This is a genomic window from Galbibacter mesophilus (assembly GCF_023721415.1).
GTDB classification, from domain to species: domain Bacteria; phylum Bacteroidota; class Bacteroidia; order Flavobacteriales; family Flavobacteriaceae; genus Galbibacter; species Galbibacter mesophilus.
In genome coordinates this window covers 1,326,443-1,384,113 of sequence record NZ_JAMQVC010000001.1, presented here as the reverse complement: position 1 = coordinate 1,384,113, position 57,671 = coordinate 1,326,443, and the positions used below count along the sequence as shown (strand labels likewise).

The following is a 57,671-nucleotide window of genomic DNA, read 5'->3' as shown; positions in this document are numbered from 1 at the left end:
CCCTTATTCGTTTCTTTTTATCAACTAAAACGAAGTTTTCCGTATGAATCATATCAAAAGGGCCACCGTCTCCAAGCGTCTTAACTGCCAAATAGCTTTTTCGGGCTAAATTGTAAATCTGCTTTTTATCACCGGTTACCATATTCCATTTCGTGTCGATCACTCCTTTTTCTTCCGCATAGGCTTTCAGTCTTGGGACAGAGTCAATTTTTGGGGTCACGGAATGCGACAACAACATCACCTCAGGATCATTTTTAATTTTCTCCTGAATACTTACCATATTATCTGTCATTTTCGGACAAATAGTCAAGCAAGTAGTAAAAAAGAAATCGGCTACATAGATTTTATCTTTATAATCTGCTTCTGTAATGGTATCTCCATTTTGATTAATCAATTCAAACGGAGCAATAGTGTGGTATTTTCTTATATGCTGAATACTGGTATCTACTAATTCTGCGTTCACCATAGACGGTTCATATACCAATAACCTTTCCTTTGGTTTCAAAGCTTGGTAAATTAAACTAACAATGATTATTGAAAGTACGCAAAGCGTTATAAACAAGTATTTAAATTTGCTGAAAAACTGAAGCATTCCTCGACTTAATTTAGTGCTTGCAAAAATACAATTTTCATTACGAATGCTCATCTTTTAGTCTTAAATCCGTCATAAAAACAAACCCTTAGTTCATTTTGATTGTGGTAAGTAGATGGAAAACCTTACTTTTGTGCGATTTGAAAATGAAACCAATTTTATGAGTCCGATTTTAGTTAAAGGAATCCAACTTTTTTTAAGTTTATCAATACTTATTATTCTACATGAGCTAGGGCATTTTATCCCTGCAAAGATTTTTAAAACACGGGTAGAGAAATTCTTTTTGTTTTTTGATGTTAAGTTCGCGCTTTTCAAAAAGAAAATAGGAGAAACCGTTTACGGTATTGGTTGGCTTCCGCTGGGAGGATATGTAAAAATATCTGGAATGATCGATGAGAGCATGGACAAAGAACAAATGGCGCAACCACCTCAACCATGGGAGTTTCGCTCCAAACCAGCTTGGCAACGTTTAATTATAATGATTGGTGGTGTAACCGTAAACCTTATTTTAGGATTTTTAATTTATGCCATGGTATTGTTTGTTTGGGGTAAAGAAGAAATTTCCCAAAATGCTTTTCCAAATGGTTTTGCTGTAGCGGAACAGTTAAAACAGTACGGTTTTAAAGACGGTGATAAAATACTGAAAGTAGATGGTGAGCAACCTGAAAATATTTTAGACGTTAGCCGTCGTTTGGTTGTGAGAGGTGCTAGTACTGTAGAAGTGAAACATGCTGATGGAAAAAAGGAAGTTTTGAGCATACCAGATTCCCTAGGCACCTATCTGTACACACAAGGAGCTTTATATCCATTAACCCCACGTGTAGAACCCGTTATTGATAGCGTTATCCCAGAATCTCCAGCCGCCCTTGCCGGGTTGAAGCTCAATGACAAAATAATTTCGGTAAATGGAGAAGCCATTACTTTTAGAGATGAAATGGTTCAAAAAATTAAAAAGAATGAAGGCAATCCTCTTAGTTTAGTTATTGCAAGAAATAAAGTAACAGATACCATTACTTTAACAGCAAGAGAGGACAATACCATTGGTGTTTCATTTAAATCACCTATAAAGGATATAAAGATTAACACTAAAGAATATTCGTTTGCTGAAGCTATTCCTGCCGGAATCGAACACGGATATTGGACGCTTCGGGATTATGTAAGCTCCATGAAGTTCCTTTTCACTAAAAAAGGAGCGACAGAAGTAGGCGGATTTGGAACGATTGCCAAGCTGTTTCCCGATACTTGGGACTGGCAAGGATTTTGGCTTTCAACAGCCTTTATATCTATTATTCTGGCATTTATGAACATTTTACCCATCCCTGCACTGGATGGCGGACACGTAATGTTTCTATTGTATGAAATGATTACCGGAAGGAAGCCAAGTGAAAAATTCTTAGAATATGCACAAATGGTTGGGTTCTTTCTATTAATTGCCTTACTTTTGTACGCCAACGGAAACGATCTTTACAAGGCGATTTTTAAATAAAATAAAAAAAATAATTTTTTGTTTGCCTTAAAGAAAAAAACATATATATTTGCATCCGCAAAAAAGGAATAAAACTCTTCTCAAGAGGCATGAAATAAGGCAAGCGAGAAAGTAACTATAAAAATAAATTCCTCCTTAGCTCAGTTGGTTAGAGCATCTGACTGTTAATCAGAGGGTCCTTGGTTCGAGCCCAAGAGGGGGAGCTTAACATTAGAAAGCCATTCAAAAGATTGAGTGGCTTTTTTGATTTCCTTGGGTACAACATAGGTACAACAATAAGTGCTTTTTTATTTATTTCTTATCTTGATGCCTACATAAGCACTCAAATGGAAAAAATAATCAGAAAGCTGGCCATCCTATGGTGCAAATTGGATGACGCCATAGACCATTTCTTTAGGCGGAGTTCCATGAGCAGCAATAGTGCCCGCCTTTATTTTTTAATTGTTTGCATCGCCGTTTACGGTTTGGTGCTCATGCTGTTCAGCTCACAAGTTTCCATTGGTCAAAAACTTGGGTACTATTTTGGGTACCTTTTTATAGGAATTTTATTGATTATACTATTTGCGACCTACTATGAAAAAAAGAGGATCAAGGATAGTAGGCTGTACCCGTTCCAATATATCTCCGTTAAATGGGAAACAGTTAATTACGAACTTCTCAAGTTTGACAAAGATGAGCTTATCGACTTTAATTTGCTGTTGAACCGCCGGCATGTACAGAAGAAGATAAATTTTCGCGAAAAGAACAAAAGCAAGGAAGGTGCCAACCACCGCATGCTTTTTTCCATGTTCCATGTACTTATTCAGGATGGGATTGAACACTTTACCGATGTCCAGAAAAAAATCTTTTTTGAAATGCTCAGGGATTCCTTTCTCATGAACCGCAAACCTATTAATTACGATACCCTAAAATCCAGTTTTTCCAATTGGAAGGGCGACCTTTCCACGGAAAAGGGCACTGCCTACGAACAATATTGGAAAAATGTCTTCTCCCTTAAATAATTAATGGATAATTAAACCATAACTGCCGTTATGCTATTGATTTGGCAATATCTGCTGTCATATATTTGCCCTGTACACTAAAACGTAAAAGGCCTTTTACTCATCATTAACCAAAAATTTTAAAACAATGAATGAGCAAGAGAACGTTGTGGCCCTATTGGAGGACATCAAGGCATTGCTGTCCCAGAACAAAAAGGTCCTGAATGTGGAAGACCTTTCACAATACACAGGACTTTCCAAAAGCAAAATCTATAAACTGACCCATTTGCGGTTGATCCCAATGGGCAACAACAAACACATCCGCCAAAAGTTCTTCGATAAGGATGCCATCGATGAATGGCTTATGGGGAACTCCGAACTGTTGGATGACCAGCTGGAACATGAATTCAACAGACAACTCCTGAAAAAGGGAAAATCCTAGATAACATCCACTTTAAATACTTTTCTAATGAAAAAGATACCGTACAGACGTATCGGGACCACATATTGGAAAGATATCGAAAAACCCCTGATTTCGGGGGATTCCATTTCCATAATGGTCCGGTGGAACAAGGAAACGATCATTGCGGACCACGGGAAGTCCTATCTTTCCAAGATCCCAAAACTGGACGGGTTCTGCTGTATCCCCGAACATATAGATTACAGGCAAACCGTTGGCAATTCCTACAACACCTACCACGAGCTGCCCATTGCCCCCAAGAAGGGCAAATGCCCCGTTTCCATGGGGTTTGTGGGGCACATCTTCGGGGAACAGGCCGAGCTTGGACTGGACTACCTAAAGATCCTCTATGAAAACCCCTCACAGATATTGCCCATCTTATGCCTGGTGAGTAAAGAACGTGGCACTGGAAAGAGCACCTTTATCAAATGGCTCAAGGCCATATTTGGCCAGAACATGACATATATCAAGGGGGACAGTTTTTCCTCACAGTTCAATGCGGATTGGGTATCAAAGGTGATCGTAGCGGTGGACGAGGTGTTCTTCGATAAAAAAGAGATCACCGAACGGCTAAAATACTTGAGCACCACCGACAAGGACAAGGTGGAGGCCAAGGGCAAGGACCGGGAGGAAGTCGAATTCTTCGGGAAGTTCATTCTCTGCAGCAACAATGAGGATACGTTCATCCTGATAGATTCCAATGAAATACGTTTTTGGGTCAGAAAAGTACCTCCTTTCGATACCGAGGACACCGAATACCTGCAAAAGCTCATTTCTGAAATACCCGCTTTTCTACAGTTCCTTATTGACCGTCCCTATGCCTCCGAGAAGAAAACACGGATGTGGTTCACCCCCGAGCAGATAAGGACCAGGGCGCTAAAGAAACTGGTCTGGCTGAACAATAATGCGGTCGAGAGGGAAACGGTGTACCTGCTCTACGAAATGTTCGAGGCCACCGGTGCCGATGAGCTCAGGGTCACCCCGAGGGAAATCGTGTCGAACCTCGCCAAGGTGCGCCGCAAAAACTTCGAACCGAACGACATCCGGAGGATACTGAAAAACAAATGGGGGCTTGCCCCTTCCGACAATTCCAATTCCTATAAGGGTTATGAATATACCAGTTACGGGGAGTTTGTCCAGATCAGCCGTGTCGGAAGGTATTTTGCTGTTGAAAGAAAAAAGATTTATGGAATTTTTGATGAAATGATGAATTAAGAGTATAAATAACTGATAATCAATAAAATAACACTTCATCAAAATTTCATCAAACGTTCATCAAAATTGAAATCCTAAAACAATGATGAAGATCTGCAGAACATTTTGATGAATGATGAAAAAATGATGAAGCCCGGAACACCAGTAAAAATAAGGGTTACAAGAGATTCTTCATCAAATCATCAATTTTTTTTAAAAACATATCCGGCCCATGAAAAAAGAAAGAACCAATAAACTGTCGTGTGAAAAAGCCCGCAGTATTTGCACCGTGCAGGCACTTGCTAAACTGGGGCACTTTCCCACGCGCAAATCGGAAAAAGAAGCTTGGTTCCTAAGCCCCTTCCGGTCAGAAACAGAGGCCTCTTTCAAGGTATCCCTGACACTGAACCGATGGTACGACCACGGTGCCGGTATCGGTGGCAATGTTATCGACCTGGTCTGCCTGATAAAACGGTGTTCGGTCAAAGAGGCTTTGCTGGTCCTGGACAATGGAGCCTTAAGTTTTTCTTTTCAGCAACAACCACTTTCCAGAAAGGAACCCGGTATTGAAGTGACGGAAGTAAAACCGATAAGACACCCAGCCCTGCTAGCCTATTTAAGGTCACGAAAAATTAAACCTACAGTGGCAAGGTTATATGCTGAAGAAGTACATTTCAGGTTGAAAGGTAAACACTATTTTGCCATCGGGCTTGAAAACATCTCTGGAGGTTATGAGCTCAGGAACAAATTCTTTAAAGGCAGCGTTTCCCCTAAGGACATAACCTTATTAATGAATCAATGCACTAACCTGGTTGTGTGCGAAGGTATGTTCGATCTGCTCACATTAGCAAGTCATTGCCGAAACCTATCCAAGGGAGCAGATATACTTGTCCTCAACTCCGTGGCGTTTGTAAAAAAGGTTCCCGGTTATTTGAAAGACTATAAACATGTTGAGCTTTATCTGGACAGGGACGGTGCCGGTAAAAAGGCAACGCAATTCCTATTGACTGCCCATTCAAAAGCTTTGGACAGGTCGGGAATGTACGAAGGATATAAGGATATAAATGAGTGGTGGACTAAGAATACGGATGGGTAATTGAAAAGCAATTAATGGATGTATTTTTGTTGCCACAATGGCCATCCTGAAATACTGCTTATTTATTTCTATCGAGTTCAGTCTTTAAATAAAAAAGAACATCTAATTGGATAGCCTCATTTTTATTCTTTCCTATCAATTTGGTCACAATCAACCAGCATTGGCCTAAAACCATACTTTTTGCAGCAAAAAATTGCCTGTTTTCAGGGCTTCCAAAGGTTTTTGCAGCAAATGGCAAATTTAGCCCTTGGACTTCCTAAAATTTTACTGTAAAGAACTGCCTGTTTATAGAGACTCCGAGAGGTTTTACTGTAAAACAGGAAGCGTGAAACCACGTAACATCGCTTTAGCGTGTTACCCTCTTGCTTACCCAAATTTTGTCACGATCGCAGGATCGGGACAAAATATTTATTACATCCAACCAAACTAACTGGTTAATTAGGACATCTCACACCTATAAGGCCATAACCTATTAAAATGGCTGGACGCATAACTAATTTGGTCTAAAGTATTCCTTCATCCGCAAAGCTGAAATACCTTCCGTTGGGGCTTAGGATAATATGGTCGAGTACCTTTACATCGAAGTAACCGGCCGCCTTTACCATTTTTTGGGTCAGTTCCCTATCTGGCGTACTGGCCTCGAGTTTCCCCGATGGGTGGTTGTGGCATAGGATGATGCCCGTGGACAGGCTTTTCAGCACCACCGCGAACAATAACCTTATATCGACCACCGTACCCGTAATCCCTCCCACCGAATGGGTATAGATGCCCTTTATCCTATTGGAACGGTTCAGCAAAAGCACCTTAAAGGTTTCGTTCAGGGCTATGGTATCCATATCGAAGGATTGGTAAAGGACTTTAGCGGCATTGGAACTGCTCACAACAACGGTTTCCAGACTGGTCAAAAAACTCTCCCTGTAGGAAAGCTGTATCTCGTTAACTTTTATCAACATGGCTATGCTATTTTTATTAAAATTGATTTCAAACATTTAAAGAAATGGGCAGGTTTTACCCTGCCCATACTTCTACTTTCCGTTCCCACCAAGGAAAAGGATTTCCGAAACGATTACCTCGGTCACATAGCGTTTAACGCCCTCCTTGTCCTCATAGGAACGTGAGGTGAGTTTTCCCTGTACGGCAATCTCCTTGCCCGTAAAAACGTACTCTTCGATAAGGGATGCGATTTTCCCCCACGCCACCAATTGGTGCCAATCGGTATTGGTCTGTTTCTCCCCTTTGGAATCCCTGTAGTTCTCATTGGTCGCCAATGAAATCTTGGCTACCTTTTTTCCGTTTTCCAATACGGTCACCTGGGGCTCCTGCCCTACATGTCCGATAAGCTGAACCTGATTTTTTAATGTGCCCATAATACATTGTTTTTAGCGCCTGCACGAGACAGGCATTGTTACTGAATATCCCTTTTCCATATCGGCAACCGCTTCTAAGAACTTTTTTGAATCGTTTCCAAAACAAAAGCCAACATTTTAAGGGGTGTTTGTTTGCCTTCTTGCGTGCACAGCACCATAAAAGAAGTGGGTTCCGTCAAGGCTTTTGGACGGAAATCGGGAGTGTCTGCAACGTGGTTTTTACCGCAAGGGCTAAAAACAAGGAAGTAGATGCCCTATTTATGGACAAAACTCCGTATAGCCTTGACGGGTTCCATAAGGGGCCTCTAAGAATCCTTATCGCGGGGGGTTTGGAAGTGAGCGTACGGGAAGTCAAGCGAGCTGTCAAAAGGCCGGCGATTTAGTATTCTTTGGCGCCTGCCTTGGTTTCCGCAGTACCGGGAACCATATAGGGCTTCTTTTATTAAGGACCCTTAAAATGTGTTGGGGGGCCGGACTTCCGTTTTCGGGACTTCGCCGCGTAGGCCCCCAAGAAGGGCTTACCAAAAAGGACCGTTTTGGAAATGGAAGGTCGGCCGAGGGGTGGATTTTTTATAAATATTAAACAGGAGTGATTAAAAACTGAACTCCATGTAGATAAACCAAGCACGATAGCATTGGTTATTGTAAGATCTGGGGTGAGGGCCTATATGCAGTCTCTATATTTTTAGTCATAACTTTCAAAAAAGTAAGTGTTCTCGTCGCACGGGTTGTATATACCGGCCATAAGCAGCTATTTCTATTAACTTATTTAACCTATGCCATGGTATTCAGTGAGTGTCCATTGACCTCACCCTACGGGTTTACAAGCACCCTCAAACACAGTTAAGCGGATATCATTTCAATACCTGCTTTTTCCGCTTTAAATGCTATTTTGGTCATCAGACCGTAGTAGCTCCAATTCCTTAAAACAAATTTTTCCTCTTTTGTCATTCCGATCTTATCTTCCTGGTTTACCAGGATAAGCGTTCCCGCACGGTGTTTTGTGCAAAAGTCAATAAGTTTTCTGCTGTATACGTGCAACCGATGGTCAACATAATTACTTTCCGATTCCCGGAACTTTTCCATAGCCTTGAGTTTTCGCTTACGCCCTTTTCCCGATCTACTAAAGGCAGTGCCCTCACAGCTCCTCTTTCGGGCCGCCTGTATAGCGAGCCTTCTGTAAAGGAACTCGTCCCTTGAACCAATGGAAAGCTTCTCCTTTCCAATTTTCACGACGATAGGGACGTCAAGGGAGAGCGATGCCTCCGCAATTATTTCAGGTCTCAAGGCATGCTCCTCCTTTTCAATTTCAAAAGTGGCCAACCAAAAGATTTTCCCTTTTATTAATTTGATATGCGAAGTGCAGAGCTTTATATTCCCAGTTGCCAGACGTTCCAATAGTTTTCTTTTATCCGTAAAATCCCTACCCAAGTAGGTTTTGAAAGGCACACTGAACAGCCGAAAACAAAAAGCACTTTTGCTATCATCATAGGCAAACCTCGTTATACCCTCCATGCTAAATGGAAAGGCCATATCCCTCCTGAAATTTCTCAGGGAACGCTCCCCTTTGTAATATTTTTGGGTCTCTTTTTTAAAGGAAGAAACCAATGCCCCGTTAAGGCAGGATAATATATTGGTTGGGATTTCCCCTTTAAAGCGGTTCGATACCGTTCTATAGGTCGTATTGATACGGGACCGCTTTAAGATCCCATGCCCATCCCTTTTTTCATCGGCGAGTTTGTACTTTATCCCATCTGAAAGGTAAAAGAAATCCTTTATCATTTCCTGTACATACAGATGGGAAACAATTAAATTGGCTGCCCGGTAGCACCTGTTCTGCCATTGGTAGAGCATACCCAAAGCTTCTTTTCTTTCCTCCTTTGTCGGAAGGTCTGCCAATAGCTGTATCCTGCGCGTTAGCTTTATGGTAGTTTTTTTCATACTAAGCGGATTTTAACTGTTCTTCGCGGTACTTTGGCCAGAATTTGTAGGATGAAGCAAATTCACTTTGCACTTCCCTTTGGGAAAGACCCAATGACTTAGCAATATGTTCAAACGAATGCTTTTTTTCAAAGCGCAGTCCAAGGATCCTTTCCTGTAGCTCTGTAATAGGAATCGAGGGTTTTTCTTGCCCATTCTTATTTTTTGGTTCAAATGCAGATCTGTTCCCCAGATGGATAATGGTTTTTATCTCTTCAATGGCCCTTGCGGTCTCGTTCCTGGTCTCGGTGGTACCCTTTCCCAACATACTGGCGATTGCCTTGTATCGAAAGCCATATTTTAGGCAGAGTTCGATCAAATAACTTCTGTTCTCACCTAACAGTGGTAAAACCTTTTCGATTTTTTCAAATTTGTTCTGGGTCTGTTCCTGTTCCCGTATACATTCGTTGTCATTTTCCGGATCGTAGCCTACCATATAATCCTGGTAGTTATCGTAACTCTCCAATGAATTCAAGGTTCTAAGAAACTTCTCCTTTGGCCTTGAATAATAGAAGTTACACTCCCTTTTCATAACAAACCTTAAGAAAAAATAGATATGCTTTGGGGTTTCAATGGTATCCCTGCAGTCCCATAGCCTTAAAAATACATCCTGGACCAAGGTTTCCAATACAAATTCATCATCCAACAGGCGTTTGCCGATCCAAAAAATACTTTTTCCGTATTGGGCATGGATCCTGGCCAGAGCAATGGGATCACCTTTTTTCAATAATTCAAAATTGCATGGTTGCATATTTAGGTTGTTTAAATGCATAATCCGTTCCACAGCCATCGCTATCCTGTTATTGAATCACAAGATGATGGACGTTGGATTATTGTTATTAAATTTTTATGTATGGAACATGGCCGGATACCATGAAAAAGGAAATACCTGGATTATAGGACTAAAGAATATATGAGTACCGGATTTTAATGTGTTACTGGGTATCCTATAATTTAATGATAGTTATATCGGGTTCTTTGGCTTCTTTTTGAAAAGGATTTCAAATAGGCTTATCCCTATACCGTATAGGTTGAATAATTTATATTTTAAAATGGTTTGATTGATTTTTGGATTTTTCATAACCCAAAGTATTTTATTCGTTCAAAAATGATAAAGGGATTTCCCTTATAAATGAACCCCTTTAAAGAAGTCCTACACCTTACGCCCATTGAACTAATAAGTGAGCGCATAACATTTCATATTTGGTATCAGAAAATATTTTCTGAAGTAAATATAGTAAAAAAAGCTTTAATGAGAGCGTACGCTCTCATTAAAATTTCAAATAATTTTTTCATTTGTGTTGATGGCAAGTAAAAACACAAATAAAAGTAAGGTGTATTTTTCCAATAAGTACGTTTGCAAATTCATTACTGAAGAATGGTTGAGTTCCAAAGAAACCAGTACTAGAAAGTATGGAAAATTATACGGTGTCAATTATCATGTTATAGAGAAAATCCAACAAAAGGATGGATACAATATACCTCTGTCTACATTGAGTACAATGTGCTTCAACCATGGAATTAAATTATCTGAATTTTTCAAATTGGTGGAGAAGAAGTATGGGAAGTTTTTAAATGATGGCTATGAACACAGATAAACTTCAATAATTCAATTTAAGTAAAGTATAAAACTTTACGCTCAAATTCTTTATATTGAGTAAATCTTTCCATTAGTTGGAGGTTTATAAAATTATTCGAATGGATCTATGTGAAGAAGAAAAATCAAAATTTTAAAAAAATTGTTTCGCAAAATCTATAGCCAATAAAGAGCTTAACTAAACACACATCAACTAAATCGATTTGCTTCTATGCAACACAGTTGCATCAAAATTCTTTTATCTTTGTATTGTGAAATTTTTAGCAATCATATTATCCTTTTACTTCTTGGCACTTAATGTTGTCCCTTGCAGCGACTCGGCGAATAACGAAAGTGATTCCCAAGTTGTTACGGTAATTGACTTTGATGGCGAACACGACCAGGATTGCGAGTTATGCTCGCCTTTCTGCCAATGTCATTGCTGCCACGTTCACACCATAAACTTTGGGCTTGTTGCTTTTGAAACGCTACAGCCTGCAATTCCAAACAAATTTTTTGCCCATTTTGATAATCTTGGCAAAGATATTCCCCATTCCCTTTTACAGCCCCCACAGGTATAATTCAGTTTTCATAGGATAGCTATTTCCTGTTTTGACGTGTCCTTATTTTGGATATGTCAAAATAGTGCGTTGCATTTCTGTAATGCGCCCACAGAGAATTTAAACTGAATTAACACCCTTATCTATGATTAATAAAATCATTGATTTTTCAATCAATAACAAATTTATAATTGGTCTGCTCACGCTTGCATTAATTGGTGCTGGCATTTACAGTATGACCCAAGTCCCTATTGATGCCGTGCCAGATATTACCAATAATCAGGTACAGGTCATTACACAATCGCCCAATCTGGGAACAGAGGATATTGAGCAATTTGTGACCTATCCTGTCGAGTTGGCAATGAGCAACTTGCCCAATGTCAAGGAAATCCGTTCGGTTTCCCGCTTTGGTCTTTCTGTAGTAACTATTGTCTTCGACGATGATTTAGGAACCTATTTACCCAGACAACTCGTTGCCGAGAGACTTACTGAGGTACAGGAACAAATTCCGATGGGTTTTGGCGAACCAGCAATGGGACCCATTTCAACGGGATTGGGCGAAATCTACCAATATACCCTTGAAGTCGATGATGAGCACCAAGGCGAATATTCTGCAACGGAACTCAGAACGATTCAGGACTGGATAGTCCGCAGACAAATGGCAATGGTTACTGGCGTTGTGGAAGTGAATGCTTTTGGCGGAAATAAAAAACAATACGAAGTAGCCGTTGACCCTGACGAACTTCGCGCCATCGGAATTACAATATCTGAAGTGTTTTCGGCTTTGGAAAACAATAATCAGAATACGGGCGGTGCATATATCGAGCGAAACCATCAAGCTAATTTTATCCGTGGCGAAGGACTTGCCAGAACCGTTTCGGATATCGAAAATATGGTCGTAAAAACGGTCAACGGTATTCCCATAAAAATAAAGGATGTAGGGAATGTAAGTATAGGAAGTGCCGTGCGCTATGGTGCGCTGACCAAAGATGGTAAGGGTGAAGCCGTAGGCGGAATGATTTTGATGCTGAAAGGCGCAAATTCAAACGAAGTCATCGAAAACGTAACCCAACGGATGGAACAGATTCAGCAATCCCTTCCGGATGGGGTAAGCATAAAACCATTCCTTGACCGTAGCGAATTGATTGCCGAAACTACAGGAACTGTGACCGGAAACCTTTTGGAAGGTGGCCTCATAGTAATCTTTGTTTTGGTCTTGCTCTTAGGGAATTGGCGCGGTGGTCTAATAGTGGCATCCACCATTCCCCTATCGCTGTTGTTCGCATTTATACTGATGAACGTGTTTGACGTGTGGGCAAACCTGATGAGTTTAGGGGCGATTGATTTTGGTATTATCGTGGACGGTGCTGTCATCATTGTGGAAAGTACCGTTTTCCTAATGTATTCTTATGTAGTCAAAAAGAAGGCCGTGAAATCTGAAACGAGGGACGAAATCGCCGCCAAGGCTTCTAAAAAGATGATGAACGCCGCTTTCTTTGGTCAGCTTATCATTCTTATTGTCTTCCTGCCAATTTTAGCTTTGGAAGGTGTCGAGGGCAAGATGTTCCAGCCTATGGCATTGACCTTCATCTTTGCTATGATTGGTGCAATGTTACTTTGCTTGACTTATGTTCCAATGATTTCGGCATTATTCCTTAGACCACCAAAATCTGAAAAGCAATCGTATGGCGATAAATTCGTGCACTGGATTGAAAGAAAATATGAACCGCTATTGACCAAATCGCTCACTAAAGGGAAGATGGTTATAGGTATCGCTATTGCTCTTTTTGCAGTTGCAATTTTTGCCTTTACCAGAATGGGCGGCGAATTCATCCCACAGTTGGATGAAGGCGATATTGCCTTTCACGCCATCCTAAAACCCGGAAGTTCCCTTTCGGAAACTATAGAGACAACTACAAAAATAGAACGAATAGTTAAAGCGGAATTTCCAGAAGTTGAAACTATCATCAGCCGTATCGGTGTGGCCGATGTACCTACCGACCCTATGCCAATGGATATTGCAGATGTATTCGTCATTTTAAAACCAAGTGATGAATGGACATCTGCGGAAAGCAAAGATGAATTGGTCGAAAAAATGAAGGAAGCCATAAGCATAGTTCCCGGTGTGAATTATGAATTTACCCAACCCATAGAAATGCGGTTTAACGAACTACTTACGGGTGTACGTGAGGATGTTGCCATTAAACTGTTTGGGGAAGATTTGGACATTCTGGCAAGCAAGGCGGAAGAAATGGGCAAAATCATTGCGACCGTTCCCGGTGTGGCCGATATGAAAGTAGAGGCTACGGACGGTCTGCCACAAATTACCATCGACTACAACCGCAATAAACTGGCACAATACGGTCTGGAAATCAACCAACTCAATAGTGTGGTACAAGCGGCTTTCGCAGGCGGTAAGGCAGGTGTGATTTTCGAGGGCGAAAAGCGATTCGATTTGGTAGTTCGGTTGCAAAAGGAAAACCGCAAAGATATCGAGGATGTTCAAAACCTCTTCATCAATCTGCCCAACGGTTCCCAGATACCCTTACGAGAAATCGCCGAAGTAAGCTATGAACCCGGACCGATGCAGATCAGCCGTGACAACACCAACCGTAGAACGTATGTGGGCATCAACATCCGTGAACGGGATGTAAAATCGGTGGTCGAGGACATTCAGGCAAGACTGGATGCACAGTTTGAGTTACCCGCAGGCTATTACATACGCTATGGTGGTGCATTCGAGAATCTGGAACGCGCCAGCGACCGATTGCAGACCGTGGTTCCAATTGCACTGTTGCTCATATTCATCCTGATATATTTTGCATTAAAATCCTTTCCGCAGACCCTGATGATTTATCTGGCCATCCCTATGGCCACCATAGGTGGTGTGTTCGCCCTTTGGCTCAGGGATATGCCGTTTAGTATTTCCGCAGGGGTCGGCTTCATTGTTCTTTTTGGGGTTGCCGTACTGAACGGATTGGTAATGATAAGCGGTCTTAATGAATTGAAGGAAGAAGGCGTAACAAATTTAAAAGACCGGATTGTGGAAGGTACTAAACGAAGGATACGCCCTATAATGCTTACTGCCTTTACCGACATTCTTGGTTTTCTACCTATGGCCATTTCAGCATCCGCAGGGGCGGAAGTGCAACGACCCTTGGCAACCGTGGTCATTGGTGGATTGATAACTTCCACCCTCTTGACGCTCTTTATACTGCCCATCTTTTATCAATGGGTCGAGAAACGTTCGGAACGAAAAGCGAAATTGAATCCAAAATTTGCTACCGCTATGGCAGTAGTTTGTTTGCTATTTACTTCCGCTTTTGCGAAAGCGCAGCAAGTTCCACAGAATGATTCCCTGCCAATTATTTCATTGGAAAAAGCGGTAACAATTTCTAAGGAAAACTATCCGCTCTTGAAAACGAAACAGTTGGAAATACAAAGACAGACTGCTCTAAAAGGCACAGCTTACGATTTTGGAAACACCCAAGTGTTTACGGGTGGCGAGGAAATATCGGATGGTCAGGGTATTTATACATTGGTTGGTTTAGGGCAACAGAATATCAACTTATTCGGCATAGGTGCGAAAAAGCGACTGCAAAAGCAACGTATCGCTTTGGCCGAAACCGCTCTTGACCTTTCTGAACTTCAAGTAGAACAGGAAGTTAAAAAGGCGTGGTCGCAAGCTTATCAGCAACGGCAGAAATTTGAACTGTACCAAGAACTGGATTCTATCTATTCACAATTTGAAAAAGCCATTGCGCTCAATTATGAGGTAGAAGCCATTTCACGCTTGGAATATTCATCGGCAACCAATCAGGCATTGCAAATCCGCAACAAATTGCAACAGGCCGAAAGCGATTACGCCATTGCCCTTCAAAAACTCAACCTATGGCTGGTCTCAGACACTTTCTACACTGTACCTAAATCGCTTGACGAAAGTGAAGTTGTAGTATTGGGCATACCCACAACAGTGGAAAATCATCCCGAACTGAAACTTTCGCAAAGGCAAATTGATGAAGCTGAGGCAAATTATGATGCAGCCCGTTCTGACTTGCTTCCTAAGTTTAATCTTCAGGGCGGACTTCAAAGAGTGAACGGCAATAGCGGATTTTACAGCTATCAAGCTGGTATTTCCATTCCTTTATTTTCTGGTACAGAACGTAGCCAAGCGAAGGCCGCTAAAATCGATAGCGAAATCGCAAGGACAAATGCTAACTATACACAACGCCAATTGCAATCCGAATATCAGCAGTCCTTACAGTCCTATCAAAAGTGGGAAACATCTTGGCAATTTTACAGGGATAAAGCCTTGCCTCTTGCCGAAGAGCAACGCAGAGGCGCACTACTTGCCTACAAGGAAGGTGCCGTGGATTATGCAGCCTTTACCCAAATCATCAGAGATGCCATTCAAACGGAAATGGATGCGCTGGATGCGCTCGACAATTATCTAAAATCAGTTTTCGAACTACAATATTTCAAACAATAATGAAAAATCTATCTAAATATACAGTCATCGCTTTATTGACTATGCTCTTAGGGTTAACCTCTTGCGGTGATTCTAAATCAGAGTCAGCTGAAAACAATGAGGGAAATTCTGAAACGGAAGAAGCCCACGCAGAAGGCAAAGCCGAAGAAGTGATGCTCACAGCAAAACAGTTCGAAGCCCTGCAAATGCAAATCGATACCCTACAAATGCGAAATATGAGTGGGTATGTGGAAGCTAATGGTCAGTTGGAAGTCCCACCACAAAACGAAGCAACCATCACAACAGTTGTAGGTGCAAACGTAGTTTCAATTGAAGTTATCGAGGGTGATAAGGTCAATAAAGGGCAAACAGTCGCTTACCTCTCGCATCCCAATATCATTCAAAAACAAACCGATTACCTAAATGCTTATAGTAACAGTCAATTCCTAAAGAAAGAATTTGAACGACAAAAAACCCTCTACGATGCAGGTGTAGGAAGTGGTGCTAATTTCCAAAAGGCAGAAGCCGAATATCAAGCATCCAGAAGTATGGTGAACGGTCTTGAAGCCCAACTTCAACAGCTAAGCGTTAGTGCATCGGGCGTAAGAAACGGAACGATTTACCAGCGTGTTGCACTGCGAAGTCCCATCGAAGGATTTGTACAAAAGGTAGAGGTCAAAACAGGGCAATATGTAGAACCGCAGACCGACCTAATGGAAATCGTGGACACCCATCACGTTCACGCTGATTTGATGGTCTTTGAGAAGGATGTCTATAAGGTTAAGGAAGGTCAGAAAGTGACGTTCAATGTTCAATCCATTCCCGGGAAGGAACTTACTGCTGAAATCTATTCCGTAGGAAAGACTTTTGAGCAGAACCCGAAAGCAATACACGTGCACGCAGAAATTGAGAACAAGGAAGGCAACCTGATACCCGGAATGTACATCCAAGGGCGCATACAAACGGACAACAATAAGACGTTGGCGATACCCGAAAGTGCCATAGCCGCTGATGGTAACCGATTTTTTGTGTTTTTAGTTGAAAAGGAAGGTGATGACTGGTCTTTTACACCTAATGAAGTAACAAAAGGGGCTCAAGATGGTGAATGGATTCCCATTGATTTTCTAACAGAACAGAAATCGAATGCGAAATATGCCTTTAACAATGCTTACTATTTAATGGCAGAAATGAAAAAAGGCGAAGCGGAACATAGCCACTAATCGTATGGAAAACGAGAGAAAACAAAATTTAAAGGAAGCACGCACACTTCAAATTTGGAACGTCATCTATGATGTCATCGAAGTGGTCGTATCGCTTATCGCAGGCTTTACTGCCAACAGTTCGGCGCTGATAGGCTGGGGACTTGACAGTACCATCGAGGTAATAAGTGCCGGAACATTGGGCTGGCGATTGCACGGCGAAATTAAGGGCATCGATGAGAGGCGTGTAGAGAAAAGAAAAATGATAACGCTGTACGTCATTGCGATATCCTTTGCGCTTATCTGTGCCTTCATATCCTATGATTCCATATCAAAACTGATTAGTCAAGAAACGGCTTCTTGGTCAACGATTGGCATTGTGATACTTATGGTATCATTGGTTGTAAATCCCATTTTGATTTACTACAAAAGGAACTATGGAAATAAACTGGATAGTCCCGCACTGTTAGCGGATGCCAAGGACACTTTTATCTGCCTGTACCAAACCGTGGTAGTACTATTAGGTCTGCTGCTCGTGAAATGGTTGGGCTGGTGGTGGGCTGACCCAGTCGCGGCATTGTTGATTGTCCCCTATGCGGCAAAAGAAGGCTGGGAAGCCTTTACCAAAGCAAAAAACATTAAAAAGAATCTTGATAGATAATGAAAGAAATAGAACAAAGATTGAACGAAAACGGTGTTCGCCCTACAGCAATGCGAATACTCATTTACAAATATTTGGCAGAAAAGGAAGTGGCCATTTCGTTAACGGATATTGAGACCGCTTTCTCGAATGCTGACAGAACTACTCTCTTCAGAACCTTAAAAACCTTTGAGAAAAAAGGTGTGGTACACCAGATTGACGATGGCACAGGCGTACAAAAGTATGCCCTATGCGAACCTGGTTGCAATTGTGAGCTTGAACAAGATTTGCACCTGCATTTTCATTGTAATAACTGCGATGAAACCGTTTGCCTGACCGAACATAAAATTCCGCATATCAACCTGCCAGAAGGCTTTGTGGCAGAGGATGCCAATTTGGTACTAAAGGGCATTTGCGACAAATGCAGCGGACAATAAATGCACTTCCGTTGCACGGGTAGAACCTTTATATTGAAAACAAAAACGAATATATTATGATACAATTTATTGACACTACAAAAGAAAATCTAATAGCCGCAAGGCTATCGGGAAAATTGGATGAAGCCAATTTAAAGACCATCCACCAGCGTATCCATCAAATCATCGATAAAGGTCAAAAAGTAAATTTCTACTTTGAAATGGAAGATTTTGAAGGTTACACGCTCAAAGGATTTTGGGAAGACATCAAAACCGATGTAGCCCATATCAACGATTACGGGAAAATAGCATTCGTCGGGAATAAAAAATGGCAGGAATGGGCGGCCAAGGCAACCGACTTTTTTACCAGAAGTGAAGCCAAATATTTTGAAATGAAAAACAAGGAACAGGCAATGGCTTGGGCGACCGAATAGTATGAAAAAGAAAAAAGTAAACTTACGGGATTTAGACCCGAACGAACATCAAGGTGAGCACAGTCACGATGACGGACACAACCATAGTAGTCCCGATGAAGTTTCCAATTTTAGAACCTACCTGCCCGCTATTTTCAGCTTTGTAATGCTGATTATTGGTATAGCCATTGATTATTTTGATGACTTTCCCTTTTTTAAAGGTTGGATTCGCGTTGTCTGGTATACAGTAGCTTATATCCCGGTTGGATTTCCCGTTATACGGGAAGGATGGAATAGTATCTTAAAAGGCGATTTCTTTACGGAATTTTTCTTGATGTCCATTGCAACCTTGGGGGCTTTTTCCATAGGCGAATATCCTGAAGGTGTGGCGGTTATGCTGTTCTATGCCGTAGGCGAACTGTTCCAGAATGCAGCGGTCAAACGTGCCAAAAGAAATATTAAAACACTACTCGATGTGCGCCCTAATGAAGCCTTGGTCTATCGTGATGATGATTTTGTCTCTGTTAATCCCGAAACCGTTGCTATTGGCGAGAAAATTCAGGTTCGGGTGGGTGAAAAAGTACCGCTTGATGGTATTTTACTTTCAGAGAAAGGGGCGTTCAACACAGCTGCTTTAACAGGCGAAAGCAAGCCCGATACCATCGCGAAAGGCGAAAAGGTTTTTGCGGGAAGTATCAATCTCGATGGTGTCATCGAAGTTGAAACCACCAAAGAATTTAAGGACAGTTCTATTTCCCGTATTCTGGATATGGTGCAGAATGCCACCGCACGTAAATCAAAGACTGAATTGTTCATCAGAAAGTTTGCACGGATTTACACCCCTATCGTTGTATTTCTTGCTATCGGTTTAACATTTTTGCCTTACTTTTTTGTGGACGATTATGTATTTAGGGATTGGCTTTATCGTGCGTTGATTTTCTTGGTTATTTCCTGTCCCTGTGCGTTGGTCATTTCCATCCCGCTCGGATATTTCGGCGGTCTGGGTGCAGCATCCCGTAACGGTATTCTGTTCAAAGGCGCATCCTTTTTGGATGCAATGACCAAAGTAAATACAGTAGTAATGGACAAAACGGGAACTGTTACCAAGGGGGTCTTTAAGATTAAGGAAGTGGTGACCAAAAATAATTTCGCGCCTGCCCTGAGCGCAGTCGAAGGGGAAGCGGAATTTATGCAATACCTAATGGCAATGGAAGAGCAATCCACCCATCCAATCGCAAAGGCGATACTGGAATACAAAGCTGATGGTGCAGACTTGGAAGCGACCGAAGTTTCGGAAGTTGCTGGAAAGGGCTTAAAAGGAACGGTAAACGGAAAAACCGTATTGGTTGGGAATAAAGCTTTGATGGTTTCCAACGGTATCGAAGTTCCTGCTGAGACCGATACCATAATCGAATCCATAGTAATGATAGCCATCGACGGAAATTTTGCCGGATATGTGACCATAGCCGATGAACTGAAGGAAGATGCCCACCAAGCCATAAAGCAAATTCGTGAAGCAGGAATTTCCAAAGTCATAATGCTCTCTGGCGATAAGGATTCCACTACCCAACAGGTGTCTGAAGAATTGAATATCGATTGGGCGAAAGGTGGTCTGCTACCGGAAGATAAACTGAACGAGGTTGAAGAACTGAAAACACAACCCGATACGATCATAGCCTTTATGGGCGACGGGATCAATGATGCGCCCGTACTTGCTGCAAGCGATGTAGGTATCGCAATGGGTGGTTTGGGAAGCGATGTAGCGATAGAGACCGCAGACGTAATTATCCAGACTGACCAACCAAGCAAGATAGCGAGAGCGGTCAAAATCGGTTGTTCCACCCGTAGGATTGTCTGGCAAAACATAGGTCTGTCCTTTGGGGTAAAAATTGTTGTTCTTATTCTTGGTGCTGGTGGCTTGGCCACAATGTGGGAAGCGGTGTTTGCCGATGTTGGGGTGGCGTTATTGGCTATTTTGAATGCGGTCAGATTGCAGAAAAAGAAATGGGGTAAATGATTAAAATTTCGTTAAACCCAATAAAAACCGTTAAAATTTTGTAATTTTGAATCAATGAAAAAGATTTTCCATAAAATATTGTCCGTTTTGATGGCGTTTGTAGTGATGTTCACTACAATGTCTTTTACGGTAGATATGCACTACTGTGGGGATTCTTTGGTCGATTTTAGTTTCTTCACAAAAGCAGAAACCTGCGGAATGGAAAAGGTACAAGCAACCACGGGTTGTGAAAATCCCATAATGAGCAAGAAATCTTGTTGCTCAGACCAAAAAATCGTGAAGGAAAATATTGACGACCTTAAAACATCATTCAACAAACTTACTTTTGAGCAACAGACCTTCGTTGCCACATTTTTCTATACCTATATCAATCTTTTCGAGGGACTTGATGAAAACATCGTTCCATTCAAGGATTACTCGTCCCCCTTTATTGAACGAGACGTTCAGACACTCTACGAGACCTATTTAATTTGATTTTTAGACATTAGTCCGATTCCGATGTGATAGGAACATAGGAACGGCATTAAGCCCAACGATAATCCCGTTCTGGGCACGTTTTGTTGTATTCAACTTTCAGAATTGCAACAAGCCACCATTGTATAACTGTCTAATTATCATTTTATATGCTGAACAAAGGCATAAAATTCCTTATAGAAAATAAACTCGTTGCGGTTCTGATGCTCGTCCTGTTCGTAGGTTGGGGCATCGTAAATGCCCCCTTTAACTTAAACACCGGAATATTGCCCAATGCCCCTGTGGCCGTAGACGCCATACCGGATATTGGCGAAAACCAACAAATTGTTTTCACCAAATGGCAAGGACGCTCACCGCAGGATATCGAGGACCAGATTACCTACCCGCTCACCACTTCCCTTCTAGGAATACCTGGTGTGAAAACCATACGAAGTTCCTCGATGTTTGGGTTTTCCAGCATTTACATCATTTTTGAAGAGGATATCGAATTCTACTGGTCGCGAAGCCGTATCCTGGAAAAGCTCAACTCGCTACCCAGCGGTCTCTTGCCCGATGGTGTCAATCCCGCCTTGGGTCCGGATGCCACGGGATTGGGACAGATTTTCTGGTACACCTTGGAAGGGCGTGATAGGGACGGTAATGTTACGGGCGGATGGGACTTACAGGAATTGCGCAGCATACAGGATTACTACGTAAAATATGCCCTTTCTTCTGCCAGCGGTGTTTCGGAAGTGGCATCCATTGGTGGTTATGTACAAGAATACCAAGTGGACGTTGACCCAGAAAAGATGAGGCAGTACAACATCGGTCTGGCCGATATCGTAAAAGCGGTCAAGGAAAGCAATCAGGACATCGGTGCACAGACCTTGGAAATGAACAAGGCCGAGTATCTGGTACGCGGTCTTGGCTACGTGAAATCCATTGCCGACATAGAAAATGCCGTCGTCGATTCCGAGAATTTCACGTCTATAAGAATCAAGGATGTAGGCAAGGTACACTTGGGACCTGCTACACGTCGCGGAATTTTGGACAAGGAAGGTGCCGAAGTCGTAGGTGGTGTGGTGGTAGCCCGCTATGGTGCCAATCCTCTGGAAGTCATCAATAATGTCAAAGACCAAATCGATGAGGTAAGCTCGGGGCTTCCTATAAAGGAATTGGCCGACGGTCGAACCTCACAAGTAACCATAGTCCCCTTTTATGACCGAACCGAACTCATTCAGGAAACCTTAGGTACGCTTAACGAGGCCCTGACCTTGGAAATCCTGATAACCATTTTGGTCATCATCATAATGGTATTCAATCTAAGGGCATCCATATTGATTTCAGGATTATTGCCCGTGGCCGTGTTGATGGTCTTTATCACGATGAAGCTCTTTAATGTGGATGCGAACATCGTGGCACTTTCGGGTATAGCCATTGCCATTGGCACGATGGTAGATGTCGGGGTCATCCTCGCCGAAAATATGATTCGCCATTTGGAAGATGAAGACTTACGGGCAAACGAAAACGGTCAACCTTATACGACAAACGAAATCGTGTACAACGCCACTGCCGAAGTTTCGGGTGCCATTGTTACTGCGGTAATGACTACGATAATCAGTTTCCTTCCGGTGTTTACGATGATTGGTGCCGAAGGGAAACTTTTCCGGCCACTTGCTTTTACCAAGACAATGGCATTGGCCGCTGCACTCGTTATTGCGCTGTTTCTTATTCCACCATTCGCGGCCACTCTCTTTAGAAAAACCGAAATGCGAGAGCGCTTGAAATATGCCATCAATGGGCTTTTAATCCTCTTGGGAATTACCGCCGTGGTTTTTGGGTACTGGATGGGACTAGTGCTTGTGGCATTTGGTGCAGCAGCTATTTTATCGATGCGGGTTTCGCTTTCGCGGAAGCAAAAAAATCTCATCAATACGGCTATCGCCACCATTGCTGTTGTGTTCCTATTGGCCGAGTATTGGCGACCGCTCGGCTTCGACCGCAGCCTAATTATGAACCTCATTTTTGTAGCGGTAAGCTGTTTTGGTGTTCTGGGCATCTTTTCGCTACTCAGAAAGTACTACGATAACATCTTAAAATGGGCATTGCAAAACAGGGTGCTGTTCTTGATAATCCCCACAACATTGCTCATCCTTGGTTTCTTTATTATGCGGAACACGGGCAAGGAATTTATGCCAGCACTCAATGAGGGTTCGTTCCTGTTGATGCCTACTTCGCTACCGCACTCAGGTGTAGAGGAAAATAAACGGGTCTTGCAACAACTGGATATGGCGGTGGCCACCATCCCTGAAATCGAAACGGTGGTCGGAAAAGCCGGTCGCACCGAATCAGCACTTGACCCGGCACCGCTCTCGATGTACGAAAACGTGATTCAGTACAAGTCCGAATATATGCGCAACACTTCGGGCGAACGGCAACGCTATCGGGTTAATAATGATGGTCTTTTTGTATTGAAAAACGAAAAGTTACATATCAATCCGAACAACGAAGTAGAAAGCGATGCCAATTATGAAGCATCACAATTGCAAACGTCTATTACAAGAAACGAGTTGATTCCCGATGACGATGGCGAGTACTATCGCAACTGGCGACCTGAAATCCAGAGTCCAGATGATATTTGGAACGAAATCGTTAGGGTCACTAAACTTCCCGGTATTACTTCCGCACCCAAGTTACAGCCTATCGAAACAAGATTGGTAATGCTTCAAACGGGTATGCGTGCACCTATGGGCATCAAGGTCAAGGGTCAGGACTTGCGGGAAATCGAAGCGTTCGGATTGGAACTAGAAGAAATATTGAAACAAGCCGAAGGTGTAAAAGAACAGGCCGTATTTGCCGACCGTATCGTGGGCAAACCTTATCTGTTGGTAGATATAAAACGGGAACAGTTGGCACGCTACGGTGTTTCGATTATGGACGTACAGGAAATTCTGCAAGTGGCCGTGGGCGGAATGCCCCTGACCCAGACCGTCGAAGGCAGGGAACGCTATGCGGTAAGGGTGCGCTACCCGCGTGAATTACGTGATAACCCGACTGACCTGAAAAACATCTACGTTCCCGTAGAAAAAGGAAGCCCTGTTCCCCTTGGTGAACTCGTGGATATCCGTTATGAGCAAGGGCCACAGGTCATCAAAAGTGAGGACACCTTCTTGGTCGGCTATGTTTTATTTGACAAGTTGGACGGCTTTGCCGAAGTGGATGTGGTGGAAAACGCCCAGTCATTGATTCAGGACAGAATAAATAGCGGCGAACTGACCGTGCCCAGGGGAATCAGCTACAAGTTTACGGGCACCTACGAAAACCAGTTACGAGCCGAGAAAACCCTGTCTATCGTAGTTCCCCTTTGCTTGATTATTATTTTCCTAATTCTATACTTCCAGTTTAAATCGGTGACCACCTCTTTGATGGTGTTTACGGGTATCGCCATAGCCTTTGCAGGTGGCTTTGTAATGATTTGGCTGTATGGCCAGGACTGGTTCCTCAATTTCAGTTTGTTCGGTGAGAACCTTCGCGACCTGTTCAACATCAAGACCATAAACTTGAGCGTTGCGGTATGGGTCGGGTTTATTGCACTCTTCGGCATCGCCACTGATGACGGTGTGGTGATGGCCACCTATCTCGACCAAAGTTTTGAGAAGGAAAAACCTAATGACAAACCGGGAATTCGTGAAGCCACTCGGGAAGCGGCCGGGAAGCGCATCCGTCCTTGTTTGATGACCACGGTAACGACCGTTCTGGCTTTGTTGCCCGTGCTGACATCCACCGGAAAGGGAAGCGATATTATGATTCCGATGGCCATCCCTATTGTGGGCGGGATGCTCATTGATATAACCTCATATTTCTTACTGCCCATACTATATAGCTGGCGAAAAGAGTATCAACTTAAACGTGCGAGCAAATGAAAAATATAAAAATCATAATTGGATTATTGCTTGTTTCCGCTTTTGCGAAAGCACAGGAATTACAATCCTACATTCAGGAAGCGGAAGCGAACAATCCAGATATTCAGGCTTACGAGCTGCAGTACAATATCGCCGAAGAAAAGGTAAACGAGGTCAATACGCTACCTAATACTGTGGTAAGCGCAGGATACTTTGTAAGCGAACCCGAAACAAGGACGGGTGCGCAACGGGCACGATTCTCTATTTCGCAGATGTTGCCATGGTTCGGTACCATAACGGCGCGCGAAAATTATGCCAGTTCAATGGCGGAAACCGAGTTTGTTGAAATTGCCATTGCCAAACGAAAACTAGCACTCTCAGTCGCACAATCCTATTACCAACTGTATGCCAACAAGGCGAAACAGGATGTATTGGACGAAAACATCCAACTGCTACAAACCTACGAACGGTTGGTTTTGACCTCTGTGGAAGTGGACAAGGCTTCTGCGGTTGATGTTCTTCGATTGCAGATTCGGCAGAACGAACTGCAACAACAAAAGGAAGTCCTTCAGGAAGAGTATTTGGCGGAACAAGCCAGCTTCAACAACCTTTTGAACCGAAAGGAAAGCATTTCCGTTGAAGTCGTCCCGGAAATGACCATCCCGACGGAAGACCCGATATATAGCAAAGAAGGCTTGGCACTCAATCCGGAACTGCTCAAATACGATAGACTTTACGAGTCCATTGAGCAGTCCGAATTGCTGAACCAAAAGGAAAGTGCCCCGAACATCGGTTTTGGATTGGACTATGTACCCGTTTCTGAGCGACCCGATATGACCTTTAGCGATAATGGCAAGGATATCGTGATGCCAATGGTATCGCTGTCCATCCCGATTTTCAACAACCGCTATTCATCGGTTTCCAAACAGAATGAACTGAGACAACTGGAAATCGAATCCCAGAAAAACGAACGATTGAATACGTTGGAAACCGCTTTCGCGAAAGCAAAATCGCAACGCAATCAGGCACGTATCCAATTCAACACTCAAGAAAAGAATCTCAAGCAGGCGAACGACGCAGAAGAAATCCTGATAAAAAATTATGAGACCGGAACCATCGATTTTAACGATGTGCTGGACATTCAGGAATTGCAATTGAAATTTCAGATGAACCAGATCGAATCGGTGCGGATGTACTATGCACAGTCAGCGATTATCAACTATCTAATCAACTAACTATGGTAAAGGACTTTTACATAAAAAATATGGTATGCGACCGATGCATCAAGGTCTTAGAAGATGAACTATCTAAGGCTAACATTAGTCTGTTGGATATTGAATTAGGTAGGCTTCGATTGGATATCAATGAAAAAGAACAATTGAACACACTAATCGAAATTTTAGAAAGAAATGGATTTACACTCATCACTTCTACCGAGGATAAATTAACCGAGAAAGTAAAAATTGAATTGATAAAGTTAATGGATGAATTGCCACTTAAAATCGATGGAAAGTTATCAGATTTTCTTGCGAATAAATTGCAAAGAGACTATTCAAAAATCAGCAAGGTGTTTTCCATTACCGAAGGCATTACTATTGAAAAATATTTTATCAAACTGAGAATAGAAAAGGTCAAGGAACTTATCCAAACACCCGATTATAATTTCACGGAAATAAGCCAATTGCTCGATTACAGCAACGTCAATCATCTTAGCAAACAATTTAAAAGTGAGACTGGAATGAGTCTGAGCGATTATAAGGATGGACAAAAAAATTTTAGAAATCCTTTGGACAAGATTGTATAGATATAAACCAAAATTATAACACAACAAGCTGAGTGTCAATAATATTTTTGTTAAACAATAACTATGAGAAAACTATGAAATTCCTAACAATTATCACATTACTGCTACTTTCTTCTATTGCATTTGCCCAAGTGGGAACTAACGGACAGGATAGAAAAGAAGAAGGAAGACCGGTTAAGGAGTATAACCTTATTATTGAAGAAAATGAAATGACGCTCGCTGGTGTAACCGCTAAAGGAATGACCATCAATGGCGGAATTCCCGGTCCAGTTTTAGAATTCAACGAAGGAGACCTCGCACTTATCAACGTCACCAATAAAATGGATGAAGAAACCTCTGTACACTGGCACGGTTTGATCCTTCCCAATTTTTACGATGGCGTTCCCTATTTGACTACGCCACCTATTAAGCCAGGAACAACTTTTCAGTACAGAATCCCAATCAACCAATCGGGCACCTACTGGTACCATTCCCATACGATGCTACAGGAGCAAAGCGGTGTATATGGGTCTATTATTATTCAACCAAAAGAAAAAACTCTGGAATATGACAAGGATTTGGTCGTGGTACTCTCTGATTGGACTAACGAAAATCCTATGAATGTTTTGCGTAACCTTAAAAGAGGAAATGAGTGGTATCAGGTCAAAAAAGGGACGGCGGTTCCTTTGAGCCGAGTTATTAAAGAAGGCGCATTTGGTGCACAACTGAAATTTTGGAGAGACCGTATGGAAGGAGCTGATATAGCCGACATCTATTATCCTGCATTTCTTATGAATGGGGAAATGTTGGTAGAATATCCTGAATTTAAAGCGGGAGAAAAAGTAAGGCTACGGTTTATAAATGCCTCCGCCTCTACTTACTATTGGATGGATTTTGGGGGTGGCAATCCAACAATTGTTTCCAGCGACGGGGTGGATATTCAGCCTGTCTCAAAAAATAGATTTCTGTTTGCCATAGCAGAAACATATGATGTTATTGTTACAATGCCCAACGGAACTTTGGAAGTTACTGCTACAGCGCAAGATGGTTCTGGTAGCACCTCGTTGCGCTTGGGCCGGGGAAGCCTGTATCCTGCAAAAAGAATTGAGAGACCGGACAAGGTTGCAATGATGAAACAAATGGCCAAAATGGATATGAAGATGGGCGCACCTGCAATGGTGGGTAACAAAAAGAAAAAAACACCCGGGTTTTTGAAGGAGAATTACGGGATGAAAATGGATATGAAAGATGGACAGATGAATATGGGAATGCAAGATAAAATGTCAATGAATAAAGGCGGAAAGGGCGATAATATGCAGATGGACAAAAAGATGAACGGTATGGCAGGAATGAAAAAAGATTCAATGCCAATGAAATCTACCGAACCTTCGCATAAGATGGGAGGCCATATGAGGCACGATATGCCTTTGATACAGAAAGACACTTCATTTTTTGATTACGATACTCGTAAAACCTATTTCAAATATGATTTCTTAAAAGCGAAGGAAAATACCACCTACAACGCTGATTTGCCCGTAAACGACATTCTATTGAACCTGACTGGAAATATGCAACGCTATGTGTGGAGTATGAATGGTGTGCCACTTTCAGAAACGGATAAGATTAAAATCAAGGGTGGTGAAGTAACCCGCATTACCCTTAACAACCTAACGATGATGCACCACCCAATGCACCTTCACGGTCATTATTTTAGGGTAATAAATGAAAATGGTGAGCGCTCGCCGTTGAAACACACCGTCAATGTGCCACCGATGCAGAAAGTGGTCATCGAGTTCTATAACGAGGAGTATGGCGATTGGTTCTTCCATTGTCATATACTCTATCACATGATGGGCGGGATGGCTCGTGTGTTTAGTTATGATACGCCCCGAGATGAAAGAATGGAGGATTTTCCTGTGCAAAAATTGATTGATGAAACCGATCACTATTATTCTTGGGGGGCAGCTCGAATTGGGTCGAATTTCAATGAGTTATTTTTAATTTCTAGCAATATTAGAAATGAATTTGGGGTGCGGGCGGAACTTGATTATAGTGAAAATTTGGAAGCCGAATTTAATTATAATAGGTATTTAAACGACTGGGTGCGTCTTTATGTGGGGGTAAATACGGAAACTTCCACTCCAGATTCCTATGACACATTTAACACCGTTGGATTACTGGGTGTTAAATATTTTACCCCGTACCGTTTTAATGTGGATGTAAGTATGGACCATCAACTTCGGCCCAGGATTCGACTTGACAGGGAGCTATTAATCTTTCCAAGAATTTTTCTTGAAGGCGAATACGAATACCGAGCAGACTTTGGCTGGGTTAATGAGCTGGACAATAACAAGTCTTTTGAAGGTGAGACGCAATGGCTGGTAGGTTTGTCTTATATCCTTTCACGTAATTTTTCAATTCAAGCAAATTATAATAACCGATATGGCTGGGGTGGCGGCCTTCTAGCCCGATTTTAATTATTAACTTTAATATCCATAGAAATGAAAAAAGTAAAACAAACAGTAAGAATTATGACTCTCGTTGCTACCATAACGCTAACGATGTCCTGTAAAGATGCAGAAACAAAAAATGACCAACCAAAGAATCATTCTGAAATGAATCATCAAAAAGAAAAAAATCAGGAAATGAGCATGAATAATGGTCAAATGACTTCTGGAGAGACTATTTTGAATAAGTATTTTGACTTAAAAGATGCCTTGGTCAATGATAATAATTCAAAGGCGAAAGATATGGGAAATGCCCTAGCGGAATCTCTAAAAACTTTTGATGCAACGATTTACTCGAGTAATGAAAAAAATGAATTGAATGACATCATTCAAGATGCCACTGAACACGCCGAACATATTGGGAAAAGCGACATCAAGCACCAGCGTGAACATTTTAAAATGCTAAGTAAAGACCTTACCGATATGGTGGCGATTACGGGTTCATCTATTAAAATCTATGAGCAATACTGCCCAATGTATGATGGAGGAACAGCTTGGTTGAGTAGGAGCGAAAACATCAAAAATCCATATTATGGTAGTTCGATGCTAAATTGTGGTAAGGTACAGCGTGAAATTAACTAAGTGAAAATAGTAAAAATCATAGCGTGGATAGCATTGATTGCCTTTGTGGTCGTTCAGTTTTTTCAAGTGGACTATAACCGAAGTGAAACCGTGCCACAAACCGATTTTATGCTCGTAAACAATGTCCCTGCAATGGTAGAACAATCGTTGCAGGTTTCCTGCTATGATTGCCACAGCGACAATACAGACTATCCTTGGTACAATAAGGTGCAACCTGTTGCCTCGTTTTTAGAAGACCATATCAAAGAAGGAAAGGAAGAACTCAATTTTAATGAATGGGGCAACCTTTCCGATCGAAGGAAAAATAGCAAATTACGGTCTATCATAAACCAGATTGAAAATGGTGAAATGCCTTTGAATAGCTATACACTGATTCATAGAGATGCCATTCTTTCCGAGGCATACAAAATAGCAGTAATTGACTATATGAAAAAATTAAAAGATAGCTTGGAATAAAGTACTGCTGTGGGAAGGGAAGTATGATGATTGCTTAGTAACCCTTCCCGTGACAGGCACAAAAAGTAAAGCGTATGAACGATTTTTTAAAACAATGGGGCGAAGCTGCCTATACTACAACAGGATTCTTCTGGATGGCACTTTGGGCTTTTATCTTAGGGTATATCATCAGTAGTATGATACAAATTTTCGTGACCGAAAAGCGAATGCAAAAAGCCATGGGTGAAAATGAAGGCAAAAGCGTGCTTCTGGGAACTTTTTTTGGTTTTATAAGCAGTTCATGCAGTTTTGCGGCATTGGCAAGTGCGAAATCAATTTTTAAAAAAGGAGCTAGTTTTGTGGCTTCCATTGCCTTTTTGCTGGCTTCGACTAATTTGGTCATTGAATTGGGCATAATTATATCAATCTTTTTAGGCTGGCAATTTGTAGTTGGGGAATATGTAGGTGGGATATTGTTAATATTGATTTGCTGGATTCTAATTCGTGTAATCAATCCTAAAAGACTTATCGAAAAGGCTAAAAAGAATTTAGAAAGTCAAGATGACGAAGAAGAAACAGACGCTTCTAAAGATTGGAAAAAGCAAATTAAAAAAGAGGATAGCTGGGCCAAAGTAGCCAAAAAGTATAAAATGGAATGGCAAATGGTATGGAAAGATGTTACCGTAGGATTTACCATTGCTGGTCTTGTTGCAGCTTTTGTTCCAGATTCCTTTTTTCAAACACTTTTTATAAATAGCGGGCAAGGGAATACAGATTTTACTTTTCTTGAAATTTTGGAACATGTTGTGGTAGGTCCCGTTGCAGCCTTCCTAACCTTTATAGGTTCAATGGGCAATATTCCATTGGCCGCCCTGCTCTTTGGAAAAGGCGTAAGTTTTGCAGGTGTTATGGCGTTTATTTTTAGTGATTTGGTGGTATTTCCAGTGTTGCGCATCAATGCCAAATACTACGGATGGAAGATGTCCCTTTTCATTCTCTTTCTGCTATTTACAGCGTTAGTAGGCACTTCTTTAAGCCTGCATTATGGATTTGATTTACTGGGGATACTTCCAGACCCTTCGCAAGTTAAAATTCAGGATAGCAAATATTTTAAAATTGACTATACTTTTTTCTTGAACATCACTTTTCTTATTATTTCCGGTTATCTTATTTATCTAGGTTTTTATAAAAAAAAGGATGTTCAACACTCCATGAGTGAAATGGCTCCTAAAAGTCCTTTACTAGAAAAGGTTTTGAAATATCTCGCCTTCGTTTGCTATATATGGCTTTTTGGAGGATTAATTATAAAGTTTTTTATTCAATAGCGGTATGAAAATCAAACTTAAAAATATGGTCTGCGACCGCTGTAAAACCGTCCTGAAACAAGAATTGGAAAACGCCGGAATCGGTATCGTCTCAGTTGAATTGGGTGAATTGGTAGTTCTGGATGATATTTCGGTCAGTAAAAGTGTCATTCAGGAAATAGCGAACCAAAATGGATTTGAAATCATTGATAATCCTACTTCTGAATTAGTCGAAAACTTAAAATCCCTTTTGATTGGTGCAGTTGAAAACTTAAAGGGTTTTGAGGAAAACACATCTTCATTTCTCTCACATCGATTAAAAACGGATTATTCGATTATTAGCAAAACTTTCAGTGCTACTACGGGAATAACCGTTGAAAAATATCTTATCCGTTTGAAAATCGAAAAAGCCAAGGAACTCTTGCAGATGGAAACAATGACCTTTTCGGAAATAGCCTACGCATTGGATTATAGTGCAGGTAGCCACTTGGCCAAACAGTTTAAAAGTGTTACGGGAATATCGATGACCGAGTATCGAAAATTGCAAAAATGGAATAGAAAAACGTTGGACAGAATTGTATAAGCTTTAACCAGAATCGTTAAAGCTATTGAGCGGTATACTGCATACTTTGTGCTGTTTAACCTTTTAAAGATTTTAAAAATGAAACACACATATCAAATTGAGGGAATGACCTGTAAAGGTTGCTTGAGAAACGTGAAATCGGCTCTCAGCGATATTCCCGGCGTTACCGATGTCGATATTGACTTGGATGCGTCCGTAGCGACTATTCAAATGGAAAATCATATTCCTATTGAAAAACTGGAAGAAGCCGTTCAGAAAAAGAAAAGTAAATATCACGTTCACCCCATTAAACCCGACGGTGCAAGAACACGCACTTTCGATATAAACGGAATGACTTGTAACGGCTGTAAAGCGCACGTAGAAAAAACGCTTTCCAAAGTCGATGGTGTTAAAAATGTAACCGTGGACTTGGAAAAGGCTGAAGCCAAAATTGATATGACATCTGAAATAGCGATAGAGCAGTTCCAGGATGTCTTAAAAAATGATGGTGGCACTTACGCCATATACAAATCGGGTCAGCGCCCTGACCCTTCGGAAGAAACAATAGAGCAAAAACCCAAAGGCAAAGGAACAGGAACCTTCTACTGCCCAATGCATTGCGAAGGTGATAAAACCTATGATAAGCCAGGCGATTGCCCTGTCTGCGGAATGGATTTGGTCGAGGAACAGAATTTGTCAGCTACAACTTCTGAACAATGGACGTGCCCAATGCACCCAGAAATTGTCAAAGATGGACCCGGAGCTTGTCCTATTTGCGGAATGGATTTAGTGCCGATGGAACCTGATTTATCTGCCGAAGAAAAAACATATAATAAGCTGATTAAGAAATTTTGGATAGCAGTAGCCTTTACGCTTCCTATTTTTCTAATCGCTATGAGTGAGATGATTCCCAACAATCCGCTATACGATGTAATGGAACAGAAATGGTGGAACTGGATTCAATTTGGGCTTTCCATTCCAGTAGTGTTTTATGCCACTTGGATGTTCTTTGAACGTGCTTATCGAAGTATTAAAACCTGGAAACTCAATATGTTCACACTAATCGGTATAGGTGCAGGCGTGGCTTGGCTCTTTAGTGTTTTTGGGATGTTGTTTCCAGACTTTTTTCCTGAACAATTTAAAACAGAATCTGGTGCGGTTCACGTGTATTTTGAAGCCGCTACTGTTATTCTAACGTTGGTATTGATGGGTCAGGTTTTGGAAGCGCGTGCGCATAGCAAAACCAATTCAGCAGTTAAGGAACTATTGAAACTCGCACCCAATAAAGCCATTAAGATAATTGATGGAAATGAGGAAGAAGTTTCCATTGACCAAATTGAAAAAGGAGATATATTACGTGTGAAGCCAGGAGATAAAATTCCTGTGGATGGCAAAATTACCGAAGGCGAAACTACCGTGGATGAATCAATGATTTCGGGAGAACCGATTCCAGTTAATAAATCTGTAGATGACAAAGTAAGTAGCGGTACCATTAATGGGAATCAATCGTTCTTGATGGAAGCCGAAAAAGTAGGTAGCGAAACCTTACTTTCCCAAATCATACATATGGTCAACGATGCCAGCCGCAGTCGTGCCCCTATTCAGAAATTGGCAGATACGGTTTCAGGCTATTTTGTGCCTGTAGTGGTAATCATTGCGGTCATCACTTTCATTGTTTGGGCAATATGGGGTCCAGAGCCAGCTTATGTATTTGCCCTTGTAAATGCCATTGCCGTATTGATTATTGCCTGTCCGTGTGCCTTGGGATTGGCGACGCCGATGTCCGTTATGGTAGGTGTTGGTAAAGGCGCACAAAATGGTGTGTTGATTAAAAATGCCGAAGCCTTAGAGAAAATGGACAAAGTGGACACACTTATCGTTGATAAAACAGGAACCATTACCGAAGGCAAACCGACGGTTGAGAAAATTGGATCGTTTGATGAATCTCGCTTTCGCGAAAGCGAAATTCTACATCTTATCGCATCCCTAAACAGTTCCAGCGAGCATCCTCTTGCCGAAGCTACCGTGAAATACGGAAAGGAGCGGAAAACTGAAATATCAAAAACCGAAAACTTTAGCGCAGTAACTGGTAAAGGCGTAGAAGGAACAGTTGATGGCAAGAAGCTCGATTTAGGAAATGCCAAAATGATGGAGTATGCAAATGCCAAAATATCATCTGAAATGGAAACAGAAGCACAATCCTTTCAGAAACAAGGGAAGACCGTTTCTTATTTGTCCATTGATGGCGAAGTTTCAGGCTATGTGGTTATTGGCGACAAAATAAAAGAATCGAGTGCCAAGGCAATCAAAGAGTTACAGGATAAAGGCATCGAAGTAATAATGCTCACAGGAGATAATCACGACACCGCTCAGGCAGTGGCGAGCAAACTCAATCTCGCCAACTTCAAAGCGGGAATGTTACCTGAAAACAAACTAGACGAGGTTAAAAAACTACAGGAACAGGGTAAAGTGGTCGCTATGGCAGGTGATGGTATCAACGATGCACCTGCTCTGGCAAAAAGTGATGTGGGTATCGCAATGGGTACTGGAACCGATGTCGCTATTGAAAGTGCGATGATTACGCTTGTAAAAGGAGATTTGCACGGTATCGTAAAAGCAAGAAACCTTAGCCACAAAGTTATGCGTAACATCAAACAGAATCTGTTTTTTGCTATGATATACAACACGCTGGGTGTGCCGATTGCGGCAGGTGTATTATTCCCATTTTTCGGAATTCTATTATCGCCTATGATTGCGGCACTGGCAATGAGCTTTAGTTCAGTTTCTGTAATTGCAAACGCACTTAGACTCAGAACAAAATCAATTGATTAACAACTAAAAAACCAAAAATTATGAATTCAAAAGAAAACAATCACGATGAAATGAAAAAAGGTAATTACACAAAGTTTGTAGGAATGCTCGCAGCATCCTTCGTAGCAATGTACATAACAATGTACTTGAATACATATGCTATTGACCACGTATATTTCAGTCTGACAAGATTTTATATGAGTTGCTTAGGCATCGCAGCAATGGCCATCATAATGTTTGTCGCAATGCGTGGGATGTATCAAAATAAAAAGAAGAATATCGCCATTGTTTTGGGAAGTATTGTTCTATTTGTAGGTGCGTTGGGACTGGTACGTGACCAAAAATCAACTGTGGGCGATGTGCTTTGGATGAAAGCAATGATTCCCCATCATTCAATAGCAATTTTAACAAGCGAGCGTGCGGATATCAAAGACCCAGAGGTGAAGAAACTGGCAGAAGAAATCATTAAGGCACAGCGCAAGGAAATTGCCGAAATGAAAGTAATGATTGAACGATTACAGAACAAAAAATAACAACCTATGAATAAATATATAATATACATCGCCATTGCGGTCCTTGTGGGACTGTTTGGTGGTTGGCTTATTTTTGGCGGTACTTCCGAAGAAATAAAATCTGTTGAGAATACTTCCGAAGCGATTACAAATCACGACCATGATGCAGCCGGGAAAAATCAAATGTGGACATGCTCGATGCATCCGCAGATTATGCAGCCCGAGCCGGGAGATTGCCCAATTTGTGGGATGGATTTAATTCCAGCGGAATCGGGTGCTGATGGATTGGCTCCCAACGAAATTAAAATGTCCAAGAACGCTGTGGCATTGGCCAATATTGAAACGATTATTGTTGGTAGCCATTCCAAGAATGGTGAAAATACGATTTCTCTTTCTGGAAAAATCAAACCAAATGAAAATGAGACTTTTACACAGTCTGCCCATTTCAATGGTAGAATTGAGAAACTATACGTGAAAACTTTGGGAGAGACCTTGCGAAAAGGGCAAGCAATTGCGGTTGTATATTCGCCGGAATTGGTAGCTGCCCAACAAGAGCTTATTACGGCTGCCAAATTGAAAGAATCCCAACCACAGCTTTTTGAAGCTGTTAAAAATAAATTTAAAATTTGGAGGATCCCTTCCGATGAGGTGAACCAGGTAATAAAATCGGGAACGGTTAAAACAAGCCTTACAATTTATTCCCATATTGATGGTGTCGTAACTGCTTTAAACGTGTCTGAAGGTGGACACATAACAGATGAAATGGCAATTTTACAAACAGCAAACCTTGCTTCAGTTTGGGCAGAATTTGATGCTTACGAAAGCCAAATTTCAGAATTTAGTAAAGGTCAAAAGGTAAAGGTTATCAGCACCGCCTACCCCGATAAGGAATTTGATGCCAATATTTCGTTTGTCGATCCTGTTCTTAATACTCAAACCCGAACGGTAACTGTACGGGCGATTCTTAATAATAACAACGGGTTATTGAAACCTGGAATGTTTGTTACCGGTAGAATTGAGGCGAAAGATGTCAATAAAAGTTCACACCTTATTATTCCAGCTAGTTCGGTTATGTGGACAGGGGAGCGCTCTTTGGTGTATGTAAAGACGAATCCCAAAGAACCAGTTTTTGAAATGCGGGAAGTAGTTTTGGGTAATCGGTATCAAGATGGGTATATTATTTTATCGGGAATAAACAATGGTGAAGAAATCGTAACCAATGGTACTTTTACCGTAGATGCGGCAGCGCAATTGCAGGGTAAAAAATCAATGATGAACCAATCTAAGAATGTATCTCCTATTTCTGAAACGAAAGTAGAACTTTCCGCAGCGGCAGGGAAGAAATTCAGAAAAAGTGTAAAACCTTATTTACAGATGAAAGATGCTTTTGTAAGTGAAAAAATTGAAGATATTCACACTTTCGCACAGCTTACCTTGGAGCAAATCAATGCGATTCCCAAATCTGAAATGGAAAGATTGCAAAGTCTCCATTTAATGGAAATTAAAAAAGCGCTTACTACCATTTTGGGAACTACTGATATTGAAAATCAACGGGAACAATTTGTTGTTTTAAACCAAAACATGGTTCCTTTGATAAAGAATCTCGATAATGTGAACCAGAAATTGTATATTCAAAAATGCCCGATGGCCCATAACAACCATGGTGCAGTTTGGATAAGTAGCACAAAAGAAATTTTAAATCCGTATTATGGCGAGGCAATGCTTAACTGCGGTTCAACTATTGACAGTGTTCATTAAATTACAGATATCTTTTATTACTGGCAATAGCATCAAATAAAATATTTAGATTTGAAATTGAATTGGAGAAGATTTTCATAAAGAAAATAATTGTACACCAAGAATGGACTGTTTCAAAAATTATAACAATAACTCACATGCTTCATCCAAAACCGAACTATCTAGCTCCTTTAAATATGCTTGCGTTATCGCTACATTTTGATGCCCCATTGATTCGCTTATTATGTCCGTTGCAATACCTTTCTGCTTTAAGCAATTGGCAAAACTGTGTCTGGCGACATAACTGCTGATAGACTTATCTATTTTGCATACTTTTGCGATTTCTTTCAGGTTTTTATTGTATTTTTTAAGGGTTTTGGATTTTCGGTTTTCTATCTGGCTTGGGGACATTTTATCCTTTAAAAGTATAGGGAAAACATATTTGGTCGTACTTACCGTACTGTAATAATTCAATATAGTTTTAACTGGAGGAAGTATTTTTATAATAAAATTCCCCTTGGTCTTGGATCTAGTATAAAATATCCTATCCTCTGAAACGTCCTTCTTTTCTAGCTTCATCATATCAGCAAAATTCATACCCCTGGTGTAAAAACTAAATACGAAGTAATTTTTGCTATCAGTTAAATGTGGGTATTCGGAAACATCAAGATTGATAATTCTTTGTATTTCCTCAATATTCAATGCCCTTTTTATTCCCTTACCTTTTAATTTAGATACTTTATAAGCATCAAAAGGATAAAGCTCCCTTTTAACGATATTCCTTTCAATAGCCATATTATATAATGCCCTAATTGCTCGCATACGAACACCAATCCCTCCATCGGTGCCACCTCTTGCTCTTAAGAATACTTCGTACTTATTTAAAAATGTATGGGTGATATCTTGAAAATTAAGGGATTTTGTTCGATAAAACTTTTTGACGGAATTGTAAGAGTCCCTATTAGCCCTTGCATTGCCAGTTCTACCGGCATCAATCATTTCATGGATAATTTCATCCCAAAAATTGAAAACATTTTGCTTAATGGGATTAGCCTCTATTCTAAAATGCTTTTCGAAATCTTCCAAAGAAAAATTATCTTTTTCAATATCTAATTCTGAATATATTTTTAACGCCCTATCTTTGAATTTAAGCAAAAGCCGATTGCTTTGGATGTAATTGGGGTAGCTTTTATTAAATGCTCCTGCCTGTTCGTCCCAATGCTTGGGAAGGGCATTATAGATAGTTTTAAAATATTTTGTTTTTCTATCTTTGATAACACGTAAGCAAACCGGATATGTTCCATCTGAGAGCTGCTTTTTACGCAATATAACCTTTATACTCGCCATAGCTTTTATAATAATGGGTACAACATAGGTACAACAAATTAAAAGATAAAGTTACTTTTTTTGAAATTATATGCAAAAGTATATTTTATAAAAAACTGAAAATCAATATATAAGAAAATTTATGAAAGCAGAAGAATGAAAAATTTTCTTTCTGTTAATCAGAGGGTCCTTGGTTCGAGCCCAAGAGGGGGAGCAAAAAAAGCCGCACGGAAGTGTGGCTTTTTTTATGCGCAAACTTCTGGTGTGAGAAGCCTATCCCAATAGTAGCAAAACGGAGCATCGGCAAGCCAACAAGCCTAACAACAAAAAACCATGCAAAATAATATTAGTTATAGATAGTTTTGGAAGGTAGTCCATATTTCAAAACTCAGCTTATACACAGTATAGATATTCAACCTATCCGAATAATTACCAGTCAGTTTTGTAAAACTGACTGGCAATTCAAACATTTATCTAATAAAAAAGTGAGTTAAAAAGCAACACTCACTTTCCCTCTTAAATAAAAAGGAGTTCCGGGTGTAAAATGAATTTCTTCTACCGGTGCAGGTTCATCAAACAAACGGCTTTCGGTAGCGAATTGGGTTTCGTTCCATTCCGTATCAAATAAATTTTCAATAACAATACCGTATGTCCAATTTTTCCACGAATAATTTATATTGAAATCCGTAACGAAATATCCCTCAGCAACAATGGAATTGTCTTCGTTTGCAGGACGGTCGTCAACATATCTATAGGTTAAACTTCCAGAAAAGTTCCCTAAATTATCTACTAGTAAACCACCAACCGAAGTAAAATCGGGCGCCAATGGTATATAATCTGCTCCATTAGGCTCACCTACGCTTCGCCCCTTACTAAAATTGGCATCCGCATAAATATATAACCAAGGCAATGCTTGGTAGCGAGCTCCAACATCAACCCCCAGTCTTCTTGTTTCTCCACTAGGCTCTACAATACCGGCATCTCCAACGTAAACAAACTCTTGGTCTAAATACAACCACCACAAGGCAGCATTTAAGGCAAGCTTGCTAAAAGGCTTATAAATGGCTCCAAAATCGGCCCCATAAGCGGTTGGTAAAATATCTTCTCCTTCGTTAGCAACTACTACCCGTGCATCGTTGGAGTGGAAACCGAGACCCGTTTTTAAAAATACCTGCCAATTGGAATTGAAGGAGTAAACCGTGTTAAGCTTCGGACTAAGAGCCACTTTGCTTTCACTGTTGTTATCGTAGGTTTCTGTTAACTTGTTGTAATAATCAAATTTAAGATAATCGAGTCTTAGCGCAGGATTAATCAACCATTTGCCCATTTTAAATTCCGTATTTACAAACCCATAGGTATTTACCTCATCTACATCGCCATAAGCAAGCCTTTCCAGTATCTCTTTTCTGTTGAGCGTATGGGAAAGTTGTACATCGTCTACATTGTCGTAACGAAATCCTACCCCGGCTTGGTAATCAAAATCAATACCTTCGGTTAAAGAAATGTTTGCTTTTTCATAAACACTTTCCGCACCAACAATCAACCTACTTTCTTCTTGCTGAATTTGATCTCCGTTTACAGGATCGTCTAGATAAAACGTAAAATTAGAAAACAGTTCAAAATTGTACTGAGAGATGTAAGCTTTTGTTTTTACAGTTTGGTTGTCATCCAATAATTTTATGTGGTTCACCAGTAAATTCGTTCTGCTGGTTTGCCCGCCTTCCGTATCATCTATAGCACCAAATCTTCCAATGATGCCTTGATCGACTGCTCTTTGGGGTATTTGCCCCGAAGCATCCCATTTACTTTGAAAATGGGACAAGGTAACCAAAAGGTCTTCGTTGTTGGCCAATTTATAATTGTAACGCCCCATTACATTTATTCGGTTAAAATCTTGGGGCGAATCAAAAGGACCATCGGTTAGGTACAATTCTGAAGCCACATAAGCATTGCTTTTTTCAGTATCCAAAACTTTTAGCATACCTACAAATCGGCTTGTGTTGAACTGCCCAACTTCCATGGAAATTAAACTTTTATCAATAGATTTTCGCAAGTGTAAATCTACATACCCTGCTGTGGTAAAGTCTCCATGATCGGCATAATAAGGTCCTTTCCCAAAGTTGATGTCTTCCAAAGTTTCTGGAATTACGAAATGCAAATCAGAATACCCTTGTCCGTGCGCATGCGACACCATGTTAACCGGTAGTCCATCTACATTTATTGCTACATCGGTACCGTGGTCAATATCAAAACCACGCAAAAATATTTGCTCTGCTTTTCCGCCTCCGGCATGTTGCCCAATAATCAACCCCGGTACTTTTCTTAAAATTTCTTGTGATGATTTCACGGGATTGGTTTGTATATCAACGTCTACAAATCGGCTCAGTGAGTTTACTTCAGACACCAACACAATTTGATCCAAAGAAATATTTGTAGGTCTTAGCACCATATTTTTTTCACTTGAAAAATCTTCTTGTGCAATTACCAAATATTGCGAACCATATCCTAAGCTGGAAAATAGAACGGAATCGCCGACGGAAGTTCTATCTAATGAATAATCGCCCACCACGTTGGTATGTGAATGGCTGCCGGAAGTTTTGTTGAATACCCCCACATCCGGCAACGGTTCTCCCTTTTCATTAATTACTTTTCCTCGTATGGTTTGGGCATAAGATATACTCGTAGCAAGCAATAAACATGCTGCCATTATTTTTTTCATAATTATTAATTTAAAATTAGACATGGCTTACCCATGACGTACATTGAATACATTGCAATTTACACCCTCCTGAATGAGGCTGTAGTTCATTTAAAAAAATAGCTTATGAAAATTGGGGAGGTGGAACGATTATGGGAATAGTTATAGAAAAATAATTGAAAGTTATTATCCGTTTGTTTTCCTTTTGAAAAAGTGAGCTTTTATGGGAAATCCTATAAATACTTGAATGAAAATGTTTATCCAGTTGATAATAGGTTAAAACACCTTCTTTTTTATTCCCATCTTCTTCTGAAGAAAAAATAGACGCCAACAAAGCTAGGGTATCGTGCCTATGAGTATGCTCAGCAACATGTGAATGTTGATGCTGATGATGAATGCTATTTGGCAGTTGAAAGTTATGGGTATGCATTTTTATATGATGATGGTGCGCATTAAAAATACTTTCAATTTCGTGGGATAAGTAATGAACTACCGTAAACACCTGATTCTTCAATGGCATAAAAAGATAAGCAAGCACCACCATGCCTATAAAAGCCCGTAGGATAAAACTTTTTATATATACAAATGCGGTTTCTATAACGACGGTTTAATTATTTGTAATGCACACAGAAGGTTTTCTTTATTTTCAAGGGATTAAAAAAGTAAAATACGCTCTATTACCCAAAAGGCTGCAAGTGTACCAATAGCATACGCGGGTGCTTTTTTTAACCATATCGGCCATTTTTTATAGCGCTGCAGCAACCAAATAACTGCAAGCGTTGTTACTACAAATAAAATTTGCCCTACTTCTACACCTATATTAAAAAAGGCCAACGCCAACGGAATTTCGGTTTGCGGCAATCCAACATCTGCCAAAGCTCCGGCAAAACCAAACCCGTGCAAAAGTCCGAATGTAAAAGCAACTAACCAAGGCTTTTTGCTTGTTAACGTTTCTTTTCCTTGAATATTCTTAATAATCTCAACCGCCAAAAAAACAATACTCAATGCAATAACTGCTTCTACAGGTGGTCCCGGTAAATTGGCAACCCCCAACACGGCCATACTTAGCGTAATACTATGTGCAAGGGTAAAAGCAGTAATAGTTCTTACTATTTTACCAAACCCTTTGGTTATAATAATCAATGCGAGAACAAATAAAAGATGATCTATCCCAAAAAGAATGTGTTCAACACCTAAAATAGTGTAGGTTTTTACTACTTCCCATTTTTCCGTTTTCCCAGGTAGTGTTACTTGTGGATTTTCGGGTTTTACTATAAGTGTCACCTTTTCTCCGTTCAGGTACTTAACTGTTACCAGTACATCTACCAATGTTTTGTTTAAATTATGAATGCTAATTTGCTCTCCTGCTAACGGTCGGTCAGCCTCTAATTCAAAATTAAATATCTTAGCATCGCCTGTTATCCTATAACGCTCGGTTTCTTTCAATGTAAAGCCTTCTGGAAAAACTGGCCGCAAACTTATCACCAAATCCCCCCGTCTAGGGACTTTCCATAGTAATTGATAGCTATTTTCTTCTGTTTGCGTTATTTGAAGGTATGCAGGACGTATTTCATGGCTCCAACCCTTTACACTAAAAAACATTAAAAAGATAACGAAAAATAAAAGTTTGGATAATTTCATTTTTGTAATTTTAAATTAGCGTACAATTTGTTTTTTTCAGATTGATTCAAATCATCCAATTCAATAATCACTTCATAATTCTTTTTCAATTCGTTATATACAGCATCTCTTGTGGCTATTTCTGTTGCATACTCATAATCCCTTACTACTTTATTTTTCACCTCGGCAAGTTCTGGAATGTGGGTGTTGGTTTTGTTGGAGATAAATACCAAATGGATGCCAAAACCTGAACTTATAGGGCCGGTCCATTGACTGAGTGGCAATGTATCTAAGCTGCTATAAAATTTTGCGCCCAATTCTTTTAATATCATGGAGCCACTTGCATCTTTATATGATAGAGAAAGCGTGGTTTGATCTCCTTCCCTAATTAAAGATTCATATTGCGCAACATCCACAGAGGCCAAAAGTTTTGATGCATCTTCTTTTGGATTAATATGATTTTGGTTTGACAAAAGAATGTGTGAAAATGAATAGGCTGTTGGAACCCGATAATCCTCTTTATTCTCTTCAAAGTAGGCTTGCAATTTAGTTTCAGTAATAGGCTCCACCATTTTGGTTAAATCGCTACTTATAAACTCCATTTTTTGCGACAAACGACGTTTCACCACCTCATCGTTATGGTCTAAATTCATGCGAAGGGCTTCTCGATACAACACTTCTTGACGAATGTATATCTCCACTAACGCCCTTAACTCCTCGGGTGTTGCAGGGCGATCCCATTGAATTTCATATAGGGCATTTATGTGTTTCAATCTATCATCATCTATTACAATTTTTCGGTCGTTATCTTCTGAAGTATTCACTAAACTGTAGACTACAAATATAAGTGCTCCAAGCACTACAAAATGCAGGAGCGGTTCTTTTATCCATCGCGTCATATATTCTTTTTTCTAGAGGTTAAATAAAATAGTAACAATAGGCTCGTATTAATAAATATAAGCCTGTTTTTGTATGTTAAATTAGTTCTAATTAGGACTGTACCAAACTGGGCTTGTCCATGCCCTTTCCTGTATAATTGGCGGAACCGTTTTGCTTACCGGTAAATTATTTTTAACAGCAAGTTGGGTACTCCATCTTGGTGTTGGTATTTCCAGTACTCTTGCATAGTAAGTGGTGTAAGCATCTGGATTGAAGTCCGTGTCTTCCCAATAGCCGATTAATTCTGTAGAACCAATGGTGTTGGTATAGGTAGCTGTTTTCATATCAACTGTATTGCCCACCGCAGGTACTTTTCCTTTTTCATCACGTTTTCGGTCTCCACTCCAAACCACGTCAAACACCTTTTCTGATGATTTACCATTTTTGGTGGTCACTTTAATTATTTGAATGCGGTCAAGGTTTCCAGAGTTTGGGTCTTTTAACGCCTGCACCAAGAATTTAGGATTGCCAGATGCTAAAGGCAAATCTCCGCCCATGGGCACACCCTTAGCGTACGCCTGTTTTATCCAATTGTTTTGCTTTAATAAATCTGCAGTATAATCCCAGCCTGCAAACAGGCGTACTTTCATTCTTACGCCAGAAGTTCCAAAGCATTCTTTTCTTTTTAATGCCTCAAAAATGCTCTCTCTGGTATTACTTTCTGCCCAAACACCGGTAAGTCCGGCCGCAGCTAACTTCACAGGAGGCTCTCCTATGGTACCTGTAGCTTCTGTAAAAAGCTTTTCCGGGTTTCTTTGATCATCGGTGAGCCCATGAGAACCTGGATAACCATCTTCATCTGTAGTAGATAATGCCGAATGATAATCCGTACCGCCCTCTAAACCATATTTAAATGGATTCACCCCAAGTTTTTCCTGTAATTCCTGACCTACTCCGTATGCCTGACGAACGTAACTGCCGGTTTGATATTTTGCGGTCGTCTGTGAACCTAGTAGGGTTTCATAAATTTCGTAATCGGCAAATTCATCGTTAGGTGATAATTCAGGATGCGTTTCGCTTTGCCCTTTCCCCTGAGCTATTTCAGTAAGCGGCTCGTTGGCCATTCTTCGTATAGCATATTCCTTTGTAAGTGGCTCACCACTTAGCGTTTTTGTATCGAACATCAATCCGTTACTTATGTTTCCATTATGCGGAATCGCAATGACATCATCTCCAGTTGCACGAGCCTTCTCCAGGTACGTCCATAAATCTTCAGGATCTGGAGAATCAAAAGAAGAGTATGTTTGTTCAGGTACATCGGCTCCTTTAAAAATTACACAGCGGTGTATGTTTTGCTGTGCCTTATTGGCTGTTCCCGGAGCGGATGTCCATTCAAACCCTACCAAAGAAGTGAATTTCCCTGGATCATTATAACGTTCCGCTGTTTCAATTACATGCTTCCAGCTATTACTTAACACCTCTGGTTTTTCAAAGTCGGGAACACGTGTATTGGAAGCTACAGCACCGGATAAGAATGCAAAAGCCTTATTGCGTTCATCGGGGTCTGAGCTAGTAAGTAATTTACCAAGATCTGTTTTTGAAATCTCACTACCCGGTTTACGCACTTCTACCATAATACCTAAATACTCGGCATGATCTGTTACAGCCAAAAAATCGAGCGGTGCATGGCGCTTAACCTTTTGCCCCAGATACTCTACCTCTTCTCCTAAGGCGTATTTATAGGAAGCTTCCGGTCCTAAAGTAGCGCCAAATACATTGGCATCGACCGACAGGGCTGTATGTAAGTGCAAATCTCCAAAAAAGCAGTTCTTATCTGGGTTTTCTTTTATTTTGGAAGATTTGGAATCTGCCTTTTCAACCATATTGACAGTGTCTGAAGTTTCCTTTTTCGTTTCTTGATTGCAACTTACCACTGCAAAAAATGTAAGCAGTGCAAGTATGGTGTGTGTTGGTTTCATAGTTGTTTTTGTTTTTACTGATGTTTCTACTGAAATTGAGTAGTTGCAATATTTATTATTCTTTTAGTTACCTATTTTGATTGTAAAAACCATTTAGTTTAAATCCCTATATTGTTTTTTAAGCTGGTTACGTTTAGTATTTTTCAATGGTAGGAGGAATCCAAGTTCCTTCAGTTACGCCCTCTTTCCCCCAATAGGCCCTGATGTATAACGAAAAGTGTTCGGCTGGAGCCGGCAACCAGTTGCTTTTCTTGTCTTCACCTGGAGATTCAGAACCGATATAGATGGTCAATGAACCATCTTCGTTTCTTTCAAGACCTTTACTTTTTGTCCCAACAGAATAGCGATTCAACTCGTTACTAGAAAATAGATGATTTTTATTATATAAAGTCAAAGACCAAAACCCTTCAACAGGTGGTTCTTCCCCTTTTTTGAAAGTTACGGTGTAGTTGTTGTTGCCATCCAGTTGCTCACCACCAGAGGTTTTATCCGTGTAGTAATATTGCGTTTCATTGGGCCTGTTATCAAACATATTTGATTTTGCAGTAGCAGTTCTATCGTAGTAGTTGTAATCTCCGGACCCATCCCAATCTGCACTGTAGTAGGAGCGGTTCCAACCATTGCCTGCATCAACCCCATTGTTTTTCCACAGGAAGAAACTTCCAATGACATCTTTTTCTGTTTTCACTGCCGTTTCCACCAATGCCCTTTTAATGGTAGGATCATTCTTCGCTGCTGCTAACAACTCTTTTAATTGTTCATACAAAGCTTCCTCGCCATCCAGAGGAGGCAAAATTTCCAATACCTTGCCTAATTGGTTGGCATCAAAGAACTTTTCCGGAACCACCCATTTGGTTTCTTTTCCATCGGAGGCAGGACCTTGAATAGATGGAATGTTTTTCCAAACAATGGTCTTCATTGTGCCGTCAAATTCTGGAAGCGGGTATGCCACAATTTGATTGATTGTGGGTTGAAGTGCTGCGTTGTCTGCTTCGGTATCGTTTTGAAATACACGTGGAATAATGTTGGCCAAGGTTGTTGGGCTTTTGATTACGCCATTGATGCCTTCTGGTGTTTCGCCACTCCAATTAGGTCCGACTAGCAAATAAAACCCCGTTTCGGTCTGGTATGGCGTTCCTAGCTCTCCTACTTGGTTGGTGCGCTGATCGTAGATAGCATACACCCAAAAGCGGTCTCCAAAATCTGGCACTTGTAGAACCACCGGCTGAGTGTTTAAATCAAAAAAACCTAAACCATACACCACATCTTGATTGGGACAGGTAACAAAGGTTTCTTCTGGTAAAATATAATCATTTAGCATAGCCAATTGGCCTTGTGGCGAAACAGGCAATACATTGTTTAGATAACTCGGCTCGGGCGCTTGTGTTATTTGTGTTCTTCTATTGAGCATATTGACCATTGGCCAGCCCCATACGTAGGCAAACTTCCCCAGTTCCCGGGCATACTCTGGTGTGACTTTTTCAGGTTTTGCTGGCAGTACTACCTTGAAGGGATCATTAGCATCATTGCTTTCAATGGAAAATTGCTTTTCTGTTGCCTCAGAGGTAGCCTTGTCTTCCTTACTTTCTTTTGAGCTGTTCTTGCAGGAAAAAGTTGTTACCACCACTATGGACAACAACAATCCTACTCTTAAAAATTTAGTATCCATGGTTCTGTGTTTATTTCTAAAATTGGATTATGGTTTGTTTTTTGGCTTCAAATCAATATTCACCTCGGCTATTCGCCCCTGAAATTCGTTCACTGAATAGTTTTTTGTTACTGGTGAGCCCGTATCTACACCTACCCCGAAGGTATCAATTCCGAAACGAGCGGGTACAGTGGCGTCCAATCGGCCTTCTGCTACTTTCTCGTTGTTGATGTACAAGATTACATCGGCTCCTTTTCCGGCTCCACCTCCATCATATTGGAAGTCTACCTTAATAGAAGCGAGACCATCGGGCAGCTTTTTGCTGGACTTAATGTCGGTTACTGCTGCTTCAAAATAATTGTAAGTAAAGGTTGGATATCCATTTTTAACATGCAATGCGTATCCAGCACTGGATCCACCTATGGCATTTACTACACCGTCTTTGTTTCCGGGGGCTGTTTCAAGCATGGCCTCCATAGTCCAAGAAGTGTTTTTGGTGTTTGGTGCTACGGTCTCTGGCAGTCGAACCGCGCCTTCGTAAAAGGTGAAGGAGGTTCTACCTTCAATCAATGAAGGTTTGGGCACGGTAAGTCTTTGTGCTCCACGGTCATCCAAAGGATATACCTGATATTTTTTCGCTTCTTTTTCAAACACATCCTTCAGTTCTTTAAGCTTATCCGGGTATTGGTCAGCTACATTTACGGCTTCAGAAAAGTCCTCCTCGATATTGTACAATTCCCAAGTTTGGTTTTCAAAGCCAGGAGCCAAGTCCATTCTCCATGGTTTGGTATGCTGGTGTGCTGCAACCCATCCTTCGTGGTAAATGGCACGGTTGGCCAAAATTTCAAAATACTGCGTGGTACGCACTTCAGGAGCATTGGCATTAGTGAATGTGCTCATAAAAGAAACACCATCTAGTGGTTTTTGCTTCACGCCATCTATGTATTCAGGCGCTTTCATGCCTGTAGCTTCCAAGACGGTAGGCATCACATCAATTACGTGCAAAAATTGGGAACGTATACCGCCTTTGTCTTTGATCACTTTAGGCCAAGAAACCACCATGGGGTTTCGGCTGCCGCCAAAGTGAGAAGCCACTTGCTTTGCCCAGGGGAAAGGGGTATTCATTGCCAGACCCCAACCTACGGGCACATGTGGCTCAGAACCAGGCTCACCAATTTCATCAGCTCTAGACAAGTTTTCTTTTAGTGTACTTTGAATACCGTTTAAGGCTTTTATTTCATTTAATGTTCCTTCCAAACCGCCTTCGGTACTGGCACCATTATCGCCTACAATGTACATTATCAAAGTATTTTCAGCATCGGGCAACTGTGCTATCGCCTGCAACAAACGACCGATTTCATGGTCTGTATAGGCCATATAGCCAGCGTAGTTTTCTTGTAAAAGTGCATAAAACTTTTGCTCATCGGCTGAAAGTGAATTCCAGGCTTTTATATTTTCATTTCGGGCAGACAGTTTAGCATCTGCCGGAATAATGCCCATTTCTTTTTGGCGCGCGTAAGTGATTTCACGTTGCTTGTCCCAGCCATGGTCAAACTTTCCTTTAAACTTATCCCGCCATTCTTTAGGTGTGTGATGTGGCGCATGGATGGCCCCTGGGGCGAAATACATAAAGACGGGTTTGTCTGGAGAAATGGACTTTTGCAATTTCATCCAGTCGATGGCCTTGTCAGTCATATCGGCCATAAAGTGATAGCCTTCTTCCGGAGTCGTTTCTGGCTCGACCGGAAGGGTGTTTTCAAAGATTACAGGATTGTATTGGTCGGTCTCCCCGGCATTGAAGCCATAAAAATAATCAAATCCCATCCCTGTTGGCCAGCGATCGAAAGGTCCAGCAGGGGAAGTTTCCCAGTCGGGCGTGTTGTGGTTTTTACCAAACCAAGCCGTGTTCATCCCATTGTATTTCATCACCTTGCTGATAGGCGTGGTACTTCTTGGAATCATCGAAGTATAGCCTGGAAAGCCTGTTGACCACTCCGGCAAGAAACCGCTGGAGGCGTTGTGGTGATTTCTACCTGTAATTAGCGCTGCTCGGGTGGCCGCACATATAGCCGTGGTGTGGAAGCGGTTGTAGCGCAGGCCTTCACTGGCCAATGAATCCAAATGTGGCGTAGGCACAGGACCGCCATAAGTGCTAATCATACCAAAACCTACATCGTCCAGCAAAATAACCACCACATTGGGAGCTCCTTCTTCGGGCTCTACATATTCTGGCCAGTCCATTTCAGAATCCTTATAAGTACGGCCTATTTTACCATGAAACTCCTGATCGTCATAGGGAAGTTTGTTTTTTTCCTGTGCTTGTAATTGACTGATGGTAGCTAGAAAAATCGCTACAGCTGATAGTGTTAAAATGGTTGTTTTCATCTCCTAATATTTAGTTGTTCTTTATTGGTCAGACCCGTCTTGCCGGTAGGCAGATTGAAAGCCCTGTTAATCTATCGGTAATTTTAAATTTTTGTTGATGGGCATTTCATAACTTATTTTACTTCGGGTAAAACATAGCCCCCATCGATTACCGATTCGCTTGGGATGTATACCCTAAAACAAATCCAGAATGGTTTTGATGGCACCAATACTTTGTTGGCATAATCTGCCTTCGCAAATTGGTCTTGCGGCACATAATAGAGATCGAAAGTTTTTCCATCGGGATTAAGCTTAATCTTATCATTACTAATAATAGATCCCTCATCGGTTTTTAAATGCTGGTCTGCCCCATAGATGGTCACGGAATAAAAACCAAGTTCCTCATCCCGCATCTCAGGTACCTGATAGGTCACTTTGTAGGTTTTATCTTTTTCCACATCATACCTTTCAGTAAAGTACACCGCATCCTCATCTGGCAAAAGTCCAGTAGCAATTGCAACCCCTCGGTTTCTATCTTCCGTGGAAACCGGATCGTCTAAAGTTCCCATGGTTCCCCTTACGCCTTCCTCTTGAGCAATTTTCACATAATGCTTGCGCTGTTGTTCAAACTCTTCCATATTCCAATTGGTCACCTGGAATGATTTGGGTTGATAACCATTCAAAAATTCAATCTTCAGCTGATCTTGATAGTCATTTACCTTTTTGACATCATCGGGATCGCTGGCATCTATTTGGATGCGAACGTTGGCATAAAAGAAATCAGTAGTTTTATCGGCAGGAATTACATAGCGACCCGGGCCATAATATACAAAGGCGGTTACGTGGTCGTGGTTCATCACGTGTAAAGACATATAGCGGCCATCTGTTTCCGGTAAAGTAATGGCTACATCTCCTCTACCGTCCAATATGGCGAAGGAATAGTTGGTATCCCTGTTCATAAGCGGAGCGGGCTGCTCATCAAGCGGCATTGGCTTTCGGTGATGATTAAAAGCATTGTCGCCCCCTTGGGCAAACTCTTTTTGCATGGCTAAATCGCACATGGCCCTGGCAAAATTATCTTTGGTAACGCTTACTTTATTATCTTCTGTAGCGGCAACGGTATCTTCTGTTGTCGTTTTACCCTCTTTTTTCTGCTGTTTGCAACTGGTAACCACAATGGTCATAAAGCATACTGCTATTGATAGAAATGTTGTTTTCATTTTATTTGTATTTATTTATTAAGTTGATCGTTCATTATTAAAAGATTTATCCATAAAAGGCACCTCAGTATAAGCATATACTTGGTTGTGTATATGCCTTGGGTTCTGATTAATAGTTTTTGAAAGAGTTATTTTATCACAGGTGATTGGCTGTAAAGATTCTTTGCCAATATCTGCCCATAATGTGGAATAGGAGGTATTGAAATTTGGTAATATTCTGCTGATGCAGGTTCCGAAAAGAGCATGATAATTTTCTTCAATCCCAGCATTGTTTACATTGACTTTCAAAGCCAATTTTTTTATTGCCGCAAGCGGAAAAGTTTTAAATTGTTCCTTACATCTACGCAATAACTTGATTACCCCAGAGAATAAGAAAATGGACACTTTTTATTCGTTTTTAAGGTTGTTAAAACTAATATGCAGTGTTTAGGGGAAAGAATTTAATCTAAAAATACATAAAATATTAATAATTAATTAGATGCAACCATTATTTTTTACTTTGCGATAAAGATGTAGCGCTTTGGATAACTTCGTGCGCCAATGCCTTACTGAGAAGGTGGCATGAATTACTATATTTTAAATTGATCTGGAATCGTTTGAATCCATTCGTAAATTAGAGATATATCTGTCAAAACTTGTTAAAAAGACGAATTTTCAGAAAACGCTACAAAACCAAGCCAGTTTTCAATCTCCAAGTGAGCAAAAGTTAATTGGTAGCTGTGGGTAAGGTATAGCTTAGAACGGATCTAATAACTACCTATCATCAATTCTTATCGATAGGAACTCCATACCAAATTTTCAAATATTTATTCCCGAAGTTTCTCGCTTTTTGTAACTCTTCACCCATATACACATCTATTTTTTTCCGGTAACGTGCATTCATTTTATCTTTTACCAAATAAAAGCCGTCCAGTCCTTCAATTCTTACTGGGGTATTGTGCGTAATTCCCAATTTTAATAAGTCCCGTGAAATGGCAATAGCTTTCATGCCCGGCTGCAAGGTGTCTCCCCAAGCACTTAAAGCAGGGTTACCAACCGTTTGGCCCGCCAAGGAATTGTAAGCAGACGCTTTTACATAAAGCGGCACCCATTTTAAACTATCTTCAGAAAATGTGCTTTCCTGCGACCTTACGATGCCACTTATGAAAACGAAGCTAAAGAACAACAATATTCTATTCATATTAACAAGATAACGATTTTCATCTTCTTAAATTGCTTTTGTTAAGATTACAATTAACAAACTAAATACCTTGATAATCAAAACAAATATAGCTCCTGTAAGGTTTGGAGAAATAATTGACTAAATTTGCATTATAATACAAACTTGAATATAAATTAAAATTATACAAAATGGCTTTAGAGATAACAGATGCTACTTTTGATGAAGTAGTTTTAAAAAGCGACAAACCGGTTTTAGTAGATTTTTGGGCTGCTTGGTGTGGACCTTGTAGAATGGTTGCTCCCATTATTGATCAACTTAGTGAGGAGTACGATGGAAAAGCGGTTATTGGTAAGGTAGATGTAGATGCTAACCAAGAGTTTGCTGCTAAATACGGCGTAAGAAACATTCCTACTGTATTGGTTTTCCAAAACGGAGAGGTAGTGGGACGCCAAGTTGGTGTTGCTCCTAAAACAGCATACAGCGAAGCAATCGACGAATTATTATAATAATTCATCTTCTTTTATAAAAAAGGTTTGGCTAAGGGTCAAACCTTTTTTATTTTAGATTGACAATACATTACGACTAATATCTGAAACCATGGCATCAATTTTTACCAAAATAATCAATGGGGAAATCCCTAGCTATAAAGTAGCAGAAGACGAAGATTTCTATGCTTTTTTAGACATCAACCCCAATGCTAAGGGACATACACTTTGCATCCCCAAGAAAGAAGTGGACAAAATTTTTGACTTAGATGAAGATACTTATATGGGTTTAATGGCTTTCTCACGAAAAGTGGCGAAGGCTTTGGAAAAAACTGTGGAATGTAAGCGCGTGGGCATTGCTGTTGTTGGCTTGGAAGTGCCACATGTTCACGTTCACTTGATACCGCTAAACAATATGAGTGAAATGACCTTTCAACATAAAGTTTCCTTAACGGAAGACGAATTTTCTACACTAGCCGATAAAATAAATGCAGCGATGTAAATTTACATTTGCTGAAGGAACACTACCAAGGCAATACTTACTGAAGCAACTCCAATCAAAACAAAAACAGACAGTCTAGTAAGCTTAAAAAATGTTTTTGGCTTCCCTACCGATTTTAAATAAAATTCCCGAACACGTTCAATATCTTCCGTCCATCGTACGGGGTAAATAGTTGTATGGCATTTGTGGCATACAATCGTATCTGAAATTGTATCGGTCGCCTTTTTATACCAAGCATTTTCAATATGCTTTTGATGAAAAGTAAGCATAAGTCCGTCGTTGGAAAAGCACTCCGGACAGTTATTGGTTAGCGGTGTTTGTTTAATTTCTTTTTGTTTTATACTCACTGGTTGTTGTTTTTATGCAAATTTATCCTCTTCCGAGGGTTTATGTTCCAAAGTAAAATTTTGCAAGACAATTTAATCATCTACTGTTTTTAACAAAATTTGCAGTGTGCTCCCTTTATCGATAACGGAATGTAAAACTTTTACTTTTCCGTCGTGGTAATTCTCAATAATTCTTTTCACCAAAGACAATCCTAGCCCCCACCCTCGCTTCTTTGTGGTATAGCCCGGATTAAAAATCTTTAGATAATCACTTTTATGAATTCCTTTACCACTATCTATAACGTTAATTTTAACGGTTTTCTTATCCTTTTTAATTTCAATTGTCAATCTTCCCTTCCCCTTCATGGCGTCAATGGCATTCTTAATCAAATTCTCAATGGTCCATCCATAAAGTTGGGAATTTACCAAACAGTAAATTTCTTCGGTCGGAGCAATGAAGTTAAATTCTACTAATTTAGAACTCCGCGCTTTCAGGTAATCAAAAGATTTTTTTGTTTCTGAAATAATATCAAGCTTCTCCAATTTGGGAACGGAGCCTATTTTGGAGAATCGATCGGTAATGGTAGAAAGTCTGTCTATATCCTTTTCAATTTCTTCCGTAATAGTCGGACTTACATTTTCAGATTTTAGCAATTCAGACCAGCCCAAAAGAGAAGATAATGGCGTCCCTATTTGATGCGCAGTTTCTTTCGCCATTCCGGCCCACAACTTATTTTGGTCTGCCACTTTAGAAATTCTGAAAAAGAAATATACAGCGGCACTAAAAAAAACGATAATCAAAATTAATGCAATGGGATAATACTTCAGGTTATTTAAAACATCAGAATTGCCATAGTAAAGCGTACCGTATTTATCGGTTCGAAAAGTAACTTCAATCGGGTCGTTTTCGCTATTGAATTGTTTAATTTTTTTCTGAATATAAATAGAGTCGCCAGCTTTATTTTCCGGAAGGTTGTTGGAGCGAATTTCACCGTCTTTACCAACATAAATCATAGGGGTGCTGGTATTATTTTTTATCACGGCCAATGTAAGATTCCCTAAATCCCTATCCAAGTCGGTAGTTTGCAGAAATTCACCAAGCGCCTCTGCCCAAATTTTCATTTTAGTACGCTCTTCCTCTTTAAATTTCTGAAAAAACACATACGTATTCCAAAGTATGGAAACAACAATTACAAAAGAGGATATGATAAGAATCCAACGAGTGGTTTTTTTCATTTTACTAAAACAATTGATGCTGAATCAAGTGAATGCAATAGACCTGTCAGGTTATAACCTATTTGAAATGACTGCTATAAAACGTTCTTTTTTCCTTTCTTTTTCAGTAATTTCAAACAAGAACTGGTATAAATATAAAGTAAAAGCTTCACTTTTATTGTTTCGCTTTATAATTCATTACTAAAAATAATGTAAATCCTCGGCTAAGAAACATTTTCGTCCGTCTTTAATTTCCCTTATTTTTGTCTAAAACAAAGCTATGCTTTCAATCAATCCGAAAGAGATTTCAACCGGCAAACTTCACGGATATTTATTAGGTGCAGTAGGCCCTAGACCTATTGCTTTTGCAAGCACAATAAGTAATTCTGGAGAGGTGAATTTATCACCATTCAGCTTCTTTAATGTGTATAGTTCCAATCCGCCAATTATGGTGTTTTCTGCCAACCGAAGGGTACGTGACAATACCACCAAACATACGTTGGAAAATGTTCTGGAAACTAAAGAAGTGGTAGTAAATATTGTTAATTTCAATATGGTTCAACAAGTTTCTTTAAGTAGCACCGAATATGCCAAAGGGGTAAACGAATTTGAAAAAGCAGGATTAACGATGCTACCTTCGGAAACTGTCAAGCCTTTTCGTGTAGCGGAATCTCCTGTGCAATTTGAATGCAAAGTGAATGAAGTTATCGCCTTGGGCGAAGAAGGAGGTGCCGGAAATTTAATCGTGTGCGAAGTGTTAAAAATGCATATTGATGAAGACGTTTTGGATGAAAGCGGACAAATAGACCAGCATAAAATTGATTTGGTAAGTAGAATGGGCGGAAATTGGTACAGCAGAGCCAATTTGGGAATGTTTGAAGTCCCAAAACCTCTGTCTACTTTAGGAATTGGCTTTGATGGGCTGCCGGACAACATTAGGAAAAGTACGGTTTTAACCGGAAATGATTTGGGAATTTTAGCCAATGTAGATGTTCTACCAACCGAAACAGAAATTGAGGATTTTATTAAAAATAATGCTAAAGCGAGGGAGGTTTTAAGTACCAACGATGAAACTGAAATACACACCTACGCACAAAATTTAATAGCTGAAAATAAAACTGTTTCCGCATGGAAGCTGTTATTAGCAAAAAAATAGATTTATTTTAATACTTTTGATGCATGGAAATACAAGGAAAGATTAAGTTGATTGATGAAACTAAAACCTATGGAAACAATGGTTTTAGAAAAAGAGAAATGGTTGTTACTACTGAAGAGCAATATCCACAACATATAATGGTTGAGTTTATTCAAGATAAATGTGACATTTTGGATAGCTATCAAGTAGGGCAACAGGTAAAAGTAAGTATTAATTTACGCGGAAGGGAATGGACAAACCCACAGGGGGAAACCAAGTATTTCAATTCCATTCAAGGATGGCGCATTGAAAATTTACAAGCCGGAAATGGTGCTCCGGATATGCCTCCGATGCCTCCAGAAGATGCTTTTGAGCCGGCTAATGATTTTAACGAAGAAGACCACGACGATCTACCGTTTTAAATTACAAAACAAAATATTAGTGTATATTTCAGGAGGCTTTTCGGCCTCCTTTTTTATGATAAAGCATAAAAAAAGTCCCAATCGAAATTGGGACTTGTATTGTGGTTTTAGGTTTGCCAAATGCGTTAAACTCAAAAAGCAATGATGAAAATAATTGGTCACATAAGGCATTATCAAAAATGTAATAATTATTTATAATAACCAAGTTAAATTTAATAATAATGCATTTTTATTGAAAATAAACCTTTAAAATAAATAATTTAGATGTTTTTTCTTACAGATAGTGTAAAATTTCCCCCCGTCGAAACGGCCTCATCGGATGGTGTGGTTGCTGTTGGTGGTGATCTTTCCGTGAAAAGGCTACAAGAAGCGTATAAAAAAGGCATTTTTCCATGGTTCGATCAAGGTTCTTTAATCTTATGGTGGAGTCCAGATCCACGTATGGTTTTATATCCTTCTGAAATAAAAATTTCGAAAAGCATGCGGAAAATACTTCAGAAGAAAACCTTTCAAATAACTTACAATACTGCTTTTGAAGCTGTAATTACTAACTGTGCTAAAATAAAAAGGGAAGGACAAGATGGAACGTGGATTCACGACGAAATGATTAAGTCCTATACGGAGCTACATCAATTAGGCTGGGCAAAATCAGTTGAGGTTTGGCATGAAGATGAGCTCGTCGGTGGTTTGTACGGAATAGACCTTGGCCATATTTTTTGCGGGGAAAGTATGTTTTCTAAAATGAGCAACGCTTCTAAAGCAGCCTTTATTTTTTTAGCTGAAAAAGCTCAAAAAGAAAATTATAAACTTATCGATTGTCAATTGTACACACCACATTTAGCGTCTTTAGGAGCCCGTGAAATACCAAGGGAAGTTTTTAAGAGTTTCTTGGACCTCGGGCTAGGTTAAGCTAGTTTTTTACTTCGTCATACCGAAAGCAATCCACTTCATGGTCGTTTACCATGCCCGTTGCTTGCATGTGTGCATAAATAACGGTGGAACCCACAAATTTAAATCCGCGTTTTTTTAAATCCTTGCTAAGTTTATCTGAAATAGGCGTTGTAGCTGGTGCTTTTTTGTAATCAATCACCCTGTTTTGGATTGGCTTTCCATCCACAAAACCCCAAATGTACTTGCTGAAGCTTCCAAATTCCTCTTGGATTTTCATAAAGTTCTGCGCGTTCGTAATGGTAGCTTTAATCTTCAGTTTATTTCGAATGATGCCTTCATTTTTCAGTAGTTCTTCATATTTAGCTTCACCATATTGGGCAATTTTTTTACAATCAAAATTGTCAAAAGCTTTACGGAAGTTTTCACGCTTCCGTAGAATGGTAATCCAACTTAAACCCGCTTGAAAGGTTTCCAGTATCAGAAACTCAAAAATAGTAGCATCATCATATACGGGAACACCCCATTCTTGGTCGTGATACGCTTCATAAAGTGCATCTCCCTCGCACCAACCACATCTTTTCTTCATTCGTAAAGGTTTTTATAAGTTAGACAGCTAAATCGTCTTCTACATTTTCCAGTTTTGGCTTTGCTTTTCTTTCCAACAGGGCAAAACCAAAAGTAAGTACCCCAACACGCCCTACAAACATAAGGATTATGGTAAAAACTTTTCCAGCGGAAGATAAATCCCCCGTTATACCTGTACTCAA

The 57,671-nt window shown here is 40.4% G+C and carries 50 protein-coding genes and 1 tRNA gene (2 of these 51 running past the window's edge); 31 read left to right on the top strand and 20 right to left on the bottom strand.

All coding sequences use genetic code 11. From position 1 onward, the window contains the following. Positions 1 to 592: the 5' portion of an SCO family protein gene (locus NDQ75_RS06020; protein ID WP_202028702.1), read on the bottom strand. The gene continues 80 nt to the left of window position 1, outside the view; only the first 592 of its 672 coding nucleotides appear in the window; the start codon lies at positions 590 to 592; its stop codon lies beyond the left edge, outside the window. A gap of 160 nt (positions 593 to 752) precedes the next feature. Between NDQ75_RS06020 and rseP the strand changes: the two genes are divergently transcribed. From rseP to NDQ75_RS05990, 6 genes are all read left to right on the top strand, one after another. Further along, on the top strand, positions 753 to 2,078 hold the full coding sequence (gene rseP / locus NDQ75_RS06015) for an RIP metalloprotease RseP (protein ID WP_202028487.1): 1,326 nt from the start codon (positions 753 to 755) through the stop codon (positions 2,076 to 2,078). A gap of 129 nt (positions 2,079 to 2,207) precedes the next feature. Further along, a tRNA-Asn gene (locus NDQ75_RS06010) sits at positions 2,208 to 2,281 on the top strand. Positions 2,282 to 2,404: 123 nt separating this feature from the next. After that, positions 2,405 to 3,079: a hypothetical protein gene (locus NDQ75_RS06005; protein WP_202028486.1), complete on the top strand. Its 675-nt coding sequence runs from the start codon at positions 2,405 to 2,407 to the stop codon at positions 3,077 to 3,079. A 127-nt stretch (positions 3,080 to 3,206) separates the two neighbouring features. Continuing rightward, a complete protein-coding gene (locus NDQ75_RS06000) occupies positions 3,207 to 3,500 on the top strand; it encodes a helix-turn-helix transcriptional regulator (protein ID WP_202028485.1) in 294 nt (97 codons plus the stop codon). 27 nt (positions 3,501 to 3,527) lie between these two features. Further along, positions 3,528 to 4,733: a primase-helicase family protein gene (locus NDQ75_RS05995; protein WP_202028484.1), complete on the top strand. Its 1,206-nt coding sequence runs from the start codon at positions 3,528 to 3,530 to the stop codon at positions 4,731 to 4,733. 211 nt (positions 4,734 to 4,944) lie between these two features. Then, positions 4,945 to 5,808 (top strand): toprim domain-containing protein, encoded by an 864-nt coding sequence (locus NDQ75_RS05990; protein WP_202028483.1) that lies wholly within the window; start codon positions 4,945 to 4,947, stop codon positions 5,806 to 5,808. A gap of 503 nt (positions 5,809 to 6,311) precedes the next feature. Here NDQ75_RS05990 and NDQ75_RS05985 read toward each other — a convergent pair. From NDQ75_RS05985 to NDQ75_RS05970, 4 genes are all read right to left on the bottom strand, one after another. Then, complete coding sequence (locus NDQ75_RS05985; protein WP_202028482.1) at positions 6,312 to 6,761, bottom strand: JAB domain-containing protein; 450 nt, start codon at positions 6,759 to 6,761, stop codon at positions 6,312 to 6,314. A gap of 72 nt (positions 6,762 to 6,833) precedes the next feature. Then, positions 6,834 to 7,175, bottom strand: a complete 342-nt coding sequence (locus NDQ75_RS05980; protein WP_202027785.1) for a single-stranded DNA-binding protein — start codon at positions 7,173 to 7,175, stop codon at positions 6,834 to 6,836. Positions 7,176 to 8,018: 843 nt separating this feature from the next. After that, positions 8,019 to 9,116, bottom strand: coding sequence for a hypothetical protein (locus NDQ75_RS05975; RefSeq protein WP_202028481.1), 1,098 nt, complete (start codon positions 9,114 to 9,116; stop codon positions 8,019 to 8,021). Position 9,117: 1 nt separating this feature from the next. Then, positions 9,118 to 9,906: an RNA polymerase sigma factor gene (locus NDQ75_RS05970; protein ID WP_202028480.1), complete on the bottom strand. Its 789-nt coding sequence runs from the start codon at positions 9,904 to 9,906 to the stop codon at positions 9,118 to 9,120. A 553-nt stretch (positions 9,907 to 10,459) separates the two neighbouring features. Between NDQ75_RS05970 and NDQ75_RS05965 the strand changes: the two genes are divergently transcribed. The 20 genes from NDQ75_RS05965 (at position 10,460) to NDQ75_RS05875 (ending at position 37,053) form a co-directional block, all read left to right on the top strand. Beyond that, positions 10,460 to 10,753: a hypothetical protein gene (locus NDQ75_RS05965; protein WP_202028479.1), complete on the top strand. Its 294-nt coding sequence runs from the start codon at positions 10,460 to 10,462 to the stop codon at positions 10,751 to 10,753. A 250-nt stretch (positions 10,754 to 11,003) separates the two neighbouring features. Next, on the top strand, positions 11,004 to 11,312 hold the full coding sequence (locus NDQ75_RS15970) for a DUF6660 family protein (protein ID WP_317191283.1): 309 nt from the start codon (positions 11,004 to 11,006) through the stop codon (positions 11,310 to 11,312). Between the two features lie 124 nt (positions 11,313 to 11,436). Beyond that, the gene (locus NDQ75_RS05960) at positions 11,437 to 15,780 is read left to right on the top strand and encodes a CusA/CzcA family heavy metal efflux RND transporter (RefSeq protein WP_202028478.1); all 4,344 of its coding nucleotides are present in this window, start codon (positions 11,437 to 11,439) and stop codon (positions 15,778 to 15,780) included. Further along, complete coding sequence (locus NDQ75_RS05955) at positions 15,780 to 16,979, top strand: efflux RND transporter periplasmic adaptor subunit (RefSeq protein WP_202028477.1); 1,200 nt, start codon at positions 15,780 to 15,782, stop codon at positions 16,977 to 16,979. Before NDQ75_RS05960 ends, NDQ75_RS05955 begins: the two co-directional genes overlap by 1 nt. Before the next feature lie 4 nt (positions 16,980 to 16,983). After that, positions 16,984 to 17,619, top strand: coding sequence for a cation diffusion facilitator family transporter (locus NDQ75_RS05950; RefSeq protein WP_202028476.1), 636 nt, complete (start codon positions 16,984 to 16,986; stop codon positions 17,617 to 17,619). Continuing rightward, entirely contained in the window at positions 17,619 to 18,035 is a 417-nt protein-coding gene (locus NDQ75_RS05945; protein WP_202028475.1) for a Fur family transcriptional regulator, read from the top strand. The genes NDQ75_RS05950 and NDQ75_RS05945 overlap by 1 nt, the downstream gene beginning before the upstream one ends. A gap of 56 nt (positions 18,036 to 18,091) precedes the next feature. Further along, positions 18,092 to 18,448 carry a SpoIIAA family protein gene (locus tag NDQ75_RS05940; RefSeq protein ID WP_202028474.1) on the top strand — a complete coding sequence of 119 codons (357 nt, stop codon included), beginning with the start codon at positions 18,092 to 18,094 and terminating at the stop codon, positions 18,446 to 18,448. Between the two features lies 1 nt (position 18,449). Next, positions 18,450 to 20,444 carry a heavy metal translocating P-type ATPase gene (locus tag NDQ75_RS05935; RefSeq protein WP_202028473.1) on the top strand — a complete coding sequence of 665 codons (1,995 nt, stop codon included), beginning with the start codon at positions 18,450 to 18,452 and terminating at the stop codon, positions 20,442 to 20,444. Positions 20,445 to 20,498: 54 nt separating this feature from the next. Further along, the gene (locus NDQ75_RS05930; protein WP_202028472.1) at positions 20,499 to 20,918 is read left to right on the top strand and encodes an HYC_CC_PP family protein; all 420 of its coding nucleotides are present in this window, start codon (positions 20,499 to 20,501) and stop codon (positions 20,916 to 20,918) included. A 149-nt stretch (positions 20,919 to 21,067) separates the two neighbouring features. Continuing rightward, positions 21,068 to 24,820, top strand: a complete 3,753-nt coding sequence (locus NDQ75_RS05925; protein ID WP_202028471.1) for an efflux RND transporter permease subunit — start codon at positions 21,068 to 21,070, stop codon at positions 24,818 to 24,820. After that, positions 24,817 to 26,034 (top strand): TolC family protein, encoded by a 1,218-nt coding sequence (locus tag NDQ75_RS05920; protein ID WP_202028470.1) that lies wholly within the window; start codon positions 24,817 to 24,819, stop codon positions 26,032 to 26,034. The genes NDQ75_RS05925 and NDQ75_RS05920 overlap by 4 nt, the downstream gene beginning before the upstream one ends. Positions 26,035 to 26,036: 2 nt before the next feature. Next, positions 26,037 to 26,603, top strand: coding sequence for a helix-turn-helix domain-containing protein (locus NDQ75_RS05915; protein ID WP_202028469.1), 567 nt, complete (start codon positions 26,037 to 26,039; stop codon positions 26,601 to 26,603). A 74-nt stretch (positions 26,604 to 26,677) separates the two neighbouring features. Beyond that, positions 26,678 to 29,059, top strand: coding sequence for a multicopper oxidase domain-containing protein (locus tag NDQ75_RS05910; RefSeq protein WP_202028468.1), 2,382 nt, complete (start codon positions 26,678 to 26,680; stop codon positions 29,057 to 29,059). Positions 29,060 to 29,083: 24 nt separating this feature from the next. Then, on the top strand, positions 29,084 to 29,671 hold the full coding sequence (locus NDQ75_RS05905) for a DUF3347 domain-containing protein (RefSeq protein WP_202028467.1): 588 nt from the start codon (positions 29,084 to 29,086) through the stop codon (positions 29,669 to 29,671). Continuing rightward, the gene (locus NDQ75_RS05900) at positions 29,672 to 30,127 is read left to right on the top strand and encodes a heme-binding domain-containing protein (RefSeq protein ID WP_202028466.1); all 456 of its coding nucleotides are present in this window, start codon (positions 29,672 to 29,674) and stop codon (positions 30,125 to 30,127) included. 74 nt (positions 30,128 to 30,201) lie between these two features. Then, on the top strand, positions 30,202 to 31,431 hold the full coding sequence (locus NDQ75_RS05895) for a permease (protein WP_202028465.1): 1,230 nt from the start codon (positions 30,202 to 30,204) through the stop codon (positions 31,429 to 31,431). Between the two features lie 4 nt (positions 31,432 to 31,435). Continuing rightward, complete coding sequence (locus tag NDQ75_RS05890; protein ID WP_202028464.1) at positions 31,436 to 31,993, top strand: helix-turn-helix domain-containing protein; 558 nt, start codon at positions 31,436 to 31,438, stop codon at positions 31,991 to 31,993. 78 nt (positions 31,994 to 32,071) lie between these two features. Then, the gene (locus NDQ75_RS05885; protein ID WP_202028463.1) at positions 32,072 to 34,804 is read left to right on the top strand and encodes a heavy metal translocating P-type ATPase; all 2,733 of its coding nucleotides are present in this window, start codon (positions 32,072 to 32,074) and stop codon (positions 34,802 to 34,804) included. Between the two features lie 20 nt (positions 34,805 to 34,824). Further along, positions 34,825 to 35,316 (top strand): DUF305 domain-containing protein, encoded by a 492-nt coding sequence (locus NDQ75_RS05880; protein WP_202028462.1) that lies wholly within the window; start codon positions 34,825 to 34,827, stop codon positions 35,314 to 35,316. Positions 35,317 to 35,322: 6 nt separating this feature from the next. Next, complete coding sequence (locus tag NDQ75_RS05875; protein WP_202028461.1) at positions 35,323 to 37,053, top strand: efflux RND transporter periplasmic adaptor subunit; 1,731 nt, start codon at positions 35,323 to 35,325, stop codon at positions 37,051 to 37,053. 120 nt (positions 37,054 to 37,173) lie between these two features. Here NDQ75_RS05875 and NDQ75_RS05870 read toward each other — a convergent pair whose 3' ends face one another. From NDQ75_RS05870 to NDQ75_RS05820, 11 genes are all read right to left on the bottom strand, one after another. Next, the gene (locus NDQ75_RS05870) at positions 37,174 to 38,379 is read right to left on the bottom strand and encodes a site-specific integrase (protein WP_202028460.1); all 1,206 of its coding nucleotides are present in this window, start codon (positions 38,377 to 38,379) and stop codon (positions 37,174 to 37,176) included. Positions 38,380 to 38,848: 469 nt separating this feature from the next. Then, positions 38,849 to 41,077 (bottom strand): TonB-dependent receptor, encoded by a 2,229-nt coding sequence (locus NDQ75_RS05865; RefSeq protein WP_202028459.1) that lies wholly within the window; start codon positions 41,075 to 41,077, stop codon positions 38,849 to 38,851. A gap of 103 nt (positions 41,078 to 41,180) precedes the next feature. After that, a complete protein-coding gene (locus NDQ75_RS05860; RefSeq protein WP_202028458.1) occupies positions 41,181 to 41,576 on the bottom strand; it encodes a hypothetical protein in 396 nt (131 codons plus the stop codon). Between the two features lie 134 nt (positions 41,577 to 41,710). Beyond that, on the bottom strand, positions 41,711 to 42,697 hold the full coding sequence (locus tag NDQ75_RS05855; protein WP_202028457.1) for a HupE/UreJ family protein: 987 nt from the start codon (positions 42,695 to 42,697) through the stop codon (positions 41,711 to 41,713). Next, the gene (locus NDQ75_RS05850; protein WP_202028456.1) at positions 42,694 to 43,575 is read right to left on the bottom strand and encodes a peptidyl-prolyl cis-trans isomerase; all 882 of its coding nucleotides are present in this window, start codon (positions 43,573 to 43,575) and stop codon (positions 42,694 to 42,696) included. The genes NDQ75_RS05855 and NDQ75_RS05850 overlap by 4 nt, the downstream gene beginning before the upstream one ends. An 87-nt stretch (positions 43,576 to 43,662) precedes the next feature. Continuing rightward, on the bottom strand, positions 43,663 to 45,534 hold the full coding sequence (locus tag NDQ75_RS05845; RefSeq protein ID WP_202028455.1) for a DUF3604 domain-containing protein: 1,872 nt from the start codon (positions 45,532 to 45,534) through the stop codon (positions 43,663 to 43,665). A gap of 133 nt (positions 45,535 to 45,667) precedes the next feature. After that, positions 45,668 to 47,203, bottom strand: coding sequence for a DUF1254 domain-containing protein (locus NDQ75_RS05840; RefSeq protein ID WP_202028454.1), 1,536 nt, complete (start codon positions 47,201 to 47,203; stop codon positions 45,668 to 45,670). A 27-nt stretch (positions 47,204 to 47,230) separates the two neighbouring features. Then, on the bottom strand, positions 47,231 to 49,567 hold the full coding sequence (locus NDQ75_RS05835; protein ID WP_202028453.1) for an arylsulfatase: 2,337 nt from the start codon (positions 49,565 to 49,567) through the stop codon (positions 47,231 to 47,233). 113 nt (positions 49,568 to 49,680) lie between these two features. Continuing rightward, positions 49,681 to 50,766, bottom strand: coding sequence for a DUF1254 domain-containing protein (locus tag NDQ75_RS05830; protein ID WP_202028452.1), 1,086 nt, complete (start codon positions 50,764 to 50,766; stop codon positions 49,681 to 49,683). Positions 50,767 to 50,784: 18 nt separating this feature from the next. Further along, positions 50,785 to 51,054: a hypothetical protein gene (locus NDQ75_RS05825; RefSeq protein WP_202028451.1), complete on the bottom strand. Its 270-nt coding sequence runs from the start codon at positions 51,052 to 51,054 to the stop codon at positions 50,785 to 50,787. A gap of 475 nt (positions 51,055 to 51,529) precedes the next feature. Beyond that, positions 51,530 to 51,946, bottom strand: a complete 417-nt coding sequence (locus NDQ75_RS05820) for a 3D domain-containing protein (RefSeq protein WP_202028450.1) — start codon at positions 51,944 to 51,946, stop codon at positions 51,530 to 51,532. Between the two features lie 170 nt (positions 51,947 to 52,116). Here NDQ75_RS05820 and trxA point away from each other — a divergent pair, with 170 nt between their 5' ends. After that, complete coding sequence (trxA, locus tag NDQ75_RS05815; RefSeq protein ID WP_202028449.1) at positions 52,117 to 52,434, top strand: thioredoxin; 318 nt, start codon at positions 52,117 to 52,119, stop codon at positions 52,432 to 52,434. A 91-nt stretch (positions 52,435 to 52,525) separates the two neighbouring features. Further along, entirely contained in the window at positions 52,526 to 52,915 is a 390-nt protein-coding gene (locus NDQ75_RS05810) for an HIT family protein (RefSeq protein ID WP_202028448.1), read from the top strand. Between the two features lie 2 nt (positions 52,916 to 52,917). Here the strand turns inward: NDQ75_RS05810 and NDQ75_RS05805 are convergent, their stop codons facing one another. Continuing rightward, positions 52,918 to 53,262, bottom strand: a complete 345-nt coding sequence (locus NDQ75_RS05805) for a hypothetical protein (RefSeq protein ID WP_202028447.1) — start codon at positions 53,260 to 53,262, stop codon at positions 52,918 to 52,920. 72 nt (positions 53,263 to 53,334) lie between these two features. After that, positions 53,335 to 54,477, bottom strand: coding sequence for a sensor histidine kinase (locus NDQ75_RS05800; protein WP_202028446.1), 1,143 nt, complete (start codon positions 54,475 to 54,477; stop codon positions 53,335 to 53,337). A 259-nt stretch (positions 54,478 to 54,736) separates the two neighbouring features. Here NDQ75_RS05800 and NDQ75_RS05795 point away from each other — a divergent pair, with 259 nt between their 5' ends. From NDQ75_RS05795 to aat, 3 genes are all read left to right on the top strand, one after another. Next, positions 54,737 to 55,612: a flavin reductase family protein gene (locus tag NDQ75_RS05795; RefSeq protein WP_202028445.1), complete on the top strand. Its 876-nt coding sequence runs from the start codon at positions 54,737 to 54,739 to the stop codon at positions 55,610 to 55,612. Positions 55,613 to 55,635: 23 nt separating this feature from the next. Further along, positions 55,636 to 56,013: a DUF3127 domain-containing protein gene (locus NDQ75_RS05790; RefSeq protein WP_202028444.1), complete on the top strand. Its 378-nt coding sequence runs from the start codon at positions 55,636 to 55,638 to the stop codon at positions 56,011 to 56,013. 264 nt (positions 56,014 to 56,277) lie between these two features. Beyond that, positions 56,278 to 56,922, top strand: a complete 645-nt coding sequence (gene aat, locus NDQ75_RS05785) for a leucyl/phenylalanyl-tRNA--protein transferase (protein WP_202028443.1) — start codon at positions 56,278 to 56,280, stop codon at positions 56,920 to 56,922. Position 56,923: 1 nt separating this feature from the next. Here aat and NDQ75_RS05780 read toward each other — a convergent pair whose 3' ends face one another. Together NDQ75_RS05780 and NDQ75_RS05775 are read right to left on the bottom strand one after the other, a co-directional pair. Then, positions 56,924 to 57,490, bottom strand: a complete 567-nt coding sequence (locus tag NDQ75_RS05780) for a DNA-3-methyladenine glycosylase I (protein WP_202028442.1) — start codon at positions 57,488 to 57,490, stop codon at positions 56,924 to 56,926. 19 nt (positions 57,491 to 57,509) lie between these two features. Next, on the bottom strand, positions 57,510 to 57,671 hold the final stretch of the coding sequence (locus NDQ75_RS05775) for a TrkH family potassium uptake protein (RefSeq protein WP_202028441.1). Its footprint extends 1,188 nt past the window's final position; only the last 162 of its 1,350 coding nucleotides appear in the window; its start codon lies beyond the right edge, outside the window — the gene reads right to left on this strand; it ends in the stop codon at positions 57,510 to 57,512.

Bases quoted from the DNA above. Each gene is read 5' to 3' on its own strand.
- NDQ75_RS05920 (WP_202028470.1), top strand. From the start codon at position 24,817: ATGAAAAATATAAAAATCATAATTGGATTATTGCTTGTTTCCGCTTTT.
- NDQ75_RS05885 (WP_202028463.1), top strand. From the start codon at position 32,072: ATGAAACACACATATCAAATTGAGGGAATGACCTGTAAAGGTTGCTTG.
- NDQ75_RS05965 (WP_202028479.1), top strand. From the start codon at position 10,460: ATGGCAAGTAAAAACACAAATAAAAGTAAGGTGTATTTTTCCAATAAG.
- NDQ75_RS05990 (WP_202028483.1), top strand. From the start codon at position 4,945: ATGAAAAAAGAAAGAACCAATAAACTGTCGTGTGAAAAAGCCCGCAGT.
- trxA (WP_202028449.1), top strand. From the start codon at position 52,117: ATGGCTTTAGAGATAACAGATGCTACTTTTGATGAAGTAGTTTTAAAA.
- NDQ75_RS05960 (WP_202028478.1), top strand. From the start codon at position 11,437: ATGATTAATAAAATCATTGATTTTTCAATCAATAACAAATTTATAATT.
- NDQ75_RS05870 (WP_202028460.1), bottom strand. From the start codon at position 38,379: ATGGCGAGTATAAAGGTTATATTGCGTAAAAAGCAGCTCTCAGATGGA.
- NDQ75_RS05945 (WP_202028475.1), top strand. From the start codon at position 17,619: ATGAAAGAAATAGAACAAAGATTGAACGAAAACGGTGTTCGCCCTACA.
- NDQ75_RS05810 (WP_202028448.1), top strand. From the start codon at position 52,526: ATGGCATCAATTTTTACCAAAATAATCAATGGGGAAATCCCTAGCTAT.
- NDQ75_RS05800 (WP_202028446.1), bottom strand. From the start codon at position 54,477: ATGAAAAAAACCACTCGTTGGATTCTTATCATATCCTCTTTTGTAATT.
- NDQ75_RS05970 (WP_202028480.1), bottom strand. From the start codon at position 9,906: ATGCAACCATGCAATTTTGAATTATTGAAAAAAGGTGATCCCATTGCT.
- NDQ75_RS05915 (WP_202028469.1), top strand. From the start codon at position 26,037: ATGGTAAAGGACTTTTACATAAAAAATATGGTATGCGACCGATGCATC.
- NDQ75_RS05985 (WP_202028482.1), bottom strand. From the start codon at position 6,761: ATGTTGATAAAAGTTAACGAGATACAGCTTTCCTACAGGGAGAGTTTT.
- NDQ75_RS05845 (WP_202028455.1), bottom strand. From the start codon at position 45,534: ATGAAACCAACACACACCATACTTGCACTGCTTACATTTTTTGCAGTG.
- NDQ75_RS05820 (WP_202028450.1), bottom strand. From the start codon at position 51,946: ATGAATAGAATATTGTTGTTCTTTAGCTTCGTTTTCATAAGTGGCATC.
- rseP (WP_202028487.1), top strand. From the start codon at position 753: ATGAGTCCGATTTTAGTTAAAGGAATCCAACTTTTTTTAAGTTTATCA.
- NDQ75_RS05980 (WP_202027785.1), bottom strand. From the start codon at position 7,175: ATGGGCACATTAAAAAATCAGGTTCAGCTTATCGGACATGTAGGGCAG.
- NDQ75_RS05905 (WP_202028467.1), top strand. From the start codon at position 29,084: ATGAAAAAAGTAAAACAAACAGTAAGAATTATGACTCTCGTTGCTACC.
- NDQ75_RS05840 (WP_202028454.1), bottom strand. From the start codon at position 47,203: ATGGATACTAAATTTTTAAGAGTAGGATTGTTGTTGTCCATAGTGGTG.
- NDQ75_RS05975 (WP_202028481.1), bottom strand. From the start codon at position 9,116: ATGAAAAAAACTACCATAAAGCTAACGCGCAGGATACAGCTATTGGCA.
- NDQ75_RS05930 (WP_202028472.1), top strand. From the start codon at position 20,499: ATGAAAAAGATTTTCCATAAAATATTGTCCGTTTTGATGGCGTTTGTA.
- NDQ75_RS05780 (WP_202028442.1), bottom strand. From the start codon at position 57,490: ATGAAGAAAAGATGTGGTTGGTGCGAGGGAGATGCACTTTATGAAGCG.
- NDQ75_RS05890 (WP_202028464.1), top strand. From the start codon at position 31,436: ATGAAAATCAAACTTAAAAATATGGTCTGCGACCGCTGTAAAACCGTC.
- NDQ75_RS05865 (WP_202028459.1), bottom strand. From the start codon at position 41,077: ATGAAAAAAATAATGGCAGCATGTTTATTGCTTGCTACGAGTATATCT.
- NDQ75_RS05875 (WP_202028461.1), top strand. From the start codon at position 35,323: ATGAATAAATATATAATATACATCGCCATTGCGGTCCTTGTGGGACTG.
- NDQ75_RS05950 (WP_202028476.1), top strand. From the start codon at position 16,984: ATGGAAAACGAGAGAAAACAAAATTTAAAGGAAGCACGCACACTTCAA.
- NDQ75_RS05830 (WP_202028452.1), bottom strand. From the start codon at position 50,766: ATGAAAACAACATTTCTATCAATAGCAGTATGCTTTATGACCATTGTG.
- NDQ75_RS06005 (WP_202028486.1), top strand. From the start codon at position 2,405: ATGGAAAAAATAATCAGAAAGCTGGCCATCCTATGGTGCAAATTGGAT.
- NDQ75_RS05910 (WP_202028468.1), top strand. From the start codon at position 26,678: ATGAAATTCCTAACAATTATCACATTACTGCTACTTTCTTCTATTGCA.
- aat (WP_202028443.1), top strand. From the start codon at position 56,278: ATGTTTTTTCTTACAGATAGTGTAAAATTTCCCCCCGTCGAAACGGCC.
- NDQ75_RS06000 (WP_202028485.1), top strand. From the start codon at position 3,207: ATGAATGAGCAAGAGAACGTTGTGGCCCTATTGGAGGACATCAAGGCA.
- NDQ75_RS05850 (WP_202028456.1), bottom strand. From the start codon at position 43,575: ATGACGCGATGGATAAAAGAACCGCTCCTGCATTTTGTAGTGCTTGGA.
- NDQ75_RS05855 (WP_202028457.1), bottom strand. From the start codon at position 42,697: ATGAAATTATCCAAACTTTTATTTTTCGTTATCTTTTTAATGTTTTTT.
- NDQ75_RS05860 (WP_202028458.1), bottom strand. From the start codon at position 41,576: ATGCCATTGAAGAATCAGGTGTTTACGGTAGTTCATTACTTATCCCAC.
- NDQ75_RS05895 (WP_202028465.1), top strand. From the start codon at position 30,202: ATGAACGATTTTTTAAAACAATGGGGCGAAGCTGCCTATACTACAACA.
- NDQ75_RS05790 (WP_202028444.1), top strand. From the start codon at position 55,636: ATGGAAATACAAGGAAAGATTAAGTTGATTGATGAAACTAAAACCTAT.
- NDQ75_RS05835 (WP_202028453.1), bottom strand. From the start codon at position 49,567: ATGAAAACAACCATTTTAACACTATCAGCTGTAGCGATTTTTCTAGCT.
- NDQ75_RS05955 (WP_202028477.1), top strand. From the start codon at position 15,780: ATGAAAAATCTATCTAAATATACAGTCATCGCTTTATTGACTATGCTC.
- NDQ75_RS05940 (WP_202028474.1), top strand. From the start codon at position 18,092: ATGATACAATTTATTGACACTACAAAAGAAAATCTAATAGCCGCAAGG.
- NDQ75_RS05795 (WP_202028445.1), top strand. From the start codon at position 54,737: ATGCTTTCAATCAATCCGAAAGAGATTTCAACCGGCAAACTTCACGGA.
- NDQ75_RS05925 (WP_202028471.1), top strand. From the start codon at position 21,068: ATGCTGAACAAAGGCATAAAATTCCTTATAGAAAATAAACTCGTTGCG.
- NDQ75_RS05880 (WP_202028462.1), top strand. From the start codon at position 34,825: ATGAATTCAAAAGAAAACAATCACGATGAAATGAAAAAAGGTAATTAC.
- NDQ75_RS05935 (WP_202028473.1), top strand. From the start codon at position 18,450: ATGAAAAAGAAAAAAGTAAACTTACGGGATTTAGACCCGAACGAACAT.
- NDQ75_RS05995 (WP_202028484.1), top strand. From the start codon at position 3,528: ATGAAAAAGATACCGTACAGACGTATCGGGACCACATATTGGAAAGAT.